Origin of the sequence: Chelatococcus sp. CO-6 (assembly GCF_001271345.1) — a bacterium.
GTDB lineage: Bacteria > Pseudomonadota > Alphaproteobacteria > Rhizobiales > Beijerinckiaceae > Chelatococcus_A > Chelatococcus_A caeni.
This window is the reverse complement of the sequence record NZ_CP012398.1, coordinates 1976563-2031528: the sequence shown is the minus strand read 5'-3', so window position 1 is coordinate 2031528 and position 54966 is coordinate 1976563. Positions and strand designations below refer to the sequence as shown.

Annotated in this window: 53 protein-coding genes, 2 tRNA genes, 1 pseudogene and 1 riboswitch (2 of these 57 cut by a window edge); of the genes and pseudogenes, 16 read left to right on the top strand and 40 right to left on the bottom strand. The window is 70.6% G+C overall.

Going from position 1 to position 54966, the window contains the following annotated elements; translation table 11 throughout:
- The 4 genes in view from cobA to cbiE are tightly spaced (each overlapping or abutting the next) and all read right to left on the bottom strand, a layout consistent with a single transcriptional unit that may run on beyond the window.
- Positions 1-615, bottom strand: the 5' portion of a protein-coding gene (cobA, locus tag AL346_RS09545; protein WP_019401673.1) for a uroporphyrinogen-III C-methyltransferase. Its footprint begins 168 nt before the window's first position; 615 of the gene's 783 nt are visible here — the first part of the coding sequence; it begins with the start codon at positions 613-615; its stop codon lies beyond the left edge, outside the window.
- Positions 615-1388 (bottom strand): precorrin-4 C(11)-methyltransferase, encoded by a 774-nt coding sequence (cobM, locus tag AL346_RS09540; RefSeq protein WP_019401674.1) that lies wholly within the window; start codon positions 1386-1388, stop codon positions 615-617. Before cobM ends, cobA begins: the two co-directional genes overlap by 1 nt.
- Positions 1385-1759 (bottom strand): cobalamin biosynthesis protein, encoded by a 375-nt coding sequence (locus AL346_RS09535; RefSeq protein ID WP_019401675.1) that lies wholly within the window; start codon positions 1757-1759, stop codon positions 1385-1387. Before AL346_RS09535 ends, cobM begins: the two co-directional genes overlap by 4 nt.
- Positions 1756-3018 carry a precorrin-6y C5,15-methyltransferase (decarboxylating) subunit CbiE gene (gene cbiE / locus AL346_RS09530; protein ID WP_371179630.1) on the bottom strand — a complete coding sequence of 421 codons (1263 nt, stop codon included), beginning with the start codon at positions 3016-3018 and terminating at the stop codon, positions 1756-1758. Before cbiE ends, AL346_RS09535 begins: the two co-directional genes overlap by 4 nt.
- Here cbiE and AL346_RS09525 point away from each other — a divergent pair.
- Positions 3017-3847: a cobalt-precorrin-6A reductase gene (locus tag AL346_RS09525; protein ID WP_053193587.1), complete on the top strand. Its 831-nt coding sequence runs from the start codon at positions 3017-3019 to the stop codon at positions 3845-3847. The genes cbiE and AL346_RS09525 overlap by 2 nt on opposite strands.
- 58 nt (positions 3848-3905) lie before the next feature.
- Here AL346_RS09525 and cobJ read toward each other — a convergent pair whose 3' ends face one another.
- From cobJ to AL346_RS09460, 14 genes and pseudogenes are all read right to left on the bottom strand, one after another.
- Positions 3906-4679 (bottom strand): precorrin-3B C(17)-methyltransferase, encoded by a 774-nt coding sequence (gene cobJ, locus AL346_RS09520; protein WP_019403792.1) that lies wholly within the window; start codon positions 4677-4679, stop codon positions 3906-3908.
- Complete coding sequence (locus AL346_RS09515) at positions 4676-5407, bottom strand: precorrin-2 C(20)-methyltransferase (protein ID WP_019403791.1); 732 nt, start codon at positions 5405-5407, stop codon at positions 4676-4678. The genes cobJ and AL346_RS09515 overlap by 4 nt, the downstream gene beginning before the upstream one ends.
- The gene (locus AL346_RS09510; protein ID WP_019403790.1) at positions 5404-6036 is read right to left on the bottom strand and encodes a precorrin-8X methylmutase; all 633 of its coding nucleotides are present in this window, start codon (positions 6034-6036) and stop codon (positions 5404-5406) included. The genes AL346_RS09515 and AL346_RS09510 overlap by 4 nt, the downstream gene beginning before the upstream one ends.
- Positions 6033-7421, bottom strand: a complete 1389-nt coding sequence (locus tag AL346_RS09505; RefSeq protein WP_082312478.1) for a hypothetical protein — start codon at positions 7419-7421, stop codon at positions 6033-6035. The genes AL346_RS09510 and AL346_RS09505 overlap by 4 nt, the downstream gene beginning before the upstream one ends.
- The gene (locus AL346_RS24590) at positions 7418-9634 is read right to left on the bottom strand and encodes a cobaltochelatase subunit CobN (RefSeq protein ID WP_371259734.1); all 2217 of its coding nucleotides are present in this window, start codon (positions 9632-9634) and stop codon (positions 7418-7420) included. Before AL346_RS24590 ends, AL346_RS09505 begins: the two co-directional genes overlap by 4 nt.
- Positions 9635-9771: 137 nt before the next feature.
- Positions 9772-10563: pseudogene (locus AL346_RS25560) on the bottom strand (cobaltochelatase subunit CobN); the annotation flags it as partial.
- Positions 10564-11067: 504 nt separating this feature from the next.
- Complete coding sequence (gene cobW, locus AL346_RS09495) at positions 11068-12117, bottom strand: cobalamin biosynthesis protein CobW (RefSeq protein WP_053193577.1); 1050 nt, start codon at positions 12115-12117, stop codon at positions 11068-11070.
- A gap of 67 nt (positions 12118-12184) precedes the next feature.
- Positions 12185-12613, bottom strand: a complete 429-nt coding sequence (locus AL346_RS09490) for a DUF1636 domain-containing protein (RefSeq protein ID WP_019403786.1) — start codon at positions 12611-12613, stop codon at positions 12185-12187.
- The gene (locus tag AL346_RS09485; protein ID WP_019403785.1) at positions 12613-13338 is read right to left on the bottom strand and encodes a CbtA family protein; all 726 of its coding nucleotides are present in this window, start codon (positions 13336-13338) and stop codon (positions 12613-12615) included. The genes AL346_RS09490 and AL346_RS09485 overlap by 1 nt, the downstream gene beginning before the upstream one ends.
- Positions 13339-13344: 6 nt before the next feature.
- The gene (locus tag AL346_RS09480) at positions 13345-13518 is read right to left on the bottom strand and encodes a CbtB-domain containing protein (RefSeq protein ID WP_019403784.1); all 174 of its coding nucleotides are present in this window, start codon (positions 13516-13518) and stop codon (positions 13345-13347) included.
- A 34-nt stretch (positions 13519-13552) separates the two neighbouring features.
- Positions 13553-13743: riboswitch (cobalamin riboswitch) on the bottom strand.
- 64 nt (positions 13744-13807) lie between these two features.
- Positions 13808-14221: a nucleoside diphosphate kinase regulator gene (rnk, locus tag AL346_RS09475; RefSeq protein ID WP_019403783.1), complete on the bottom strand. Its 414-nt coding sequence runs from the start codon at positions 14219-14221 to the stop codon at positions 13808-13810.
- Positions 14222-14596: 375 nt separating this feature from the next.
- Positions 14597-15274, bottom strand: coding sequence for a hypothetical protein (locus tag AL346_RS09470; RefSeq protein ID WP_019403782.1), 678 nt, complete (start codon positions 15272-15274; stop codon positions 14597-14599).
- An 8-nt stretch (positions 15275-15282) separates the two neighbouring features.
- Positions 15283-16644: an O-antigen ligase gene (locus tag AL346_RS09465; RefSeq protein ID WP_082312475.1), complete on the bottom strand. Its 1362-nt coding sequence runs from the start codon at positions 16642-16644 to the stop codon at positions 15283-15285.
- Between the two features lie 128 nt (positions 16645-16772).
- Positions 16773-16849 (bottom strand) — tRNA-Arg (locus AL346_RS09460).
- A gap of 20 nt (positions 16850-16869) precedes the next feature.
- Here AL346_RS09460 and AL346_RS09455 point away from each other — a divergent pair.
- Together AL346_RS09455 and AL346_RS09450 are read left to right on the top strand one after the other, a co-directional pair.
- Positions 16870-17739 (top strand): thermonuclease family protein, encoded by an 870-nt coding sequence (locus AL346_RS09455; protein WP_019403780.1) that lies wholly within the window; start codon positions 16870-16872, stop codon positions 17737-17739.
- 68 nt (positions 17740-17807) lie between these two features.
- Complete coding sequence (locus AL346_RS09450; protein ID WP_019403779.1) at positions 17808-19217, top strand: M48 family metalloprotease; 1410 nt, start codon at positions 17808-17810, stop codon at positions 19215-19217.
- A gap of 218 nt (positions 19218-19435) precedes the next feature.
- On the opposite strand, the gene AL346_RS09445 is transcribed toward AL346_RS09450, so the two are convergent.
- From AL346_RS09445 to AL346_RS09425, 5 genes are all read right to left on the bottom strand, one after another.
- On the bottom strand, positions 19436-20026 hold the full coding sequence (locus AL346_RS09445; protein WP_019403778.1) for a CarD family transcriptional regulator: 591 nt from the start codon (positions 20024-20026) through the stop codon (positions 19436-19438).
- 339 nt (positions 20027-20365) lie between these two features.
- Positions 20366-20704: a ferredoxin FdxA gene (gene fdxA / locus AL346_RS09440; RefSeq protein WP_019403777.1), complete on the bottom strand. Its 339-nt coding sequence runs from the start codon at positions 20702-20704 to the stop codon at positions 20366-20368.
- A 206-nt stretch (positions 20705-20910) separates the two neighbouring features.
- Entirely contained in the window at positions 20911-21207 is a 297-nt protein-coding gene (locus AL346_RS09435) for an RNA-binding S4 domain-containing protein (RefSeq protein WP_019403776.1), read from the bottom strand.
- A gap of 45 nt (positions 21208-21252) precedes the next feature.
- Entirely contained in the window at positions 21253-24462 is a 3210-nt protein-coding gene (locus AL346_RS09430) for a helicase-related protein (protein WP_026015417.1), read from the bottom strand.
- A 568-nt stretch (positions 24463-25030) separates the two neighbouring features.
- Positions 25031-25840, bottom strand: a complete 810-nt coding sequence (locus tag AL346_RS09425) for a DUF3108 domain-containing protein (RefSeq protein WP_157672269.1) — start codon at positions 25838-25840, stop codon at positions 25031-25033.
- Between the two features lie 340 nt (positions 25841-26180).
- On the opposite strand from AL346_RS09425, the gene rpmB reads away from it, so the two are divergent.
- Together rpmB and AL346_RS09415 are read left to right on the top strand one after the other, a co-directional pair.
- Positions 26181-26471, top strand: a complete 291-nt coding sequence (gene rpmB / locus AL346_RS09420; protein WP_019403773.1) for a 50S ribosomal protein L28 — start codon at positions 26181-26183, stop codon at positions 26469-26471.
- Positions 26472-26554: 83 nt separating this feature from the next.
- Positions 26555-27178: a queuosine precursor transporter gene (locus tag AL346_RS09415; RefSeq protein WP_019403772.1), complete on the top strand. Its 624-nt coding sequence runs from the start codon at positions 26555-26557 to the stop codon at positions 27176-27178.
- 2 nt (positions 27179-27180) lie between these two features.
- Here AL346_RS09415 and AL346_RS09410 read toward each other — a convergent pair whose 3' ends face one another.
- The 4 genes from AL346_RS09410 to AL346_RS09395 all read right to left on the bottom strand — a co-directional run bounded on the left by AL346_RS09410 (position 27181) and on the right by AL346_RS09395 (position 31898).
- Positions 27181-28209 carry an esterase-like activity of phytase family protein gene (locus tag AL346_RS09410; protein WP_019403771.1) on the bottom strand — a complete coding sequence of 343 codons (1029 nt, stop codon included), beginning with the start codon at positions 28207-28209 and terminating at the stop codon, positions 27181-27183.
- Positions 28206-30107 carry a cobaltochelatase subunit CobT gene (gene cobT / locus AL346_RS09405; RefSeq protein WP_019403770.1) on the bottom strand — a complete coding sequence of 634 codons (1902 nt, stop codon included), beginning with the start codon at positions 30105-30107 and terminating at the stop codon, positions 28206-28208. Before cobT ends, AL346_RS09410 begins: the two co-directional genes overlap by 4 nt.
- Positions 30108-30129: 22 nt before the next feature.
- A complete protein-coding gene (gene cobS / locus AL346_RS09400) occupies positions 30130-31116 on the bottom strand; it encodes a cobaltochelatase subunit CobS (RefSeq protein WP_019403769.1) in 987 nt (328 codons plus the stop codon).
- 161 nt (positions 31117-31277) lie between these two features.
- Positions 31278-31898 (bottom strand): J domain-containing protein, encoded by a 621-nt coding sequence (locus AL346_RS09395; RefSeq protein WP_019403768.1) that lies wholly within the window; start codon positions 31896-31898, stop codon positions 31278-31280.
- A gap of 79 nt (positions 31899-31977) precedes the next feature.
- Between AL346_RS09395 and AL346_RS09390 the strand changes: the two genes are divergently transcribed.
- Entirely contained in the window at positions 31978-32244 is a 267-nt protein-coding gene (locus AL346_RS09390; protein WP_019403767.1) for a BolA/IbaG family iron-sulfur metabolism protein, read from the top strand.
- A gap of 114 nt (positions 32245-32358) precedes the next feature.
- On the opposite strand, the gene AL346_RS09385 is transcribed toward AL346_RS09390, so the two are convergent.
- The gene (locus AL346_RS09385) at positions 32359-33525 is read right to left on the bottom strand and encodes an acetyl-CoA acetyltransferase (protein ID WP_019403766.1); all 1167 of its coding nucleotides are present in this window, start codon (positions 33523-33525) and stop codon (positions 32359-32361) included.
- 76 nt (positions 33526-33601) lie between these two features.
- On the bottom strand, positions 33602-34507 hold the full coding sequence (locus AL346_RS09380; RefSeq protein WP_183318090.1) for a DMT family transporter: 906 nt from the start codon (positions 34505-34507) through the stop codon (positions 33602-33604).
- 225 nt (positions 34508-34732) lie between these two features.
- On the opposite strand from AL346_RS09380, the gene AL346_RS09375 reads away from it, so the two are divergent.
- The 4 genes from AL346_RS09375 to AL346_RS25005 all read left to right on the top strand — a co-directional run bounded on the left by AL346_RS09375 (position 34733) and on the right by AL346_RS25005 (position 40006).
- On the top strand, positions 34733-36025 hold the full coding sequence (locus AL346_RS09375; protein ID WP_082312473.1) for a D-alanyl-D-alanine carboxypeptidase family protein: 1293 nt from the start codon (positions 34733-34735) through the stop codon (positions 36023-36025).
- A 169-nt stretch (positions 36026-36194) separates the two neighbouring features.
- A complete protein-coding gene (locus AL346_RS09370) occupies positions 36195-37385 on the top strand; it encodes a GTP-binding protein (protein ID WP_026015415.1) in 1191 nt (396 codons plus the stop codon).
- A gap of 114 nt (positions 37386-37499) precedes the next feature.
- Positions 37500-38744, top strand: a complete 1245-nt coding sequence (locus AL346_RS09365) for a GNAT family N-acetyltransferase (RefSeq protein WP_053193574.1) — start codon at positions 37500-37502, stop codon at positions 38742-38744.
- 536 nt (positions 38745-39280) lie between these two features.
- Positions 39281-40006: a hypothetical protein gene (locus tag AL346_RS25005; protein WP_156332724.1), complete on the top strand. Its 726-nt coding sequence runs from the start codon at positions 39281-39283 to the stop codon at positions 40004-40006.
- 231 nt (positions 40007-40237) lie between these two features.
- Here the strand turns inward: AL346_RS25005 and AL346_RS09360 are convergent.
- Positions 40238-40312: transfer RNA gene (locus AL346_RS09360), tRNA-Gly, on the bottom strand.
- Between the two features lie 238 nt (positions 40313-40550).
- Between AL346_RS09360 and AL346_RS09355 the strand changes: the two genes are divergently transcribed.
- The 3 genes from AL346_RS09355 (at position 40551) to AL346_RS09345 (ending at position 43056) form a co-directional block, all read left to right on the top strand.
- The gene (locus tag AL346_RS09355; RefSeq protein ID WP_019403761.1) at positions 40551-40754 is read left to right on the top strand and encodes a hypothetical protein; all 204 of its coding nucleotides are present in this window, start codon (positions 40551-40553) and stop codon (positions 40752-40754) included.
- Between the two features lie 122 nt (positions 40755-40876).
- Positions 40877-42118, top strand: a complete 1242-nt coding sequence (locus tag AL346_RS09350) for a GNAT family N-acetyltransferase (protein ID WP_245303230.1) — start codon at positions 40877-40879, stop codon at positions 42116-42118.
- Between the two features lie 5 nt (positions 42119-42123).
- Positions 42124-43056 carry a cupin-like domain-containing protein gene (locus AL346_RS09345; protein ID WP_019403759.1) on the top strand — a complete coding sequence of 311 codons (933 nt, stop codon included), beginning with the start codon at positions 42124-42126 and terminating at the stop codon, positions 43054-43056.
- Between the two features lie 61 nt (positions 43057-43117).
- Here AL346_RS09345 and AL346_RS09340 read toward each other — a convergent pair whose 3' ends face one another.
- Together AL346_RS09340 and AL346_RS09335 are read right to left on the bottom strand one after the other, a co-directional pair.
- Complete coding sequence (locus AL346_RS09340) at positions 43118-44218, bottom strand: 2'-deoxycytidine 5'-triphosphate deaminase (protein ID WP_019403758.1); 1101 nt, start codon at positions 44216-44218, stop codon at positions 43118-43120.
- Positions 44219-44302: 84 nt separating this feature from the next.
- Positions 44303-44971, bottom strand: coding sequence for a CDP-alcohol phosphatidyltransferase family protein (locus AL346_RS09335; RefSeq protein WP_053193569.1), 669 nt, complete (start codon positions 44969-44971; stop codon positions 44303-44305).
- Positions 44972-45076: 105 nt separating this feature from the next.
- Here AL346_RS09335 and apaG point away from each other — a divergent pair, with 105 nt between their 5' ends.
- Entirely contained in the window at positions 45077-45469 is a 393-nt protein-coding gene (apaG, locus tag AL346_RS09330) for a Co2+/Mg2+ efflux protein ApaG (RefSeq protein WP_019403756.1), read from the top strand.
- A gap of 31 nt (positions 45470-45500) precedes the next feature.
- Positions 45501-46661, top strand: a complete 1161-nt coding sequence (argE, locus tag AL346_RS09325; RefSeq protein WP_053193565.1) for an acetylornithine deacetylase — start codon at positions 45501-45503, stop codon at positions 46659-46661.
- Positions 46662-46667: 6 nt separating this feature from the next.
- On the opposite strand, the gene AL346_RS09320 is transcribed toward argE, so the two are convergent.
- Genes AL346_RS09320 through AL346_RS09305 form a run of 4 tightly spaced genes read right to left on the bottom strand, consistent with a single transcriptional unit; the run spans position 46668 to position 50386 of the window.
- Complete coding sequence (locus AL346_RS09320; RefSeq protein ID WP_019403754.1) at positions 46668-47288, bottom strand: bifunctional 2-polyprenyl-6-hydroxyphenol methylase/3-demethylubiquinol 3-O-methyltransferase UbiG; 621 nt, start codon at positions 47286-47288, stop codon at positions 46668-46670.
- Positions 47278-48258 (bottom strand): Hsp33 family molecular chaperone, encoded by a 981-nt coding sequence (locus AL346_RS09315; protein ID WP_019403753.1) that lies wholly within the window; start codon positions 48256-48258, stop codon positions 47278-47280. The genes AL346_RS09320 and AL346_RS09315 overlap by 11 nt, the downstream gene beginning before the upstream one ends.
- Positions 48258-49187: an ornithine carbamoyltransferase gene (gene argF / locus AL346_RS09310; RefSeq protein ID WP_053193562.1), complete on the bottom strand. Its 930-nt coding sequence runs from the start codon at positions 49185-49187 to the stop codon at positions 48258-48260. The genes AL346_RS09315 and argF overlap by 1 nt, the downstream gene beginning before the upstream one ends.
- The gene (locus AL346_RS09305) at positions 49187-50386 is read right to left on the bottom strand and encodes an aspartate aminotransferase family protein (RefSeq protein ID WP_019403751.1); all 1200 of its coding nucleotides are present in this window, start codon (positions 50384-50386) and stop codon (positions 49187-49189) included. Before AL346_RS09305 ends, argF begins: the two co-directional genes overlap by 1 nt.
- A 371-nt stretch (positions 50387-50757) precedes the next feature.
- Between AL346_RS09305 and AL346_RS09300 the strand changes: the two genes are divergently transcribed.
- Positions 50758-51303, top strand: a complete 546-nt coding sequence (locus AL346_RS09300; RefSeq protein WP_019403750.1) for a GcrA family cell cycle regulator — start codon at positions 50758-50760, stop codon at positions 51301-51303.
- Positions 51304-51406: 103 nt separating this feature from the next.
- On the opposite strand, the gene phoB is transcribed toward AL346_RS09300, so the two are convergent.
- The 4 genes in view from phoB to pstA are tightly spaced (at most 32 nt apart) and all read right to left on the bottom strand, a layout consistent with a single transcriptional unit that may run on beyond the window.
- Complete coding sequence (gene phoB / locus AL346_RS09295; RefSeq protein ID WP_053193559.1) at positions 51407-52108, bottom strand: phosphate regulon transcriptional regulator PhoB; 702 nt, start codon at positions 52106-52108, stop codon at positions 51407-51409.
- Between the two features lie 28 nt (positions 52109-52136).
- A complete protein-coding gene (gene phoU, locus AL346_RS09290; RefSeq protein WP_019403748.1) occupies positions 52137-52856 on the bottom strand; it encodes a phosphate signaling complex protein PhoU in 720 nt (239 codons plus the stop codon).
- A 29-nt stretch (positions 52857-52885) separates the two neighbouring features.
- Positions 52886-53704, bottom strand: coding sequence for a phosphate ABC transporter ATP-binding protein PstB (gene pstB / locus AL346_RS09285; RefSeq protein ID WP_026015413.1), 819 nt, complete (start codon positions 53702-53704; stop codon positions 52886-52888).
- A 32-nt stretch (positions 53705-53736) separates the two neighbouring features.
- Positions 53737-54966, bottom strand: the 3' portion of a protein-coding gene (gene pstA / locus AL346_RS09280; protein ID WP_019403746.1) for a phosphate ABC transporter permease PstA. Its footprint extends 525 nt past the window's final position; the window shows 1230 of its 1755 coding nt (coding positions 526-1755); the start codon falls outside the window, past its right edge; its stop codon occupies positions 53737-53739.

Below are 54966 nucleotides of genomic sequence, written 5' to 3'. Positions count from 1 at the left end.
GAGCGCCGGCGTCGCGCCCGGCATGCCGCCGTCCTTGAGCCCGGCCACGATGGCCGGCAGGTTGGCGACGGCCATGTAGAGAACGATCGGTACACCGGCGCGGGCGAGCGCTGCCCAGTCGGCCCCCGCCTCGCCCGGCGCCGCATGGCCGGTGGCGAGGATGACGGCCTGGTTGGTGTCGCGCGTCGTCGCCGGCACCGCATGGGCGGCAAGAGCAGCGATGCCGCTCGACAGGCCGGGCACCACGTGGAACGGCACGCCGGCGGCGGCGAGCGCCAGCACCTCCTCGCCACCGCGGCCGAAGACGAAGGGATCGCCCCCCTTGAGGCGCAGCACGCGCAGCCCTTCGCGCGCGAGCGCGATCAATCGCTCGCAGATGTCGCGCTGGCTCGCCGAGGGCTTGCCGCCGCGCTTGCCGGCATATTCGCGCCGGGCTGAAGGCGGCGCGAGCGCGAGGATGCGCGGATCGACGAGCGCGTCGTGGACGATGACGTCCGCTTCGGCGAGCGCCTTGACGGCATGGAGCGTCAGGAGCCCGGGGTCGCCGGGCCCGGCGCCGACGAGCCACACCGAGCCGGGCGCGAAGGCGGGCGTCTCGATCTCCGGCAGCCTCATCACGTCTCGCTCTCCCCCTCCTGCGGGCGGAAGCGCCGCGCATAGGTCTTCGTATAAAGCGCGCTGTCGCGGAAATCCTCCCGGGCGAGCGCCGGCCCGACGAGGATGAGCGCGGTGCGCTCCAGCTTCTCGCGCGCCACCTCGCCGGCGATGCTGGCGAGGGTGCCCCTCAGGATACGCTCGTCCGGCCAGGACGCACGCCAGACCACGGCCGCCGGGCAATCCGACCCGTAGTGCGGCGCGAGCTCCTCCGCCACCTTGTCGACGACATGGATGGAGAGATGGATGGCGAGCGTCGCGCCCGTCGCGGCGAAGGCGGTGAGCTTCTCCCTGTCCGGCATGGGCGAGGCGCGGCCGCCGGTGCGGGTGAGCACGAGCGACTGGGCGACGCCCGGCAGGGTCAGCTCACGCCCGAGCGCGGCCGCCGCCGCCGCGAAGGCCGGCACGCCCGGCGTCAGCGTATAGGGAATGCCGAGCGCATCGAGCCGGCGCATCTGCTCGGCCACCGCGCTCCAGATGGAGAGGTCGCCGGAGTGGAGGCGCGCCACGTCCTGCCCGAGCGCATGGGCACGCTCGAACTCGGCGGCGATGGCATCGAGGTCGAGCCCGGCCGTATCGACGAGGCGCGCGCCCGGCGGGCACCAGGAGAGGATCTCCGGCGGCAGGATGGAGCCGGCATAGAGGCAGACGGGGCAGCGCTCGATGAGGCTGCGCCCCCGCAGGGTCATGAGATCGGCGGCGCCGGGACCCGCGCCGATGAAATGGACGGTCATGGCCCCTCCCCTTCAGCCACGGCGCAGGTCGCGCCCGCTTCCGCAAGGCGCGGCACGAGAAGGCGCGCGCCGCGCCCGGCGGCGACGAGCGCCGCAGCCTCGGCGACGGAGCCGACGCCGTAGCGGGCAAGGTTTTCGGGCGAGCGCGTCACCACGGCCGCCTCGACCGCCTGCATGGCCGCGCGCGATACCGGCGCGAGCGGCAGGCCCATGAGGCGCGCCGCCGCGGCCACCGCCGGCAGGTCCGCGCGCCAGTCCGGCACGGCGAGCACGGAGGCCTCCAGTCCGGCATGGGCCAATGCCCGGCGTGCGAGCGCCGCGATGGCCGCCCCGTCGGCGACGCTCGAAAGACCGATGCCGAGGGCGATCATGGCTTTGCCACCACCCATTGCGTCACGGGCATCGCCGTGCGCCAGCCATGGAAGCCGCCGACCGGCTCGGCTCGGGCCACGGAGAGGCGCCGCAGCCGCCCCCCGTGGGCGGCAAAGAGCGCGGCGAGCCGCTGTTCGCTCTCGAGTGTCACGGCATTGGCGACGAGCCGCCCGCCGGCCGGCAAGGCGGCCCAGGCCACCTCGAAGACGCCGGCATCCGTCAGCCCCCCGCCGATGAAGATGGCCTCGGGCCGCGGCAGGTCGGCGAGCCCGTCCGGCGCCTTCGCGACCGTCACGGAGACGCCCGTGGCGCCGAGCCTGTCCGCATTCGCCGCGGCGCGCGCGGCGCGGTCCGGCCGCTCCTCCACGGCGAAAGCGCGGTTGCGGGGATGGGCGAGGCACCATTCGATGGCGATGGAGCCGGCGCCGGCGCCGATGTCCCACAGCACCCCGCCCGCGCGCGGGGCGAGCGCCGCCAGCGTCACGGCGCGGATCTCGCTCTTGGTGAGCTGGCCGTCGTTGTCGAACCAGGTATCGTCGCGCCCCGGCACGAGCGTGACGACCCGGGCGTCGGGGCCAGCGACGACCTCGACGGCGAGCGTGTTGAGCGGGCCGATCCGGGCGAGATCGAAGTTTTGCGCCGTCGCCGCAAGGCGCCTCTCGCGCGGCCCGCCCATGGACTCGAGCACGGTGAGGCGTGAGGCGCCGAAGCCGCGTTCCGTCAGCAGCGCAGCCACCTTGCCGGGCGTCGTGCCGTCCCATGTCAGCACGATGAGCCGCGCGCCGGGCTGCAGGTAAGGCACGATGCCGGCGAGCGCGCGTCCGTGCAGGCTGACCGTCGCCACGTCCGGCAGCGACCAGCCAAGGCGCGCGGCGGCGAGCGAGAAGGACGAGGGCTGCGGCAGGCACAGCAGCTCGTCGGCCGGCACGAGGGTGGCGAGCTGCACGCCGATGCCGTAGTTGAAGGGGTCCCCGCTCGCGAGGATGCACACCGGCCGGCCGCGATGGGCGAGGATCTCCGGAAAAGCCTCCTTGAGCGGGCTCGGCCAGGCGAGGGCCCGACCGGAAAAGGGCACCGCGAGCGCGAGGTGCCGCTCCCCGCCGACAACAAGTTCGGCCGCCTCGAGCGCGGCGAGCGCGGCGGGGGACAGGCCGGCGCGCCCGTCCTCCCCGATGCCGACGATGGTCAGCCAGGGCGTGGGGCTCGATATTGGCACGGCGCTCGACATCGGCGCTGCCTTGGGCGAGAAGTCCGGCATGTCAGCGGCCATGCGCATTCTCCTTCTCGGCGGCACCAGCGAGGCGACGGCCCTTGCCCGGCTCGTGGCGGAGGATACGCGGTTCGAGCCCGTCCTGTCGCTCGCCGGGCGCACGAGCGCGCCTGCCGCCGCGCCTGTCGCGACACGCATCGGCGGCTTCGGCGGCGTGGACGGGCTGGCGCATTTCCTCGCCGAGGAAAAGATCGCGGCCGTCGTCGATGCGACGCATCCCTTCGCCGCGCGCATCAGCGCAAACGCAGCCGCCACCTGCAGGATGGTAGGCGTGCCGCTCCTCGCCCTCGCCCGGCCGCCGTGGCAGCGCCGGCCGGGTGATAACTGGGTCGAGGTCGCCGATATGGCGGGCGCGGCGGCGGCGCTCGGCACGAAGCCTGCCCGCGTCTTCCTCACCATCGGGCGGCAGGAACTCGCCGCCTTCGCCGCGGCGCCGCAGCACCACTACGTCGTGCGCACCATCGAGCCGGCGGAGGGGCTTCTCGCGTCCGCCACGCTCATCCGGGCGCGCGGGCCGTTCGCGGTGGAGGACGAGATGGCGCTGATGCAGCGCGAGGCGATCGATGTCGTCGTCTCCAAGAACGCCGGCGGCCACGCCACCGAGGCGAAGATCATCGCTGCCCGCAATCTCGGACTGCCCGTCGTCATGGTGCGACGGCCCGACCGGCCGGAAGCGCCGACGGTCGAGACCGCCGAGGCGGCGCTCGTGTGGCTCATTGCCAGGCACCGGAGCGCCAGCGTCCCCTCCCCCTTGCGGGGGAGGGTTAGGGAGGGGGGTAGCGCCATCCGCTGCACAAGCGACCGGCTCCCGGCCTGACGACCCCCACCCCCGACCCCTCCCCGCAAAGGGGAGGGGAGAATTGACGCCGCTCTGCTCATCGCCCGCCTCGGTAGCTGCGCGGCGTGTAGACCCAGGGTCGCTCCCCGGCCGGGCGGGGCACGCAGCGCGTCGTCGAGGCGCCGATGATGACGAGGGTCGCCATGTCGGCGAGGCCGCCGGCCGCCTCGGCAAGCGGCATCACCGTCAGCTTCTCGTCGGCCCGCCCCACGGCCCGGGCGAAGATGACGGGCGTTTGCGGCACGCGATGCGCGCGGGCGATGGCGAGGGCGCGCCCGAGCTGCCAGGGCCGCGCGCGCGAGATGGGGTTGTAGAGGCAGATGACGAAATCGGCCGACAGCGCTGCCGCGAGCCGCTTCTCCAGCACCTCCCACGGCTTCAGGTTGTCGGACAGGGAGATGGCGCAGAAATCGCCGCCGAGCGGCGCGCCGGCCCGGGCCGCGGCGGCGAGCATCGCGGTGACGCCGGGCTCCACCGCGATGTCGAGCCCGGCCCAGGCGGGATCGCCCCCTTCGAGCGCCTCGAACACGGCCGCCGCCATGGCGAAGACGCCGGGATCGCCGCCCGAGACGACGGCCACCTGCCGGCCCTCGGCGGCGAGGGTGAGGGCATGGCGCGCCCGCTCCAGCTCCACCCGGTTGTCGGAGGCGTGGCGGCGCTGGTCCGGCTGCAGGTCGCCGAGCCGGTCGAGATAGGGGCCGTAGCCGATGAGGTCGCTCGCCCCCTCGAGCGCGGCGCGCGCCGCCGGCGTCAGCCAGTGCGGCTCGCCCGGCCCGAGACCGACGATGACGAGGCGGCCCGGCGCGCTCACAGCCGACGCCCCTCGCCGGGCACCAGCACCATGGCGAAATAGGGCGCCTCGTCGTCCGCTTTTTCGGCGAGCGGGCAGACGATCTCGCCGTGCATGGTGCCGCGCTCGACGAAGACGGCGCGCTCGATGAGCCCGGCCTCGATCAGCGCCGCACGCACCTTGGGGAGGTTGCGGCCGAGCTTCATGATGACGGCGGCGTCCGTCGTGCCGAGGCGGCGCACCAGGTCCTCCTTCGCAAGCGTCGCCGGCAGCACCGTGAGCACGTCGTCACCCCAGGTGATGGGCACGCCCGCGCGCGACCAGCAGCCCGACATGCCGGTGACGCCCGGCACCACCTCCACCGAAAAGCGCCCGCGCAGGCGTCGCCACAGATGCATGAACGAGCCGTAGAAGAAGGGGTCGCCCTCGCACAGCACGGCGACATCGGTGCCGGCGGCGAGTTCCCGGGCGATCGCCTCGGCCGCCTCGTCGTAGAAGGCCGTGATGGCGGCGCCGTAGCCCGGATCGGCCACGGCGATCTCGGTCGTCACCGGATAGACGAGGGCCATCTCGCGCCCGCCGGAGCCGATGGCCGCATCCGCGATGGTGCGGGCATGACCGCGCCGGCCCTTCTTGGCGAAATGGGCGACGAGGCCCGCCCCGAGCACCACCTCGCGGGCGCGCAGCGTCACGTAGCCGGCGTCGCCCGGTCCCATGCCGACACCGAAGAGCTTGCCTGGAAGGGTCATTCGCTGTCGCTCGCAAGGGCGTTGACCGCCGCGGCCGCCATGGCGCTGCCGCCGCGCCGGCCGTGGACGACGAGATGCGGCACGCGCCCGTCGGCGGCGAGCACCGCCTTCGATTCGGCCGCGCCGACGAAGCCGACCGGGATGCCGATGACGGCGGCCGGCAGCGGCGCGCCCTCGTCCAGCATCTCCAGCAGGTGGAACAGCGCGGTGGGCGCATTGCCGACGACGACGAGGCTGCCGGCGAGGCGCGCGCGCCACAGCTCCATGGCCGCGGCGGTGCGGGTGTTGCCGATCTTCTCGGCGAGGGCCGGCACGCGCGGGTCGTCGAGCGTGCAGACGACCTCGTTGCCCGCCGGCAGGCGCGCGCGGGTGATGCCGTTCGCCACCATGCGCGCGTCACAGAGGATGGGCGCCCCCCGGCGCAGGGCCGCCGCCGCCGCTTCCGCGAAACCGGCGGACATGTCGACGTCCTGCGGCAGGTCCGTCATGCCGCAGGCGTGAATCATGCGCACGACGACGCGCTCGGCGGCGCCGGAAAAGCGCGCAAGATCGGCCTCGGCGCGGATGATGGCGAAGGAAGCGCGGTAGATCGCCGCCCCGTCGCGTTCGTAATCGTAACGGCCGCTCATCGCGGCATCTCCTTCCCCAGTTCAGGCCTCAGCGCGCGGGCGAGGGCCGCGATTGCCTCGCCCCGCGACGGGCCGGTCGCGACAACGCGCTGCAGCAGCGCCTCGATCTCCGCCACGGAGCGCACGGCGAGCGGCGCATCGCGCGCCGTGCCGTCGAGCACCACGCCATAGCCGCCCGCCTCGCCCACCAGCGTGAGCGGCGCCGGCGCCTGGCGCGCACACCCCTTGGCGCAGCCCGAGACATGCATGGCGCCGAAGAGCCCGGCCACGCCGGCGAGGCGCAGGGCATCGGCCTGCGCCGGCGCGAAGGCGCTCCGGCAGGCCGGGCGCCCCGGGCAGGCGACGAGCAAGACCCGCGGATCGTCGGCATCGACGATGAAGCCGGCCGCCCGCGCCTCGCGCATCAGCCCGTCCGCGGCGCCCCTGTCAAGATGCGGGATGAGCACGGCCCGGGACGGCGTCAGGCGCAGTTCTCCCGCGCCGTGGCGGCCGGCCCAGCCGGCGAGCCGGCGCATGTCGGCAGCGGCGAGGCGGCCGAAGGCCGGGGCGACAGCGAGGATCGGTTGTTCGCCGGCTGGCAGAAGGCCGAGGTAATTAGCCGGCACATCGTTTCTTTGCCGAGGGCTCCGCTTACCGGGGTTATTGGCGAGGAATTCCGATACCAGCGCCGCAATCCGGACCGGGAGGCCGGCCGCCTGCTCTCTCCCCGTGCAAGCCGGGAGCCCGGCCGCCTGTCCCCTCCCCCCTTGTGGGGGAGGGAGGGGGGTGGTCCAGCCAGGAAGGCGACCACCCTCTTTCGTCGCGCGCGCCACCCCCAGCCCCTCCCCGCAAGGGGGAGGGGAGTAGGGCGCGTCCGCCTCAGGCGGTTGCGCGCCGGGCAAACGGATGACAGCGTTTCCGTCGGCATCGACGGCGACCTCGAGGTCCGCCGCCACGGCGGGCGCGGTGCCTTCATGTCCGAGGGCGATGCAGAACTTGCCGGGGAGCTTAGCGCGCAGCGGCCGCAGCGCGGCCTCGATGGCGTCGGCGAGCGGGCGCAGGTCGCGCCGTCCGTCGAGACCCGCGAGCGGATCGAGGAAGACGATGCGCTGCGGTCCTGTTGCCGGCAAATCATCGATGAAGCCGAGTCCGGCGAGCGCGTCGGAGAGCGCGCCATGATCGGCCTCGGCAACACCTCGCAACTGCAGGTTGCCGCGGCTCGTAACATCGGCGAGGCCGTTGCCGTAGCGCTCAGCCAGATCGGCGAGCCCTCCGAGCTGTGCCGCCGTCAAGCAGCCGTGGCGCGGGTGGTTGCGCACCAGGAGGCCGTCGCCGGTCGCCATGGGGCGGGCGATGCCAGGACACCAGCCGCGTCGGCTGGCCGGTACGGGAGCCGCGCCGCTCATGCCGCGGCCTCCCGGACGAGGGCGTCCAGCCGGGTGGCGGTGGAATTGAGCCGCGTCCGCCACAGGCCGCGGCGGCGTGCCGCGGCGAAACGCTCGAGGATGGCGCCGGCGGCCGGGGGGTTGGCCTCCCGCACCTGGCCGAAAACCGCCTCGTCGGCGACATAGGCAGCAAAGAGCATGTCGAACTGGTGGTCCGACACCGCGCCCGTGGTGGCCGCGCAGATGAAGACGGCATCGAGCGACTGGGCGAGCTCGGCGGCGCCGCGCCAGCCATGGGCGAGCTGGCCGGCGATCCAGCGCGGGTTGGCGAGCCGGCCGCGGACGAGGCGGGCGACGTCCTCCTCCACGGTGCGCACGCGCGGCGCCTCCGGCCGGCTGGTGTCGAGGCTGAAGACGAGCGCCCCCTCGCGCCCGGCGACGGCGAAGCCGCCGATGGCCTCCATGGCGTCGTCGCCGTCGAGGATGTCGCGCTCGCGCGTGTCGGACACATGGACGAAGGCATCCGCCGCCGCGAGCCGCTCCGCGAAGGAGCCGTCCCGACGCGCCTCGCCGGCGCCATAAGCGTGGTCGGTCGCGGCCAGGTAGAGCGCGGCAAGGTCCCCGCGCGCGGCCTCGTCATCCGCCAGGACCCGGTCCGCCAGCCCCACGCCGTAGCGGCCCGGCGCGGCGCCGAAGACGCGGGACAGGAGGCCACCGGCGCGGCGCGCGGCGGCGAGCGGGTTCCAGCCGTCCTCCTCGTCGAGCGCCGCGACCGCCCGCGCCGCCTGGTCGAGCAGCGCCAGCTGGATGGGGAAGGTATCGCGAAAGGCGCCCGAGACGCGCAGGGTGACGTCGACGCGCGGCCGGTCGAGCAGCGCCAGCGGCAGAATGGTGAAGCCGCCGACGCGGCCGGAGGCATGGTCCCACTCCGGCTTCACGCCCATCAGCGCCAGCGCGTGGGCGATGTCCTCGCCGCCGGTGCGCATGGTGGGCGAGGCCCACAGGTCCATGACGATGCGGCGCGGCCAGTCCCCCGTCTCCTGCAGATGGCGGCGGATCACCTCGGCCGCGGCGCGCTCGCCGAGCCGGGTGGCGGCCGGGGTGGGGACGGCGCGCGGGTCGAGCGTCGTCATGTTGCGGCCGGTGGGCAGCACCTCCACCTGCCCGCGGGCCGGCGACCCCGATGGGCCGGGCGGCACGAAGCGCCCGTCGAGCGCGGCGACGAGAGCGTCACGCTCGGCCGCGCCGCTCGCCGCGACGGCCTCGGCCACGCGGGTTGCCTGCGCCTCGTCGAGCCCGGCGATCTCGGCGAGGAGGCGCGCCCGCTCCGCCGCCGCCGGGCTGCGGCCGAAGATGTGCAGTCCCTCGGCGAAGGAGATTTCGGCGAGGTCGCACAGATGCGCATCGAGCGCGCTCAGCGCCTCCGCCATGGCCATGCCCGGGACGATGCCGCATTCGGCGGCGAGGCCGGAGGCTTCGGCGCGCGACAGGATGTCCTCGGCAAGGAGCTTCGCGCGGCGCGGGTCGAGCGCCTGGGCGCCGGCATATTCCTCGACGAGGTCGCGCAGCGCGGCCGCCTCGCCGTGGAGCCCGCCGACGGCAAGCGGCGGCGTGAGATGGCCGAGCGTCAGGGCCGCGATGCGCCGCTTGGCGGGCGCCGCCTCGCCCGGATCGTTGACGATGAAGGGATAGATCACCGGCAGGTCGCCCGCCGCCACCTGCGGCCAGCAGGCCCCTGACAGCGCCACGGCCTTGCCCGGCAGCCATTCCACAGTGCCGTGCGTGCCGAGATGAACGAGGGCATCGATGCCGGCGCGCCGGAGCGCCAGATAGAAGGCGAGATAGCCGTGGCAGGGCGGCACGTCCGGCGCGTGATGCAGCGCCTTCCTGTCGGCGCCCGGCAGGCCGCGGCCCGGCTGCAGGGCGGCGAGCGCCTTGCCGGCGCGCAGGACCGGGAAGACGAAATGATCGTCGCGGCAGGCGGGGTCCGATTCAGGCGCGCCCCAGCGGTCCAGAACCTCCGCCTGCAGCGCGGCGGGCTGGGCGGAGAACCAGACGCGATAATCGGCAAGGGACAGGAGCGCTTCGCCATCGCCCCCCGGATCGCGGGAGAGATCAACCGCGCTGACCGGGTGCCCCCTGTCCCCCTCCCCCCGCTTGCGGCGGGGAGGGACCAGGGGTGGGGCGCCCTCGGGCGCAGCGCCGGGGCGTTCGGAATCACCTGCCGTAGCCATCGTATTCGGCGAGCACCCACCTGCGGCACCGCCCCCACCCCGGCTCTCCCCGCCGCTTCGCCGGGGGAGGGAGAAGAGCCCGTCAGCCGCGGCATCACTTCGGCCACGTCGAAGCTGCGGCGCGTGTCGAAGCCGACCGCGGCGAGATCGTCGAAGATAGCGCATAGGCTCGCCGGCGTGTCGAGCCCCACGGCATAGCCGGCGCGGCCGGCCCGGGCGGGATAGTCGGACAGGATGAAGGCGAGGCGCCGCTCGCCGCGCGGTGTCGCGGCAAGGCGCGCCCAGCGGGCGGCGAGGTTCGCGACCGCCGCCACGCCCTCCGGATCGGCGACCTTGCGCCGGCCGACGAAATCGGCCGCCGGCACGTCGAGCGCCCATTCCTTGAAGGCGACGGCGCGGCCGATGAGGCGCCCGTCCGCCTCCGGCAGCACGACCTGCATGGCAAGATCCGCGGCGGCGAGGCCGGCCGGCGCCTCCGCCCAGGCCTCGCGCGTGCTGCCCGAGACGATCGCCTGGATGACGGGCGCCCCGGCCGCATCGAGGACGAAGCCGGCATCGTCCCGCGCCGAAAAGCCCGTCAGCGCGACGATCACGGCGGGCGGGCGCAGCGTGATGAGCCGGCGCAGCGGCTCGGCGACGGCAGGATCCTTGAGGCTGGTGAGCGCCAGCGGCAGCGGCGCGAGGCCACGCACGGCCAAGGCCTCGGCGAGGGCTGCGGCCGGCGCGACATCCCCGGCCGCGAGCGCCGAGCGATAGAAGAGGAGCGGCACGACCGGCCGGTCAGCCGGCAGGCTTGCAAGCGCCGCCTCGGGCTCCACGGCCCCGCCCTCGGCCGACCAGGCGACGAGCGGCGGCAGCGGCGCCGGCGGTGCAGACGCGGTCTCGCTCGCCGCTTCATGGCCGAGGGCTGCCGCGATGCGGCCGAGCATCGCCTGCATCGCCGCCTCGCTGCCGGCCGAGAAATCGGCGTGAAGCGCGCGCAACAGGTCCGGCGGGACACTGGAGAGCACCATGAGCGCCGGGTCGGGCCGCGGCTCGCCGGGCACCGCCGCGAAGATGAGGTCCGTCTCCCGCGCGAGCTGCGACAGCCGCTCGAGCCCGTAGCGCCAATAGTCGATGCCGCCGAGGCAACGCACCAGGACGAAGCGCGCCTTCGCCGCCACCTGATCGACATAGAGGTCGACCGACAGGGGGTGGCGCAGCCGCTTGAGGTCGGCAAGGCGCAGGCTGGGGAAGCCCTTGCCGAGGCGGGCATGAGCGGCCGCGACGAGCGCGAGGTCGCTGTCGGCGAAGGAGAGCACGACAATGTCGCCCGGCGACTGGGCGACGTCCACCGCCTCGTTCGCCTCGTCGAGCGTCACGGAAGTCGTCGCGAGGAGGTGCATCGCCTCCGTCCCTCACCTTTCACGCGGGCCGGCGAGCCCGCGCGTTCCTCACCCGGCGAGCGCGCCCGCCACCGCAGCCTGGTCGAAGCCCTTGAGGCCGATGACGACGAGCCGGCCCGCGCGCTCCTCCCCCGGCTTCCACGCCCGGTCGAAGTGGTGGCCGACGCGGGATCCCACCGCCTGCACCACGAGCCGCATGGGCTTGTCCGGCAGCGCGAGGAAACCCTTGATGCGCAGGACACCATCCACCGCGCCCGCGGCGGCCACGCGCCGGGCGATCTCCTGCGGCGAATCGACATCGGCCACCGGGAAGACCGCGCTCTCGAAATCGTCGTGGTCGTGCTCGCCGACGTCGTCATGGTGCGACGGGCGGGCGGCGAGGTCGTCCTCCGCCGCCGCGCCGAGGCCGATGAGGACGCGCGCGTCGATGGCACCGTTCGCGGCCGGCACGATCTTGATCGCGCGCGGCAATTCGCCCGAGATCTGCGCGGACACCGCCTCGATCTCGGCCGGGCTCATCAGGTCCGTCTTGTTGAGCACGATGAGGTCGGCGCACAGGAGCTGGTCCTCGAACACCTCCTCGAGCGGATTGTCGTGGTCGAGCGTCTCGTCCGCCGCGCGCTGGGCGGCGAGCGCAGCGGGATCGTCGGCGAAGCGCCCCTCCGCCACGGCCGGCCCGTCGACCACGGCGACGACGCCGTCGACGGTGACGCGCGAGCGGATCTGAGGCCAGTTGAAGGCGCTGACGAGCGGCTTGGGCAGGGCGAGGCCCGAGGTCTCGATGACGATGTGGTCGGGCGCCGGCTCAATGGCGAGCAGCCGGTCGAGCGCCGGCACGAAGTCATCCGCCACCGTGCAGCACAGGCAGCCGTTGGGCAGTTCCACCACCGCCTCCTCCGGGCAGCCGGCGATGCCGCAGCCGGAGAGGAACGAGCCATCGAAGCCGACGTCGCCGAATTCGTTGACGATGACGGCGATGCGCCGGCCGTGGTCGCCCTCGAGGATGCGGCGCACGAGGGTCGTCTTGCCCGCGCCGAGGAAGCCGGTGACGATGGTGCACGGCACCTTGGCCGTCGTTGCTGGAAGGGTCGCTTGCATCTGTCGGTCCAGTCTGCCGCATCACGGCGGCACAAGAAAATCGGGGGCTGCGCCAGGGGCGGCGCGGCTAGTCCTGCGTCAGCGCATCGCTGCCGCTCAGGGCCGGCGCCGGCATCTGCGGGCGAAAGGCCAGGGGCGGCACGCGCGCGACGACGCCCTTGCGGAAGGGCAGCGGCCGTTCCTTCCAGGCGATGATGCCGTTCTCGGTGGCGCCATAAGCCCGTGCCGCAGCGGCGATGTCGTCGAGATGGGCCTCGTTGTCGAGGTCGCCGACGAGATAGGTCCACTTGCCGTCGCCGACGAGCGCCACCGTGCAGGGGCGGTTGCAGACGGCGAGGCACTCGACCGGCACCACCGCGGCGCCGGGCGCATCACCGGCCAGCCGGTCGGCGAGGCGCTCGGCGAGCACGCGGCCCGGCTCGTCGAAGCCGGCGGCATTGTCGGCGCGCCGCCGGCAGGAGACGCAGACGAAGACGGTGACGTCGGGCGCCGCCATCACGCCTCACCCGCCCGGCGGGCCAGATGCTGCCAGAGGAGACCGACGAGGAGCCCGGTCGACAGCCACAGCACCGCCTGGACGGCGAGCGAGGTGGCGGCGAACTGGGCGGCGAGCTCGGCCGGCACGCGGCTCTCGTAGGCGGCCGGATGCGGCGCGCCGACGACGTGCGGCGCCGCGATCATGGCAAGGGCGAGGGCACGGGCCCAGAACGCGCCGTGGCGCACGAACAGCCACAGGCCGCCCGCGGTCAGCGCCGCCGTCGCGATCCACCAGACCTGCCGCGCCAGCAGCGGCGCGGCGGCGCTGCCGGGCAGTTCCGGCGCGAGGCCGAGGGCCGGTGCAAGGCCGGCGGCGAGGAAGGCGGCGAAGGCGAAGCCCAGCGCCCGGCGCTCGTCGATGCGCCCGCCTGCCGCGATCATGGCGGCGAGGATGACGAGGGCGAAACCGACGGCCGTGACGATCGTGGCAAGCCCGGTCAGCAAGGTCCTGCCGGCATCGAAGCCGGCCTCACCGCCCGATGCGGCAGCACCGGCGCCGTGGCCGCCGTGAGCGAGGATGATATTGGCCGGCACCAGCAGGCCACGGGCCTGCTGCTCGGCCTCGACCTCATAGACTTCCGCCGCCAGGATCAGCGGCGTCGTGGTGAAATGCTGCAGGACCGCAACCGCAAGCCCGGCAACGAGGCCGGCCACAAGGCCGACCGCGAGCACGCGTTGGAGCATTGCCCGTCAGTGGCAGGGGAAGCTCAGGGCGTGGCGCGTGTCGTGCGCGGCGTCGTGGATGGTGTCGGGGTGGGCAAAGCCCGTCACGAAGACGAGTCCCGTGCCGAGGACGAAGGCGAGGAGCGCCACCTTGAGGGCTTCGGCGCGGCTGGCAACGCGGGCGGTTGCGACTGCGGTCATCGTGCATCTCCCTGGCTGCCACACCCGGCAGCCTCACGCGTGGATCGGCGACGGCAGGTCTCCTGGCTTGCGGCTCTCGGCCCCGGGCCGCCTTCCCGGGACCCGTGGGTCCCAGTGGCATCCGGCCCGGCGCTTGCCGCCTACAGTTGCGGGGGCAGCCGCGGCTTTCGACCGCGTTCCCTTTTCACCTCGCGGGAGCGAGGCACCGTCACCGGCACATTACCGTTTCACGAGGCGCTTGCAATCACGCTTTTTGCCGAGCGTCACCGCCGAGGCGCCCGGTGGCGCCTCAGGACCGCTCCTCGACGGCGTGGACCTTGAGCTGCCGCCGCTCGCCGCCGCGCGTCTCCCACGAGATCGACTGGCCGGCGGCGAGGCCGATGAGCGCGACGCCGATGGGAGTCAGGATGGAGATGCGGCCGGCCGCGATATCGGCCTCACCGGGGTAGACGAGCTCGACCGTCTGCACCTTGCCCGTCACCTCGTCCTCGAAGGTGACGCGCGAGCCCATGGCGACGACGGCGCTGCGCAGCTTGCCGGCTGGCAGGACCTTGGCCCGGTCGAGCTCGCCCAGGAGATTCTCGGCGACCTCCGGCTGGCGGTCGGCCGCGGCCTCGGCCAGCGCGTAGAGCCGGTCGAAATCCTCCTGCGAGACCGTGATGGGCGGGCGGCGCAAGGTGCGGCGCGAAGACACGGTGGACATGGGTAACCTCTCGATTGAGCGTTGGCGGCCCGGCACGGCCCCTTGCCGGGCAGGCCAGTTGCGGGAACGACCCCGGCGGCGCGAGGCGCCTGCGGGCCGGCCGCCGCGGCGCCTTGCCGCGTCATGGGGGTGATCGTCGTGCGATGCTGCTACAGGCCGGCATGCGCCGGCGGTCGTCGGGCCGGAGCCCGGCGGCTGCCCCGAGCCCGGGCAGCCAATGGCCACACCGCGCCCGGGGCTATGTTCCCGCGATAAGGGAACCCGCGCGAAGCAGAAAACGGCGCTGTGGCACGACCTTCAACATCATCGGTCGAATATGGGTCTGGCCCGATCGGGTGTCAAACGGGCGGACCCGGAGCGGCCTGTGGAAGGCGTTCACTTCTCGGCGGCATCGAGCCGCGCGAGCTGGGTGGCGAACCATGCGCGCACCTCGCCGCCCGCCAAGTCACCCAGCGCCAGCGCGACCTTTTCGGCCCGCGGGTCCAGCGACGCGCGCGCGAGGATGCGCTGCATGCGATGCCCCGACATCACGAGGACGGCGAAATCCGCCGCGATGCGCCCGCGCTCGTCCGGCGTGAGGACGTCGAAGGCATCGAGGGCGAAGAGCACCCGCCGCTCCGCCATCCACGCCTCGAAAGGCATGGTGCGGATCGACAGGGCGAGGGCAGCCCTGCCCTGGTCGTCGAGGCGCCCCCCGGTCACATGGGTGGCAGCCAGTGCAAGCCAGGCATCGCCAGAACGGGGCGAGGCTCGCACGAGGCGCCGGCGCAGATCGGCGCAGGCCCCGCGCTGCCGCTCCGCCTCCTCGCCGCTCCGCCGCGCCACCAGCGCCAGCCACTCGCTGTCGCAGGCCAGTGCGGCAACGGCCAGAACCTCGCCCGATTCGACGCCGCCGACCGGCCCCGGAACGGGCGAATCAGCGATCGCGACACGCGGCAGCTGGCTTGCGCCGAACTCCGGCATGAAGGTTCCCGCCGCGCGGACCGCCCAACCCTGGGACCGCAGCATGACAAGGCCGGCGGTCACCAGCGCGACGGCCAGGACGAGGGCCATGGCGCGTCTCATCGCGCCTGCCCCGCGAGGGTGGGCACAACGGCCGGCGCCGCAGCCAGGCGCGGGGCGGCCGCGAGGCCGCGCACCGCATCGCCGGCAGCCGCGAAGGTCAGCGCGAGCAGCGCCGTCGCGAAGCCGCGGCTCTCGATCAGCATGGCCTCGACCACATTCGCGCCGATCAGGAAGACGGCGACGGCGAAGGGCAGGTAGCGCAAGGCTCCGAGCCGTGCCACGTCCTCCCGCAAGACAAGGCGCAGGGACTGGCGAAGGAGGATGAACAAGACGAAGAGGGCGGCGAGGAGACCGACAACACCAAGGCCGACGAGAATATCCATGTAGCCGCTGTGCGGATTGACGAAATCGTAGCCGAACATCGCGGTGACGGCCGGCCGCAGCACCTGGTAGCCGGCGCTGAAGCCATAGCCGAGCCAGGGATTCTCACCCACGAGATCGATCAGCAGCACCCACAGCTGCCAGCGGCCCGTGAAGGTGAGGTCGCGCCCGAGCGCCGCGATACCGACCGATATGAGCGCCTCGGCCGCGATCAGCAGCGGAACGAGGAGGAAGATGCCGAGGACCAGCAGCACGCCGCGCAGGTTCCGCCCGGCCCCTTCGAGGAGGCGCAGCCCGGCCAAGGCGGCAACCCCGATGACGAGCGCCGCATAGCCGCCGGCCGATTCCGACCGTGCGAGACAGAGGACGGCCACGGCGGCGACGGCAAGCCGCAGAACGAGCGGCCCGAGGGACGGCCCGGCGCAGAAGAGCCAGATGATGCAGGTGAGCGCCGCCGCCTGGCCGAGCAGCACGCGATGGTAGAAAACGCCCCGCCAGACGCCGGCATGGATGGATTCAAAGGCATCCGTGCGCTGGTGCAGCGCGTCTTCAGGCGTCATGAAGGCAAAGAGCGCGCTGGCGAGGATACCGATGGCGAGCACGATCGCGACCAGACGCAAGGTCTCCCGGGCGCCGAAATAGGCGACATAGCCGCAGCCGAGGACGAAGGTCGCCGTGCTGGCGAAGGTCTTCTGCAGCGTCACCCCCGGAAGCGGAGACCAGAAGGCCGACAGCGCCGCAAGTAGGAGAACCAGGAAGATGGGCCAGGCGCGCAGCAGCGAGGCTGCGAAGCGGCGCGGCGCCATCAGGCCGAAACAGAGGCCAAGGGCGTAGATGCCGATGAGCAGGCCGCGCAGCAGCGGCGAATAGATCTCGATGGCCTGCTCGAAGTCGATGCCGACGATCTGCGGCCGGAAGATGTCGAACAGCACGACAAGCGCCGCCACAGCCATCAGCCGGATAACGGCGGGCCTTGCAGCGACTTCCTCCTCCGCCGGGCGACGCAGCTGCGCCCTGCCGGTTCCCGCCTCGCTCATCCGCGGCGCCCCGCTGGCTCCAGAGGCGCGAGACTATCGCCCCTCGACGCAAATTGCCACGCATCCGCCACAGGTGGCGTCGGAGGCGCTGGCCCGTGTGCCGTCGGTGGGGTAACAAGGGAAAGTGATGGCGTCCCGGACAGGATTCGAACCTGTGACCTACGGTTTAGGAAACCGTTGCTCTATCCTGCTGAGCTACCGGGACAACCGCAGCCCCTTTAGCACATGATTCTCGAAATTGCAGCGCGGCAGATGCTTCATGTCGGGATCGCGGGCTCGCTCGCGGCCCTGCTCGCATCGACGTCGGTGGCTGCTGCGGCCTCCTGCGCCGGGCAGGCCGCCGGTCCCGTGCGCATCGCCGCCGTCACGCGGCACGGCGACCTCGGCCTCGATGACGGCCGCATGGTGCGGCTCGCCGGCATCCTGCTGCCGCAGGAGGGGCCGGCGGCCGAGGCTTGGCGTGGACGGCTTGCAACACTCGCCGGAGAAGATGTCGCGCTCGCCGCAATCGGGGCGGGAACGGACCGATGGGGCCGCAATGTTGCCTCAATCTTGGTCGGAAAGAACCTTTCGGCCGCTTGGGACGTTTTCCCACAACGCGCGTCGACCGACGCCGAAGGCGCATCCGATGTCATGATGCTCGAGGAGCTGTTGGTGCGGAACGGTTTGGCGCGTGTATGGCCGCAGTATGGCGTGAAGGATTGCATACCGGCTCTGCTCACGGCAGAGACAGAGGCGCGGCGCGAGGTGCGCGGGTTGTGGCGCGAAGCCGAGCATGCGGTGCGGCAGGCGGATGATCTCGAAGCGCTTGCGGCCCTCGCGGGACGCTTCGCCATCGTCGAGGGCATCGTCGTGAGTGTGGGCGAACGCTCGGCGCGCACCTATCTGAATTTCGGCCGGAGGTGGTCCGAGGACATGACGGTCACCGTGTCGAAACCGATCTGGCGGATCATGCGCGCGGCCGGGCTCACCGCAGCCTCGCTCGAGGGGCGCCGGGTGCGTGTGCGCGGGGTCGTCGAGCTTCGCGGCGGGCCGTTGATCGAGGTAACACGGGCGGAAGACGTAGAGCGTATCGAGGTGGCCGGGACGGAATGAGCAGGCTGAGCGACAGGGCAGGACGAATCGGGCCGGGACGCGCCGCGCGTCTCGCGGCCGGATTGTTCATGGCTTTTCTCCTGGCCGGCTGCGCCTTCGACGGCACCCGGCTGCCGGACACCGCGCCCCTGCCGCCAGCCGCGCCGCGGCTGACCGGCCTCGACCGGGCCGCGAGCCGCGAGCACCAGCAGCTCGTCTCCGCGCTCGGCGGCGAATATCGCAACGCCAGGGCCGAGCAGCTGCTGCAGCAGGTGGTGGCGAAGCTGACGCCGGCGAGCGACCGTCCGGCCGAGAGCTATCGTGTCACCATCCTCAACTCCCCGACCGTCAACGCCTTCGCCCTGCCGACGGGCAACGTCTACGTCACGCGCGGCCTGCTCGCTCTGTCCAACGACACGTCGGAGATCGCCGGCGTGCTCGCCCACGAGATCGCCCACGTCACCGCCCGCCATGCCGTTGCGCGCGCGGAGATGGAGCAGCGCTCCATGCTCGTGAGCCGCGTGGTCTCCGAGGTGCTGAACGACCCGGCAGCGAGCGAGCAGGTGCGCGACGAGACACGCCTGTCGATCGCCGGCTTCTCGCGCGCGCAGGAGCTCGAGGCGGACCGCATCGGCGTGCGCACCATCGCCAAGGCAGGCTACGACCCCTACGGCGCGGCGCGCTTCCTGGTCTCGCTGAGCCGCAACGCCGAGCTCAATGGCAGCTCGAGCCGGTCGGCCCAGGGCCAGAACTTCCTCTCCACCCATCCGACGACGCCGGAGCGCGTGTCCCAGGCCATCGCCGCGGCACGGCAGGCCGGCAGCGCCGCGGGGGCGGCGGACCGCAACACCTATCTCAACGCCATCAACGGCCTCGCCTATGGCGAGGATCCGGCCGACGGCGTCGTGCAGGGGCGCCGTTTCCAGCACCCGCGCCTCGGCATCACCTTCGCCGGGCCGGAGGGGTTCCAGCTCGACAATACCGCCCAGGCCGTCTTCGGCGTCTCGCCGGACGGGTCCCAGGCCCTGCGCCTCGACGCCGTCGAGCTGCCTCCGGCACAGAGTCTCAAGGATTTCCTCGCCTCCGGCTGGATCGAGGGAATGACGACCCAGAACATCGCCGAGACGACGATCAACGGCCTGCCGGCCGCGACGGGCACCACCGAGGGCAAGGAGTGGCACTTCCAGCTCGCGGCCATCCGCGTCGACAATGCCGTCTACCGCCTCGTCTATGCCTCGCGCGACAACAGCGCGGCCACGACCCGGGCCTTCCGCCAGACGCTCGCGAGCTTCCGCCGCCTCTCCTCGCACGAGATAGCGTCCATCCGCCCGCGCCGCATCGCCCTCGTCACGGCGCAGCCCGGCGATACGGCCGAGAGCCTCGCCAGCCGCATGTCGGCTCCCGACCGGCCGCTCGAACGCTTCCTCGTGCTCAACGGCCTCACCGCCGGCAAGCCGCTCACGCCCGGCTGGACCTACAAGATCATCACGGAAGAATGATCGGCGCCGTGACCTGAAGGCCGGGGGCTTCGCGGCCGGGCCGCGCGCCCGCGGAGGATGGCTGTCAGGCGCGGCGCGACGCGGCCGAACTCGTTTTCGAGCGAAGGGTGAAGTTCCTTCGGCGCAGGCATGCCCGAGGCCGCGCCGTCAAGCTGGCCGACTGCCAGACAGCAAAAAGCCCGGCATCTCTGCCGGGCTCCTGCGTGAGCTGAAGGCGATCAGGCGGCTTCTTCCTGGACCTCTTCGGCGTCGAGGTCGGCGTCGGCCTCGGCCGGCGCCTTCGCCGCCCGCTTGGGCGACTTGGCGAGGCTGTCCTCGATGAGCTTCAGCGCCTCGGTCTCGGTGACGCGGTTGACGGCCGAGATCTCGCGCACCATCCGGTCGAGCGCGGCCTCATAGAGCTGGCGCTCGCTGTAGGACTGCTCGGGCTGGGCGTCGGAGCGGTGCAGGTCGCGCACCACCTCGGCGATGGCGATGAGATCGCCCGAATTGATCTTGGCCTCGTATTCCTGCGCGCGGCGCGACCACATCGTGCGCTTGATGCGCGCACGGCCGGTCAGCGTCTCCAGCGCCTTGTCGACGAGCGGCGTCTCGGCGAGCTTGCGCATGCCCACGCTCGCCGCCTTCGTGGTCGGCACGCGCAGGGTCATCTTGTCTTTCTCGAACGTGATGACGAACAGTTCCAGCTTGAAACCGGCGACCTCCTGCTCCTCGATGGCGACGATCTGGCCGACGCCATGAGCGGGATAGACGATGGATTCCCCCGTCTTGAAACCCTGACGCTGGGCGGTCTTCTTGGCATTCGTCATGATAGTGGTCGCCTCCTGATCGCACTCGCCTCGAAACGGACGATACGCCCCACCACCGGGAAGGCTGATCCGCGGCGGTGGCACAACACCAGCGGGGCAGGAGGAACACCTCTGCCTCGCAAACCGATCTCAGTCGATGAACCCGTGTCGCGCAAAGACCCTGGACGCCTGCGAAGGGTATCGCAGGTCCGCTACTGACGTTCTCTGGCTGAACAAAGTACGGCGAAAACGACCGTGCCCATTGCGCTAACCGACTGTAGAACAACAACCTATCATAAAATGCAGTGAAAATCAAAGGTCTACCGCGCCGCACCCTTCAAACGGGCGCGGCAGGGGCGCTCAATCTCCCTCGCCCGGCTCGGGCGAAAAATACTTCTCAAGCTTGCCGGCGATGCCGTCGAACTCCTTGGCATCGGCCGGCGCCTCACGCTTCTGCGTGATGTTGGGCCATACCTTGGCGTAATCGGCGTTGAGCTTCAACCAGTTCTCGAGGGAGGGCTCGGTATCGGGCTTGATCGCCTCGGCGGGGCACTCCGGCTCGCACACGCCGCAATCGATGCACTCGTCCGGGTGGATGACGAGCATGTTCTCGCCTTCGTAGAAACAGTCGACCGGGCAAACTTCGACGCAGTCCATATACTTGCAACGAATGCAGTTGTCGGTGACGACGTAGGTCATCCGCTTCTCCTGCCGCCTGGTCCCGTGTTCAGAAGGCGGGCCCTAGCCCGTCCGTCAGTGCGAAAGCGCGCTCTACCCGCTCCGGGCCGGCAAAGCAAGCGACGTCTCGTCGCGCGCGACCGGCGAATGCCGCGCCTGCATCACAACGTCGCACACCAGCCTGTACCGTGACTTAAGGAGCCGGCGCGGATGACGCCAGAGCGCACTCATTCGCTGGGTGCAGGGCCGTCCTGCAAATTTTCGACATAGAGCGTGCGCGCTTCTGCCGCAGGCCCGCGGCGCGTGCCGAGCGCCACGACGGTGACCACGAAGGTCCCGTGCGCGAGGGCGATCGTGAGGACGTCGCCCTTGCCGATGCGGCGGGCGGGATCCTCCATGCGCCGGCCGTTGAGGCGCACGTGGCCGGCCATTACCAGCTTGGCGGCGAGCGTGCGGCTCTTGGCCATGCGCGCGTGCCACAGCCACTTGTCGAGACGCAGCCGCTCGGCTTCCTGCTCCGCCATGCACTCCGCCCGCGCGGGCGGCGGGGCTCGCGCCCCGCGGCGCCGCTACTTCTTGTCGTCCCGCGATTCCAGCTGCTGCTTGAGGGCGAGCAGCTTGGCGAAAGGCGAATTGGGATCGGGCGCCCGCTCGCTGCGCTGCTCGTGGCGGCGCTCGCCGCGTCCCTCTCCCGGCTTGCCGCGGCGCTGCCCGCCGTCGGCCCGCTTGTCCGCCGGCCGCCCGCCGCCCGGGGCACCGTTGCGCGGCTGGGCCGGGCGCATCGGCCCGCGCACCGCCGGAGCCTCCGGCCGTCCCGCTGCGCCTTCGCGCGGCGCCTCGCCTCGGCCATGGCGGCGGCCGCGCTTGTCCGCGCCCTGCCGCTGCTGGGCGTGATGGTGATGGCGATGCGGGCGCCACACCTCGATCAGGACCGGCTCGGCCGGATCGGCCGCAGCGGCCTCCTCCGGCCCAGCCTCCCGAGCGGCTGGCTCCTGCGAGGCCGGCTCCTGGGATGCCGGCTCCTGGGATGCCGATCCCACCGTGAGCTGCGGCTCGTCGGCGGGCGCTTCGGCCGGCACCTCGGTGGCGGCCGGCTCGGCAGCCTCGGCCTCGGCAACGGTTTCGTTGGCGGCCTCCGGGGCAGCAGCCTGTGCCTCGGTGTCCTCGACCGCTCCTTCGCTCTCGGGAGGTGCGGCGTCAGAAGCCGCGGCTTCGCCTTCCGTTCCGGCGGGCTCGGCCGGTTCCGCGGCAGCGGCTTCGGCTCCACGCTCGGGCGGCGTCACCTGCCGGGGCGCCGGCACGAGCGGCACCGTGATGGCCGGGCCCGTGCGGCGGTCCATGACATAGCCGAGCGCCTTAAGGATCGACGAGAAGTCCTCGCCCGAGCAGCCGACGAGCGACGTCATGGCGACGGTGACGACGAAGGCGTCACCGTCGGCGGCGCCGGCCGGCGGCTCGCCGGGCGTCGTGCCGGGCCGGTAGGCGATGGCCGGGCGGATGAGATCGGCGAGGCGCTCGAGGATGTCGACGCGGACGGCCCGCTCGCCGCAGACGCGGAAGCCGGCGGCGCGATAGAGCGCCTTCGGCGCCTCGGCATCGACCGGGATCGAGGTGCGCCCCGAGGCGGCGAGATGGGGGATGTCGTCGAGCCCCTTGACGTCGAGGCCGCCGTGCTTGAGCGCCCACAGCTGGGCGGCGAGCGCCCGCGGCGCCGGCTTCAGGAGCTGGGGCAGGTAGAGATGATAGGCGCCGAAGCGCACGCCCATGCGCCTCAGGGCGCCGCGCTGCTCCTGGTCGAGGCCCTTCACCTCCTGCGCCACGCGCGCCCTGTCGAGCACGCCGAGGGATTCGGCGATCTGGAAGGCGATGCCGCGGGCGATGCCGTTGAGCTCGCTTGCCTCCTCCAACGCGATGAGCGGCCCGAGCAGCTTGGCGACATGCGCCTTGAGCCACAGCTCCAATCGCTGCTCGACCTTGTCGCGCGCCGGGCCGGTCAGATGCTCGTCGGAGAGGATGCGCAGGCGCGGGCCCAGCAGCTTCTCGCCCGGCACCAGCCGCGCCACGGCCTCGCCCATCCAGCGCACGACCCCGTCGTTCGCGAGCACGAACGTCTCGTCGCCGGCGTTGGCGAGGCGCTCGGCGCGCATCTCGATCTCGCCGGCCAGCGCCTTCTGCGCCGCGGCGCGCAGAGCCTTGGCTTCGGTGCCGTCCGCCTGCGGGTCCGCGGCGAACTGAAATCCGTGGAGCTGGCCCACGTGCTGGCCTTCGACCAGAACGTCCCCAGCGGCGGTGACTTCCGCTTCAAGCATCGCATTCTCTCTCAAACGCCGCATCAGGACGCTGGTGCGCCGGTCGACGAACCGGCTGGCCAGACGCTCGTGCAGCGCATCCGACAGCCTGTCCTCTACCTGACGGGTTCGCGCCTGCCAATGCTCGGGATCGGTCAACCAGTCGGGACGGTTGGCGACGAAGGTCCATGTGCGCACCTGTGCGATGCGTGCGGAGAGGGTGTCGATGTCGCCGTCGGTACGGTCGACGAGGCCGACCTGACGGGCGAACCAGTCCTCCGCTAGCACGCCGTTGCTGACGAGATCGCGGTAAATCGTGACGACGAGGTCGGCATGAGCGGCCGATGCGACGCGCCGGTAGTCCGGCACCTGGCACACCTCCCACAGGCGTTCGACCGCCGCGCGCGAGCCGGCGAGGCGGCGCACCTCGGCATCGCGGGCGGCGATGTCGAGCGCCGCCTCGTCCTCGGCGGTCGGCGCGCGCGTCAGCCCTTCCTCGCGCGGCGGCGCGGCGAGGCTGCGCTGCAGGGCAGCCAGCGAGGCGAAGTCGAGATCCGGGTTGCGCCACTGCAGCATGCGCACCGGCTCGAAGGCATGGTCCTCGAGCGCCGTGACGAGCTCGGAATCGAAGGGCGGGCAGCGGCCCGTGGTGCCGAAGGTGCCATCACGCATGTGGCGCCCGGCGCGGCCGGCGATCTGGCCGAATTCGGCGGGTGTCAGCTGGCGGAAGCCGTAGCCGTCGAACTTCCTCTCGCTGGCGAAGGCGACATGGTCGACGTCGAGGTTGAGGCCCATGCCGATGGCGTCGGTGGCGACGAGATAGTCGACGTCGCCGGACTGGTAGAGCTCGACCTGGGCGTTGCGGGTGCGCGGGCTCAAGGCCCCGAGCACGACGGCCGCCCCGCCCTTCTGCCGGCGGATGAGCTCGGCGACGGCATAGACCTCCTCGGCCGAAAAGGCGACGACGGCCGAGCGGCGCGGCAGCCGCGTGATCTTCTTTTCGCCGGCATAGCTCAGCTGCGACAGGCGCGGCCGCGAGACGATGTTGGCGCCCGGCAGCAGCTTCTCGACCAGCGGACGCATGGTGGCCGCGCCGATGATCAGGGTCTCGGAGCGGCCGCGCTGGTTGAGCAGCCGGTCGGTGAAGACGTGGCCGCGGTCGAAGTCGCTGGCGAGCTGGATCTCGTCGATGGCGCAGAAGGCGACGTCGAGGTCGCGCGGCATGGCCTCGACCGTCGCCACCCAGTAGCGGGCGTTGAGCGGCTTGATCTTCTCCTCGCCGGTGACGAGCGCGACCTGATCGGCGCCGGCGCGCTCGACGAGACGGCCGTAGACCTCCCGCGCCAGGAGGCGCAGCGGCAGGCCGATCACCCCGCTCTCGTGCGCCAGCATGCGCTCGATGGCGAGATGCGTCTTGCCCGTGTTGGTCGGCCCGAGCACGGCGGTGACCCCGCGGGCGCGCACGGAAGGCGGCAATGATCGAAGAAGCATGCGATCCCGATTACGACAAACGGCCCGGCGCCGCGAGGCTTTGCCCCGGCGCCCTCCTGTACCACAGCGGAACGCCCGCCCGCGCGCTTTTTAACGATGCGAACAGGCCGCGAACGAAGGGAGCCCGAATCGCTGACTCGTGGAGAATCAGGATTCGTTCGCTACGACATATGGTGGCCGGACCTGCCCTGCGCCACAAATGCCCGCCATCGAAGGTCCTGCCGCGGCGCGATGAAGCACGCGGAACGGTTAACGGGCAGAGGCTTCCTGCAGCCGGCGATCCTTAACGCGCCGGAGAGCCGTGAGCCTCCGGGACGTTAACGATCAGGCCGAAACGGGAACAGAGATGCGACGAATCACTGCGAAGGCGCCGTTCCCGATCCGGTCCCCACAAGATATTGTGGCCGCCTCCCGCGAGAGAGCACAAGCCGCCATCGGCGCCACGAGCGCACCCCGGCCCGAGGGACGCCACGCGTTTACCGCGACGTGCTGAAATGGAACAGGAATCGGGGCCGCACGTATGCCTCGCTCGCAGAACCGTGAAGCGCCGGTCCCGCCCGCAACCGCCTCAGTTCTGGGCGCGCACCGGCGACATGTCCCGCCCAAGCGGGACGCCGTCCATCGTCAGGCTCGTCGCCTCGATCTCGCTGAGGCCGATGGGCGTGCGCACGGCAATGCGGTAGGGCATGAACAGGCGCGTGCCGGCGAGCGGCGCGAGCCACACCTGCATGTCCCTGTTTTCTTCCATGAACTTGGTCACCTTGCGGTTGGCGCGGTGCCCGGCGATGGCGGAATAGCGCACGTCGCAGACCGCGACAGGCCCCTGATAGCCGTTGCCGTTCACCGTGCGCACCGTCCTCGGCGACAGGGTGACGTCGTAGCGGGCCGCCCCGTCGAAGATGGGCAGCGTGCGCCGGCAGGCGTTCGGGCCCGCGCTCGCGGCATTCGTCGGCGACAGCGTGGCCGAGACGGGCATCAAGAGGGCACTGACCGGATCGAGCACGTTGCGCCGATGCGCATCGGTGACGGCGATTCGGTCGGGGTGCGGCTCGATCTCCGGATTGACCTCGACGGCCTGGACGGCGCCGCCGGACATCGCCATGCGCACGGTGATGGATTTTTCGGAGCCCGCGGTGGTGATGGCGAAGGTGCCCGGGGCGGGACGGCTGCTGGCCAGGCTCCCCGTCGCCGTGGCGGCGCCCTTGCCGCTGGTCATGACCCCGGCAAGGCCGGTGAGCTTGGCCCAGATCGAGAGGTCGTAGCGATCCCCGTCGATATCCGCCTTGACGGTGGCCACGCCGATCTTGAAGCCCATCAGCGAAATGTCGTATCTCGCCTCGACCGTGCCGGCCGCGGCCGGCGCCACGAAGGCTGCCAAGGCAAGGGACGCGCCCGCGGACGCGCGAAGACAGGCCATGCTCCAGCCGGAGCGGCCCAGCATGCGGGGAAGAACCTTCCACCGCGTCGATCGGTAGCGCGCCTGCATGTCGAACCCCGGATGCCCGCTCGTCCTTACTGGCCTGCGAATCAGTCCGAATCGTGGCGCTTCCTGCGCCATTTGGCGAGATGGGCGCGTTCACGTCCTTGACGAACACAGGCGAAGTCCACTATACACCCGCGACTTTCTCGGGACATGTGGTGCCCAGCCGCCGGCGACGGTTGCCGGTCATGGGGCTTTGCCTGGTCGGCGGCACCTGTAGCGTTGAGGACGAATAATCATGGCACGCCGTTGTGAACTGACGGGCAAGGCGGTTCTGACCGGCCACCTCGTGAGCCACTCGAACCGCAAGACCAAGCGCCGGTTCCTGCCGAACCTGTGCAACGTCACGCTGCAGTCGGATGCGCTCGGCCGCGCCGTTCGCCTGCGCATCGCCGCTGCCGCCCTGCGCTCGGTCGAGCACCGCGGCGGCCTCGATGCCTTCCTCGTCAAGGCCTCCGAGGGCGACCTGTCGCAGGGCGCCCGCGTGCTCAAGCGCGAGGTCGAGAAGAAGCTCGCCGCCGCCGAATAAGGCCGGCGCGCCAGTCTTCCTGCGGGCGGCTCACGGCCGCCCGTTTGCGTTTGGACGCCCGCGACTGGTGAGAGGAGCCGGCCATGGACCGTGATCGACGCCCCATCCTGCCGGCGCAGACGCGCCGCCTGTGGGCGCCGGTCACCGCCATGGCGCTGGTGGTGCTCGCCTCCAACGTCGCGGTGCAGCACCCCTTCACGCCCTGGGGCCTCGAGGATTACCTGACCTGGGGCGCCTTCACCTATCCGGTCGCCTTCCTCGTCACCGACCTGACCAACCGCCGCTATGGCGCCGCGACGGCGCGCCGCCTCGTCATCGTCGGCTTCGTGCTGGCGCTGGCGGCTTCCGTTGTCGCCGCGAGCCCGCGCATCGCCTTCGCGTCGGGCACCGCCTTTCTCGTCGGGCAACTGCTCGACATCGGCGTGTTCAATCGCCTGCGCCGGCTCGCGTGGTGGAAGGCGCCGCTGACCGGCAGCCTTCTCGGCTCGGCGCTCGACACGGCCCTGTTCTTCACGCTCGCCTTCGCGGGCGATGTGACCGATCTCGCCACCTATGGCGGCGGGCCGCTTTCGACGACCGTTCCCGTCTGGATCGGCTGGGCGGTCTGCGACTTCCTCGTCAAGGTCGTGATGGCGCTCGCCATGCTGGTGCCCTACGGCGCCCTCATGGGCCTCGTGCGGCCTGCGGTCGAGGCCCGTGCCTCCTGACACTAGGGCGCCAGGGCGAACTCCAGCAGCAGCGTGCGCTGCATCATCGAGAAATTGTTGTCGGAGATGACGGTGAGGATGGTCTCGCCCGCGGCGCCGCGGCGCACGGCGAGCCCCTCCATGTTGTCGATCTCATAGCCGTTGTCCGCCTCGATGAGCGCCGTGCCGTCGAGGACGGCGCCCGGCACGAGCGCCCGTCCCTCGATGTGCCGGATGCGCATGCCGATGCTGAAGGGCGGCACGTAGCGCCGCTCCAGCACGATCAGATCGCCGCCGGGCAGGAAGGCGAGATCCGTCACGTCGAAGCCGTCCCGCCGGCCGAACGCGAACCGGCCGGGCCGCCGCCCGCCGATGATGAAGCCGGCCGTCTCGTCCTCGCCCGAGCGCTCGGCAATGGCGACGATGGCACCGGCGACGGGGCTGCCGCGCGGCGCGACGCCGATGGCCTCGAGCCCGCGGTTGCGGGGCAGGCGACGTGCCTCGTCCGGCACGGCAACACGCTCGGCGCGTGCCGCGACGCCCGACCGGGCCCAGTCGAACTTCAGGATCTGGTGCACGCGCTCGACGCCGACATAGGCGGTGCCGCCGGCGATCGTGAGGCTCTCGGTGTCGTAAGCCGATGTTGCCGCCAGCGGCACGCCGTTGCCGGCGAGCATCGGCGCCATCACCACCTCGGCGAGGCCGACGAGGCGATCGCCCTGGCGCTCCGGCCGGGCGACGAGCCATTCGGCCGCATCGGAGATCGCGACGAGCCGGCCGTCGTCCGCGAAGGCGAGGCCGGAAAAGCCGCCGAACCCTTCATAGCCCGCCTTGAGCTGCAGCCCGCCGCGAAAGACGAGCGCCCCGAAGCGCTGGCGGCCGGGATCGCCCGGACGGAAGGCGTCGATGCGGCGCGCCTCGACATTGAGGCGCACCGGCCCGTCCGGCACCGGCGGGCGGGCATTGACGCGGTGCAGCCCGAAGGCGGCGAGGCCCGCGGCCGCCAGCCCGCCCCCGAGGAGGGCGCGGCGCGTCGGCCGTGGCCATCTCATGCGTGGAGGCGCTGGCGCCGGCCGGCGACGGGTGCGGCACGGCTCGCCGTCTCGTCGAACAGCTCGGCGAGCTTCTCGGTCATCACGCCGCCGAGTTCCTCGGCATCGACGATGGTGACCGCCCGGCGGTAGTAGCGCGTGACGTCGTGGCCGATGCCGATGGCGATGAGCTCGACGGGCGAGCGCTCCTCGATCTCGGCAATGACGTGGCGCAGGTGGCGCTCGAGATAGTTGCCCGGATTGACGGACAGGGTCGAATCGTCGACCGGCGCGCCATCCGAGATCACCATCATGATGCGCCGCTGCTCGGGCCGCGCCAGGAGGCGCTTGTGCGCCCAGTCCAGCGCCTCGCCGTCGATGTTCTCCTTGAGGAGGCCCTCGCGCATCATCAGGCCGAGGTTGCGCCGGGCGCGGCGCCAGGGCGCGTCGGCCGCCTTGTAGACGATGTGGCGCAGGTCGTTGAGGCGGCCGGGGTTGCCCGGCTTGCCCGACTGCAGCCACAGCTCGCGCGACTGCCCGCCCTTCCAGGCCCGCGTCGTGAAGCCGAGGATCTCCACCTTGACGCCGCAGCGCTCCAGCGTGCGGGCGAGGACGTCGGCGCAGGTTGCGGCCACCGTGATCGGCCGCCCGCGCATGGAGCCCGAATTGTCGATGAGCAGGCTCACCACCGTGTCGCGGAAGTCGGTGTCCTTCTCGCGCTTGAAGGAGAGCGGCTGGAAGGGGTCCGTCACCACGCGCGGCAGGCGCGCGGGGTCGAGCATGCCCTCCTCGAGGTCGAATTCCCAGGCGCGGTTCTGCTGGGCGAGAAGGCGCCGCTGCAGGCGGTTGGCGAGACGCGCCACGACGCCCTGCAGATTGGCGAGCTGCTTGTCGAGATAGCCGCGCAGCCGCGCCAGCTCCTCGGCATCGCAGAGCTCCTCGGCGGCAACCGTCTCGTCGAAGCGCGTCGAGAAGGCCTTGTACTCGGGGCCGCGCGGCTCGTTGGACAGCGATGTCGGCGGGCGGCGGGATTCACCGGCATCATCCGCCTCCGAGACGTCGGCATCGTCGGGCATCTCGCCGGAGGGCGCCTCGGCGGCCTCGCTCATGCCCTCCTCGAGCTCCTGCATGGCCTCGGCGGCGCTCTCCGATTCGCCGCCCTCGTCCTGCGACTGGCGCTCGCCCTCGCCCTCGTTCTCGTCCTGCTGCTGGTCGGACTTGTCCTCGCTGTCGTCGTCCGCCTCGTCCTCGGCGTCGAGGTCCGTCTCGTCGGCCATGTCCAGGTTGACGAGGATGTCGCGCACGCCGCGGGCGAACAGGCGCTGGTCCTCCACCGAGGACGCCAGCCTGTCGAGCTCGCGGCTCGCCTTGTCCTCCACCACGTCGCGCCAGATGTCGACCAGCTTGCGCGCCGACGGCGGCGGGCGCTGGCCGGTCAGCCGCTCGCGCACGATCATGGCGACCGCCTCCTCGATGGGGGCGTCGCTGCGATCGGCGACGTCCTGCATGTTGGCGCGGTGGCAGCGGTCCTCGAGCATCGCCGTGAGATTGGCGGCGACACCGCTCATGCGCCGCGCGCCGATGGCCTCGACACGCGCCTGTTCGACGGCATCGAACAGCGCCCGCGCAGCCTGCCCGTCCGGGGCGAAGCGGCGGTGCACGGCCTCGTCGTGGCAGGCGAGCCGGAGCGCCATGGCATCGGCGTGGCCACGCAGGATGGCGGCGTCCGCCTCGCTCATGCGGCGCGGAGGCTCGGGCAGGCGGGCACGCTCGCCGACGAGCGCCGGCCGGTCGACGGCGAAGGCGACATCGAGCTCCGGCCGGCGGGAGATGGCCCGCATCGTGCCGGCGACGGCGCGTTTCAGCGGCTCACTCGGCCCCTCCTTCGAGGTGGCGGGCTTGCGGTTCGAGATGCTCACGGCGCTGCCCTCTCGCCTCCCGTCAGCTCAGGGCGACGTTGACGGCCGATTCCGGCAGGTCCTTGCCGAAGCAGCGCTGGTAGAACTCCGCCACCAGCGGCCGCTCCAGCTCGTCACACTTGTTGAGGAAGGTGACGCGGAAGGCAAAGCCGATGTCGGCGAAGATGTCCGCGTTCTCGGCCCAGGTGATGACCGTGCGCGGGCTCATGACCGTCGACAGGTCGCCATTGATGAAGGCGTTGCGCGTCAGGTCCGCCAGCCGCACCATCTTGTTGACGATGTCGCGACCCTCACCGCTCTGGTAGTGCTTGGCCTTGGCGAGGACGATCGCCACTTCCTTGTCGTGCGGCAGGTAGTTGAGCGTCGTCACGATAGACCAGCGGTCCATCTGGCCCTGGTTGATCTGCTGCGTGCCGTGGTAGAGGCCCGAGGTGTCGCCGAGGCCGATGGTATTGGCCGTGGAGAACAGGCGGAAGGCCGGGTGCGGGCGGATGACGCGCTTCTGGTCGAGCAGCGTCAGCTTGCCGGACAATTCCAGCACGCGCTGGATGACGAACATCACGTCCGGGCGGCCGGCGTCATATTCGTCGAAGACGAGGGCGACGTTGTGCTGCAGCGCCCACGGCAGGATGCCGTCCTGGAACTCGGTGACCTGCTTGCCTTCCTTGAGCACGATCGCGTCCTTGCCGACGAGATCGACGCGGCTGACATGGCTGTCGAGATTGATGCGCACGCAGGGCCAGTTGAGGCGCGCCGCGACCTGCTCGATATGCGTCGACTTGCCGGTGCCGTGATAGCCGGTGACCATGACACGGCGGTTGCGGGCAAAGCCCGCGAGGATGGCGAGCGTCGTCTCCCGGTCGAAGAGATAGTCGGGATCGAGGTCGGGAACGTGTTCTTCGGGCGTCGAATAGGCCGGCACCTCGAGATCGGTGTCGATGCCGAAAACCTGCCGCACGGACAGCTTCATGTCGGGCAGGTTCGCACCCGTTTCAGTGGTCGCTTGCATGGCTCCTCACAATCGGCGGGACTTCCCGCCGTGTCGCGGCAGAGTTTCACCGCCTCCGCCCGCGGGCAAGCCCAAATATATCGATATTGCACTCGATATAGGCTCGCGCCGGCGCGCACAAATCACCATGCGTCATCATGACCATCACGACGACAGGTGGTTCAGCACAATCCGACCGTCTTCAGGGTGTTGTAGGCGCGGATGATCTCCTGCAGCCGCGCCTCGAAGGACCGGTCGCCGCCGTTGGCGTCGGGGTGAAAACGTTTCACCAGCTGCTTGTAGCGCGCCTTGATGGCAGGCGCATCGGCCGTCTCGTCGAGCCCGAGGGTGTCGAGCGCCTGGGCAGCCGGCGCGGACAGGCGCCGGGCCGGCTCGGTGCGACGGGTCGTGCCCTGCGCCTCGCGCGCGCCGGCGAAGAAGTCGAACGGATCGACCACCTCCGCCTCGTCCTCGGCCTTGGCATAGGCGGCGGAGCGCATGCGCGCGGCGCCGTTGACGCCCATCTTCCACGTCGGCCGATGGCCGATGACCGAATCCTTCTGGTAGGCGGCGACGGCATCCTCGCTCATGCCGGAAAAGTAGTTGTAGGACTGGTTGTAGGCGCGCACATGCTCGAGGCAGAAGCGGAAGTACTGGCCCTCCTGCCCGCGCCCCTTCGGCGCCCGATGCAGGCCGAGGCCCGTGCAGCCCGGATGCTCGCACGCCGGCTCGTCGCGACGCGTCGTCTCCTCCGCCGCGGGGCGGACACGGATGCGGTCGAAGAGGGGCGAGTTGAGATTCATGGCTCAGAGCTTATGTGAGACGCGGTTATCAGAACAAGTGCCGCGGAGACACAGCGGCGTTGCAATGCAGGGTTCACTCATGGGCATGAAGGACGCCATCGGCGCCAAACTCACGGCGGGGCTCGCCCCCACCCACCTCACGGTCACGGACGAATCGGACAACCACATCGGCCATTCCGGCTGGCGCGAGGGTGGCGAGACGCATTTCCGTGTCGATATCACCTCCCCGGCCTTCGCCGGCAAGAGCCGCGTCGAACGCCACCGCATGGTCAACGCCCTGCTCGCCGAGGAGTTCGCCAAGGGCATGCACGCGCTGGCCGTGACCACGCGGGCGCCGGGGGAATGATCCTCGGCAGAACATCTTCGGCTTCGGCGGGAAGTCGCCCACAGGATATGGGCATCGGCCCCTGGAATGCAAAGGGGCGCCCGAGGCGCCCCTGACCGCCGGCAGGCGATGCCGTTACTTGATGCGCTCGAGCACCGAGACATAGTTGGCGACCGCCGCCCCGCCCATGTTGAAGATGCCGGCGAGGGTTGCGCCAGGCACCTGGATGCCCCCGGCCTCGCCGCACAGCTGCATGGCGGAGAGCGCGTGCATGGAGACGCCCGTCGCGCCGATGGGATGGCCCTTGGCCTTGAGGCCGCCGGAGGGATTGACCGGCAGGCGCCCGCCCTTCTCCGTCCAGCCTTCCTTGATGGCCCGAGCACCCTCGCCCTCGGGCACGAGGCCCATGGCCTCGTATTCGATGAGCTCGGCGATGGTGAAGCAGTCGTGCGTCTCGACGAAGGACAGGTCGTCGAGCGTCAGGCCGGCGCGATCGAGCGCCTCGCCCCAAGCCCTGGTGCAGCCCTCGAACTTCAGGATGTCGCGGCGCGACAGGGGCAGGAAGTCCTGTGCATGGGCCGTGCCGCGGAAGGCCACGGCCCGGCGCATCCTCAAGGCCGTCTCGATGTCGGCGAGGACGATGGCGGCCGCGCCGTCGGAGACGAGCGAGCAGTCGGTGCGCTTCAGCGGCCCGGCGACGATGGGGTTCTTCTCGCTCTCGGCGCGGCAGAAGTCGAAGCCGAGATCCTTGCGCATCTGGGCATAAGGATTGTCGACGCCGTTCTTGTGGTTCTTGGCCGCAATCATGGCGAGCGCGTCGGACTGGTCGCCGTGGCGCTGGAAATAGGCACCGGCGATCTTGCCGAAGACGCCGGCGAAGCCGCCGGTGATGTCGCCCTCCTCCTTGAGATAGGAGGCCTTGAGCAGGTTCTTGCCGATCTCGGGCCCGGGCGTCGTCGTCATCTGCTCGACGCCGACGACGAGCACGACGCGCGCATCGCGGGCGGCGATGGTCTTGAGGCCCTGATGGACGGCGGCCGAGCCGGTGGCGCAGGCGTTCTCGACGCGCGTCGCCGGCTTGAAGCGGAACGCGGGATCGGCCTGCAGCACGAGCGAGGCCGTGAAGTCCTGCTGCGAGAAGCCGCCGTTGAAATGGCCGAGCACGATCTCGTCGACATCGTCGGCGCCGATGCCGGCATGGGCGAGCGCCTCGTTGGCGACGCGGACGATGAGGCTCTCGACGCTCTCGGTGTCGAGCTTGCCGAACGGCGTGTGGGCCCAGCCGACGATTGCCGCGGTCATTTCTGTCATCCTCCCATCATTGTGCGGCGCACTGTGCACCCGCCTATGACGGGTCGCAACCCGATTATCGCTCATATCACTGTGCGGCGAAGAGCATGGCGACGCCGAGGCAGACGAGGAGCATGCCGGCGATCTCGCGCCGCGACGCCGACTGGGCGAAGAGGCGCCGCGCCGCGATCTGGGCGAAGAACACCTCGACGAGGGCGAGGGTGCGCACGTTGGCTGCACTCGTGAGCGAGAAGCCGACGAACCAGAACTGCGAGGCGAGCGCGCCCATGAAGCCGGCAAAGAGCGACGGCCGCCAGGCCCGGAAGCTGCCGATGAGCGCGCCCCTGTCGAAGAGGGCGAGATAGGCGAGGAGCACCAGCGTCTGGATGCCGAGCCCGAAGACGAGCGTCGTCGTCGCCCGCACCAGGAACGAGCCTTCCGGCAGGGCGAGGATGGCGCCGCGGAAGCCGATGGCGGCGAGCGCGAAACACGCGCCGGAGGCGATGCCGGCGAGCGCCGGCCCGCCGCGGGCAAGGGAGGTGAGGCGGCTGCCCGGCTTCACCGACATCATGACGACGCCGAGCGTCGCGACGACGACCGCGCCGGCGCCGAGCAAGGTCAGCCGGTCGCCGAGGACGATGAGGCCGAAGAGGGCGACCTGCACCGGCTCGCTCTTGGTATAGGCGATGGTGACGGCGAAGCCCTCGCGGCGCATGGCGGCGAGCATGAGCGCCGTCGCCGCGATCTGGGCCAGCGCCCCGCCCGTGACAAAGGCGAGGAAGCCCGCGCCCGGCGCCGGCACAACCTCCCCCGTCACGACGGTGACGAGCGCGAGGAAGAGAAGGGCGAAAGGAAAGCCGTAGAGAAAGCGCACCTGCGTCGCGCCGACCGTGCCGAGCACATCGGTCAGGCTGCGCTGCATGGCGTTGCGCAGGGTCTGCGCGGCCGCGGCCGCGATGGTGGCGGGGATCCACAGAAGGGCTGTGACCACGATGGACGTCCGGTGATACGGGGTGTGGAAGACGCCACCGTCCGCCCGGACGCTGCCGCAATTGCTGTCTACAGGCGGCTGCGACCCTATGCAAATCAGACGATACAGGTTACGACTGACCAGCGAAAACGCTTGCCTTCCGGGTTTGAAAGCCCGGGAGGACTGCTTCGGGCCGCATCGCACCACGGTGTCGGCCATGCGCCGGCAGGCGACCCGGACAGGTTCGACATGACATCCGCTCTCTTCTCGCGAACGGCTGCACCTCTTTTTTCCGGCCTTGCGGCACTCTTTTTCTCGGCGTCCATGGCGCTCGCCGCGCCCGCCATCGTGGTGGATGCCAGTTCCGGCCGCGTGCTGCACGCGGAGGATGCGACGCTCGCCTGGTATCCGGCCTCGATCACCAAGCTGATGACGACCTATGTCGTGCTCAGTGAGATCCGCGCCGGGCGCGTCACCTTCGAGACGCCGCTGGCGGTGAGCGCGACGGCCACGGCCGTCATCCCCTCCAAGATGGGCTTCAAGCCGGGCACCGAGGTGACGGTCGACAACGCCCTCAAGATGATCATGGTCAAGTCAGCCAACGACATGGCCGTGGCGCTCGCGGAGGGGGTCGGCGGCTCGGTCGAGAACTTCGCCGGCATGATGAATGCCTCCGCCAGCCGGCTCGGCATGCACGACAGCTATTTCGTCAACCCGCACGGCCTGCCCGACGAGCGCCAGCGCACGAGCGCCCGCGACATGGCCGTGCTGGCCCGGGCGCTGCTGACGGAATTTCCGCAGTACAAGGATTATTTCGGCATCGGGGCGATCCGCTTCGGCAAGCGCATCATGCGCAACACCAACGGCCTCATCGGCCGCTATCCGGGCGCCGACGGCATGAAGACCGGCTTCATCTGCGCCTCGGGCTTCAACGTGGTCGCCACGGCGACGCGGGGCGGGCGCACCCTCATCACCGTGGTGCTCGGCGCGCACAATGCCACCGAGCGTACGATCCGCGCCGCGGCGCTCTTCGACAAGGGCTTCGCCAGCGCCGGCTGGGGCGGCTCGAGCCTGGAGGCCATGCCCGCCTCCTACACGTCCCCGCCCGACATGCGCGAGGCGGTATGCGGCCGCAACCGCGGCACGGTCGGCGAGGATGGCGACGAGATCCAGCCGGTCGAGGCGAACGCCGGCCTGTTCAATATCTTCTCGCCCTCCCCCGGCCTCTCCAAGGTCATGGGCGACAAGCCGGGCACGCTCGGGCCGCGGGAGCCGACGACGCCCATCGACGTCTATGTCGGCCGCGCCCCGGGCTCCAAAGCAGCCCCGGCCGCCGTCGCCGCGACGCCGCCGGCCGCGACGCCGACCGCCGCCCGCGCCTTCGCGCCGCAGGAGGCCGAGGGCACCACGCTCAGCGGCAGTGGGCCGATGGTGCTGCAGGGCGCCGTGCGACCGCCGCCGCGCCCCGCCATCAAGACGAAGGCCCCTGCGAAAAAGGCCGTGCAGAAGACACCGCCGGCCCGGAAGGTGAGCGGCAATTAGCGGCCCGACCGGTCGCGCGCAGGCAGCGCTCGCCCGGTCTTGCGCTTGTCCATCGCGCGACAAATGTAATAGTAGAACATTGCCGCCGGCGCAGGGCCGGCGGCGTGGAATGTTTGACGCGACCGCCGGCACGGCCGGTGGCCCGCCAGCCATGCGGGACTTTCTTTCCATGACCGCTGCCCAGCCCGGCCGTCCGGCGCCGATCCCGCTCAATGTCGTCACCGGCTTCCTCGGGGCGGGGAAGACGACCCTGCTCAACCGGCTGCTGCGCGACCCGTGGATGGCGGACACCATCGTCGTCATCAACGAATTCGGCGAAATCGGGCTCGATCACCTCTTCGTCGAGAAGGTCGACGAGGACCTCGTGCTGATGGCGGCCGGCTGCCTGTGCTGCAGCATCCGCGGCGATCTCGTGGCGACGCTGGAGGACCTCCTGCGCCGGCGCGACAACGGCCGCATCCGCCCCTTCCGCCGCGTCGTCATCGAGACCACGGGTCTCGCCGATCCCGCTCCCATCCTGCACACGATCCTGCGCCACCCCTACCTGTCGATGCGCTATGCGCTCGACGGGGTCGTGACGCTCGTCGACGCTGTCAACGGCGAGGCGACGCTCGATGCGCATGAGGAGGCGGTGAAACAGGCCGCCGTGGCCGACTGCCTCGTCCTGACCAAGGCCGATCTGCTGCCGGAGGGCAGCCCGGACAGCCTGAAGCGGCTCACGGCGCGTCTTGCCGCCCTCAACCCCGCGGCGGACATCGTGCGCGTGGACGATGCCGCCGCGACCGCCGAACGCCTTCTCGACCACGGCCTCTACTGCCCGGATGGCAAGATCGGCGACGTCGCCCGCTGGCTCGGCGCCGAGGCCTTCGAGGAGGCGCATCATCATGGCCACGGGCACGATCACCATGGCCACCCTGATCATGACCATCATCATCACGACGATCACGGCCACAGCCACGGCCACCACCATCACGACGTCAACCGGCACGACGCGCGTATCCGCGCCTTCTGCCTGACCAGCGACCGGCCGATCCCGGCCCCCTCCTTCGACCTCTTTCTCGACCTGCTGCGCTCGGTGCACGGGCCCAACCTGCTGCGCGTCAAGGGCCTCGTCGCCGTGAAGGAGGAGCCGGAGCACCCGGTGGTCATCCATGGCGTGCAACATATCTTCCACCCGCCGGTGGTGCTCGACGCCTGGCCGGACGGGGACCGGCGCACGCGCATCGTCTTCATCCTGCGCGACCTCGACGAGAGCTTCGTCAGGCGCCTGTGGGGCGCCTTCGACGGCACGCCTGCGGTCGACACGCCCGATGCCCAGGCGCTCACCGACAATCCGCTCGCCATCGGCGGAAACCGCTGATCCTTCGGCGCGCCTTTCCGGCACGCCCCCTGCTATTGGGATGATCGACCGCTCCACGACGGCGACATCCGTCCCGCGACGGGACGCCAGGGGCAGAAGCGGGACAGGGCCGCCATGGAACCGAATGTCGTCCGTTTCAGATTCGGCGCGGTGATCGCCCCCGCCGGCTCGCCGCGTCCGTCCACGCCCGGCAAGGGCGAAAAGCCGTGCGATGCCGATGCGGGCAGTCTCGTGGTCGAGGAGCGCGCCGGCACCGAGCTCGGCGACATCGCCGAGGCCTGGGACGATCTCGCCCGCCGCGCGCTGGAGCGCAACGTGTTCGCCGAGCGGCCGTTCGCCCTCGCCGCGATGCAGCACCTCGCCGGGGCGCAGGGCACCTGCGCCGTCCTCGTCTGGCGCGAGCGCGACGCCGAGCGGCAGCTCGCCGGCCTCCTCCTGCTCGCCGCGCGCCGGCGCCTTGGCGCGCCCGGCCTCCTCCGCGGCTGGCACGTGCCGCTCTCGGGCCTCGGCACGCCGCTGATCGATGCCGATGATGGCGGCGCCGTGGCCGCCGCTTTGCTCGACCACCTCTCCCGCCGCTCACGCGCCGGCGCCGGCCTCGTCCTGCCGATGCTGGCCGCCGAGGGCTCGGTGGCGACGGCGCTTGCGGAGGCCGCCCGCACCCGGGGCCTGCCGGTGCACATGCTCGACCGGCACGAGCGCGCCGTCCTCAATGGCGGTCAGGATGCCGAACGGCTCCTGCACGCCGGCCTCAAGGCGAAGAAGCTGAAGGACCTGCGCCGCCAGCTGCGCCGGCTGGGCGACCACGGCCGGGTGCGGATCGAGGAAGCGCGTGACCCGCAGGGCGTGCGGGACGCGACCGAGGTGTTCCTCGGCCTCGAGGCCTCGGGCTGGAAGGGCGCGCGCGGCACCGCCCTCGTGCAGGACCACGGCACGGCCACCTTCGTGCGGTCCATGACCCGACTGCTGGCGCGCGAGGGACGCTGCCATGTCGAGACGCTCTCGGTCGGCGAGATGCCGGTGGCGGCAGCGCTCGTGCTGCAGAGCGCAGACCAGGCCTGGTTCTGGAAGATCGCCTATGACGAGCGTTTCGCGCGCTTCTCCCCGGGCGTGCAGCTCACGCTCGCGCTGACCCACCGACAGTTGGCCGAGACCACCCTTACCCGCACGGATTCCTGCGCCATCGCCGACCATCCGATGATCGACCATCTCTGGCGCGAGCGCATGGCGGTCACGGATCTCTTCATCGGCCTGCGCCCGGCGGGCGACGCCCGGACCTGGACGGCCCTGCGCCTCGAGCTGATGCGGCGGGCGCTCCGCGCCGCGGCAAAACGCGCCTACCACAGGCTCAAATTGTGACTTCAACAGGCGGCCTATCCGGCATCGCACCAAGAGGCTGAGCTTGCGAATCTCAAGAGAGAAAGCTCACATGGCAAATATATTGCATTGCATTTGAACCACGAAACCTCTTTTCCCATTTTCCTAATAGCGGCCTACAACTTCATTGACACATACATGGATTATCATTTTGACCAGTTTATAGGCTTAGAATCATGGATCGCAGCCCGCCCGTCGGCCAGACGAGACCTCCCAAACCTACCCAGGCCTTCCAGGCGTCCCCCGAATTTCCGCCCCTTGTATTGCTTGCACCGGACATGCCGCATGAAAGTGGGCTGACCCCTCCTGTTTCACCGCCTGCCTATGGTCCTTCCCGGGATTTGAATGCGGCCTCGGGAGGCGAGAGGTGGCGGGCTGCCGAGATCTCGCCCGATCATCCGAGAGCGAGCAGGTCTCAGCCGGATGCATGGCGAGGGGCAGCCTTATCACCTGCGAGTGCCCGCGCGCCGTCGAGCCCGGCTGCGCCCAGCACGAGTCGGGCTCTCCTCGAACAGTCCATGCCCAATCAACAATTGCCCCGACAGGCGTCCCGTCCGTCGCATGCCTCGGCTGCGCCGGACCGGGTGGACCGGGGTATGCCGCATGATACTTCGCCGGAGGCGGCCGGAACCAGCGTTGCGGCTGCGATCCAGCGCGAACTCGATGCGTATGATGTGCAGCTTTCCCGAATACGTCCCATGCTGACGCATTTGGAACAAGCCATATTGGATAATCCGGAACAGAATAACAAAGAGCTCGCGCGCGCAAACAACGTCAGCGAACATACCGTTTGGGAGAGGCGACAAGCCTTTCTTCGATGCGGGCTTGTCACGGCAGCCGCTTACGGCGGAACTCAAGAGATCGGACCAGATCGCCAGAAGATCAGGGAAGGATTAAAGGAGCGCCCGTGGATCGAGTCGAAAGACCTCGCGAAGCGGCTCAACGTGAGCTATCCGCTGGTTCAATCCGAACGGCGCATCATGGAAAGAACGGACCAGTTCAGGTGGGCGTTGGGACTTACGGACGAGCCGCCAACGACGAGGCAGCGCCCCCCGTCCCAACCACTGCAGGTTTGGACAGTCACGCGGCCGGATGGAACGCTCGTCACCGTGCGACCCGAGGATCGGCAGGAAGTTCTGGATCGACTGCATCCGGGCACGACCACCTATGAACTTCTGGAGCCCCTCGAGCGCCGGTATGGCCCCATCGGCTACAGCATCCTCAACAAATGGCTTGGCCTCTAGGGTGCGCACCGGGCCACGGCATGGGAGGGAGCTGATCATCTCCGCGAAGGGACCGCAGCCGGAGCGCCGACAGCCAGCCCTGCTCTGAGCGCTGCGCAACAAGCCGACAGCCACTGCGGGTTTTCGGGACATTTTGTCCCGACCTGCCCGATCCAGATCCTCATGGCCCCGTTCCGCTCCGATCTCCACGAGAACGGGACGGGAGCCGGGGAATTAATTTCCTTGATTTTTTGGAGCGGGCGAAGGGAATCGAACCCTCGACATACAGCTTGGGAAGCTGTCGTTCTACCACTGAACTACACCCGCGAAGCCGGTGTGCGGCCTGTCGCGCATTCGTTCCAATGCAACGATGGCGACGCCTTTCCATAGCCGGTTCCGGCGCAGCTGTCACCATGGGGCTTCGTGGCGAGGGCAATACATCCCCGCTTTCCTTGCCCCGTTTCCTTGGCCGATTTTCTGGCCCAGCTTCCTGGCCGAACTTCCTGGCTCGGCCTCGTTGCGGATGGCGCCACGCCTCTGCCATGCTGCAGCCGGAGGTGCGCCGATGGACGATCCGTCCAATGTTCCGCCGGGCTGGGAGAGTCGCCGCGAGCGGCGTCTGTGGCTCATCGCCTACATCGTCATCGTGGTCGTCATCGGCCTCGGCGCCGCGCGACAGCTCTACAAGCTTTACGGCGCGCCCGCGTCGGATGTGCCGGATGCGCAGACGACCACAGATCCGCGGCCAGCCATCGACCACGCGCGCTGACGCCGAACGGCACTCCCGGCCTTCACGCCGGCACGATCCATGCAACAGCCCCCGTAGCCGGCCGCACGACGGCCGGACCCGTTTCGTGGTGGGACAAAAAGTTGCAGATCGGAACAGCCGGCATGACATCCAACGCCGCTCGTCGCTTGCAGGACATCCCCAAGAAGCCGCCCGCGGCGCGCGGCACCACAAGGCCTGTTGCGGGCCTCACAGCCGCCTCCGGCGGCCGTTTCGTCATCGAGCGGCGGCCCGTTGCAGGACTGTCTGACCTCGCGGAGGCCTGGGACGACCTCGCCCGCCGGGCGCTGGAGCGCAACATCTTCACCGAGCGCGCCTTCGCGCTCACCGCCGCGCTGCACATCGCCTCGGAACAGCACACCGGCGCGGTGCTCGTCTGGCGGGACAGCGGCCGTGAGCCGCGCGATCTCCTCGGCCTCTTCCTCGCCGACGGCCGGCGGATCGATGTACCCGGCGTGTCGCGCATGTGGCACATGCCGTTCTGCGGCCTCGATACGCCGCTGATCGATGCGGACGACGCCCCGGCCGTCGCCGGCGCGTTCCTCGACCACATGGCGGAGCGCGCCGCGCTGGCCGGCGGCATCCTGTTCCCGCTGCTTCCGGCGGAGGGGGCGGTGGCGCGGACGCTCACGGCCGCCGCCCAGGCCCGCGGCCTGCCGGTTCGCCCCTTCGACCGTCACGAGCGGGCCGTGCTCAACGGCGGGCACGACCCCGAGACGTTCCAGGCAGCGGGTCTGCCGAGCAAGAAGCTGAAGGAACTGCGCCGCCAGCTGCGCCGGCTCGGCGACCTCGGCGAGGTGCACATCGAGACGGCGAGCGAGCCGCAGGCCGTGCGCGACGCCACCGAGATGTTCCTCGCGCTCGAGGCGTCCGGCTGGAAGGCGGAACGCGGTACGGCCCTGCTGCAATCCAACGGCACGGCCACCTTCGTGCGCACCATGACGCGGCTGCTCGCCAGCGAAGGCCGCTGCCGGGTCGTCATGCTGCGCGCGGGCGCGACACCCGTCGCCGCGGGCCTCCTGCTGGATGCCGGCAGCCACAGCTGGTTCTGGAAGATCGCCTACGACGAGCAGTTCGCCCGCTTCTCGCCCGGGGTTCAGCTGACGCTGGCCCTCACCCGGTCCCAGCTCGAGCGCCCGACGGTGGAACGCACCGATTCCTGCGCCATCGCCGACCATCCGATGATCGACCACCTGTGGCCGGAACGGATGGCCGTCGCCGATCTCTTCATCGGCCTGCGTCCGGAGGGCCACGGCCTCCCGGCCGCCGTCGCCCGCCTCGAGCACCTGCGTCGCCGCCTGCGCGGCGCGGCCAAGCACGTCTACTACCGCCTGAAGGGATACTGACAGCCATGATTGCCGAGATCACCGCCACCGAGGCCGACTTTTCCAGCCGCTTCCCGCGCGAGCCCTTCGCCACGCGCCACAATCTCGCCGACCACCCGCTGTTCTCGCTCACCACGCTCGCCCGCCTCGCCAAGACGCTGCCGCGCGACCGGGTGGAGTATAACGCCGGCGATGTCGCGCCGGGCGTCAAGCCGGAAGACGTGCCGACGCTCGACATGCCGGCCGAGGAGGTCGTGCACCGCATCGAGCAGTGCAACGCCTGGATGGTGCTGAAGCGCGTCGAGGTGGAGCCGGCCTATCGCGCGCTCCTCGAGGAGGTGCTGACCGGCGTCGCCGAGAAGCTCGGCCACGGCTCCCTGGAGGAGGCAGGCTTCCACGACATCCAGGGCTTCGTCTTCGTCGCCTCCGCGAATGCGACCACGCCCTTCCATGTCGACCCGGAGGAGAACTTCTTCGTCCAGATCCGCGGGCCGAAGTTCTTCCACATCTTCGACAACCGCGACCGCTCGCTGCTGAGCGACGAGGAACTGGAGATGCTGCCCTCCAAGCACCGCAACAAGCGCTACGACCCGCGCCACGAGGAGAAGGCGCAGGTCTTTTCGCTCCAGGCCGGCGACGGGCTCTTCGTGCCTCACCTGTGGCCGCACTGGGTGCGCACCGGCGACGGCCATTCCGTCTCCATGGCCATCACCTGGAAGTCGCCGCGGGCGGAGCGTCTCAACACCCTGCTGCGCGCCAACGGCCTGCTGCGCAAATATGGGTTTCCGCAGCCCGCGCCGGGGACCAGCCCGCTGATGGACGGCGTGAAGGTCGCCGCCTACCGGGCCATGCGCGCTGTCATCGAGCCGCTGCGACGCTCGGAGGGCATGCGCCGCACCCTGCGCGGCCTGGTCTTCGGCAAGCAGGCGAATTACTACTATGGTGAGAAGAAGGCCTGATATCACAGCCCCGCCGGCGGCGCGGCCTCCGCGCCGCGCTCCGGCGCCACAGGCCGGCCGGTCACACGTCCATGACGAAGTGCTTGGAGAGCTTCAGCCCCTGCGCCTGATAGTGCGAGCCGGCGCCGGCGCCGTAGAGCACGGCCGGGCGGGCGGCCATGCGCTCGTAGACGAGGCGGCCCACGATCTGCCCGTCCTCCAGGATGAAGGGCACGTCGCGCGAGCGCACCTCGAGCACGGCGCGGGCGCCCGAGCCGCCCGCCCCGGCATGGCCGAAGCCGGGATCGAAGAAGCCCGCGTAGTGCACGCGGAACTCGCCGACCAGCGGATCGAAGGGCACCATCTCGGCCGCGTAGTCCGGCGGCACGTGCACGGCTTCCTTGGAGGCGAGGATGTAGAACTGGCCCGGATCGAGGATGAGCTCGCCCTGGCCGCCGGCATAGAGCGGCTCCCAGAAGGCGCTCGCCTGATAGGCGCCGGGCCTGTCGACATCGACGAGGCCAGTGTGGCGCTTGGCGCGATAGCCCACGAGGCGGCGCTCGCCGAAACCGGCGAGGTCGACGCTGACGGCGACGCCGGCCTGGATCGAGGGCTCGTGCGAGGTGACTACCCGCTCCTCCTCGTGCAGGGCCGTGAGCTCCGCATCGGTCAGACGGCAGGCGCCGTGGCGGAAGCGCAGCTGCGACAGGCGCGAACCCTGGCGCACCAGCACCGGGAAGGTGCGCGGCGAGATTTCGGCGAACAGCGCCCCCTCGTAGCCGGCGTCGATGACGTCGAACTCACGGCCGTGGTCGGCGATGACGCGGGTGAAGACGTCGAGGCGGCCCGTCGAGCTCTTGGGGTTGGCCGCGGCGGCGAGCCCGGCAGGCAGCGCAAGCCCCTCCTGCAGCTCGGCGATGTAGACGCAGCCCGTCTCGAGCACGGCCCCGCGGGTCAGGTCGATCTCGTGCAGGGAGAGGCCCGCGAGCCGCTCGCGCACCGAGCGGCCGCGGCCGGGCAGGAAGCTCGCCCTGACACGATAGGCCCGTGCGCCGAGGCGCAGGTCGAGGCTCGCCGGCTGGATCTGGTCCCCGTCGAAGGCCGCCGCGGTGCGGATGACGCCGGTCTCGGCGAAGGCGGCGATCGTCTCTGCAGGCTGGATGCCGGGAACGAGCTGGACCATGAAACCTCGCAGGAACCTCGCGGGACAAACGGACAACGCCCGATGAGCGGGCGCACCGTGATTAGCGCGCTTTCACCGCAAAGGCTATGGCCGCGCGTGATCGTCCCGTTCCGGCGGGGAAAAGCCCGGAGCGCGCCCCTGCGGGGCATCGCGAAAGCGGTGCCAGCCGACGAGCCCCCGGCCGAGGGCCGTCGCCAGCGTCATGGCGGCAAACGCGTAGGCGATCACCGGAAAATGCTGCGGCAGCGCCAGCATGAGGAGGAAGGCGAGGATCGTCTCGGTACCCTCCGCGAGGCCGGCCGTGAAATAGATGGATTTCACGCCGCGCGCCTCGGTCTCCCATCCCCGCCGGGCCGCCACCGCCGCATAGGCGAGGAAAGTCGCGCCGTTGACGTAGAAGCTGAACAGAAGGGCCGCCGCGGCGAGCGCATTGGCGTCGGGATCGCGCAGCGCGAAGGCGAGCGGGAAGGCGCCGTAGAAGGCGAAGTCGCAGACGATGTCGAGAAAGCCGCCGCGGTCGGTGCGCCGGCCGGCCCGCGCGATCGCCCCGTCGAGGCCGTCCGCGAGGCGCCCGGCGAGGAAGAGAAGGGCGGCAAGGACATCGAGCCGCAGGACGACCGCTGCCGCGCCGGCAAGCCCGGCTGCGAAGCCCGCGAGCGTCACCGCATCGGCCGCAACGCCGGCGGCGGCCAGCCGCCGGCCCGCGACGGCGAGCGGCGGGTCGATGACACGGCGCATGATCCCATCGAGCATGTCGTGCTGCCTCCCCGGCGCGCGGGGCGATTGACGCTCGGCCCCGTTAGCGCTTACCACGCCGGACGGGGCGTTGTCCGTTTGCGACGTTCACGGAGCTGCGAGATGTACCGGGCCGAAACGAAGGGAATTCGCGTCACTGTCGAGCCGCGTTTCCTCGAGGACGAATCCTCGCCGCGCGAAAGCCGCTTCTTCTGGGCCTACACGGTCGAGATCGTCAATCTCGGCGCCGAGACCGTGCAGCTCAAGACGCGCCACTGGACGATCACCGACGGCGAGGGCCGCTCCCAGGAGGTGCACGGCCCCGGCGTCATCGGCGAGGAGCCGATCCTCGAGCCGGGCGAGAGCTTCACCTACACCAGCGGCTGCCCCCTCTCGACGGCCCACGGTACGATGACGGGCTCCTACGACATGATCACGCAGCGCGGCGAGCGTTTTCCCGTGGATATCCCGCTGTTCCCGCTGGACAGCCCCTATGTGCGGCGGGTCATGCATTGATCCTTCGCAGCAGCAACCGATCGGGCCCCGCATGACCGGCACGCGCCTTTCCCCTCTCGACATGCTGGCGCGGCTCGTCGCCTTCGACACCGAGAGCGCCAAGTCCAACCTCGCGCTCGTCGAATTCGTCGCGGCCTATCTCGACGGCTGGGGCGTGCCGTACATCCGCCTGCCGAACGCCACCGGCGACAAGGCGGCGCTGCTCGCCACCATCGGCCCGGCCGTGCCCGGCGGTGTCGTCCTCTCCGGCCATACCGACGTCGTGCCCGTGGCCGGCCAGGCCTGGACGAGCGATCCCTACAGCCTGCGCGTCGCGGACGGGCGCGCCTATGGCCGCGGCGCGGTGGACATGAAGGGCTTCTGCGCGCTGGCGCTCGCCCTCGTGCCCGAGTTCCTGGCCGCGGATCTCAAGCGGCCGATCCACATCTTCCTCTCCTATGACGAGGAAACGACCTGCCTCGGCGTGGTCGACGGCATCGCCTGCTTCGGCAAGGACCTGCCGCTGCCCGGCGCCGTCTTCGTCGGCGAGCCGACGGGCCTCGAGGTGGCCGATGCGCACAAGAGCGTCGTGACCTTCGAGACGCAGGTGCACGGCGTCGAGGCGCATTCCTCGAAGCCCGAGCTCGGCGCGAGCGCGGTCATGGCCGCCTGCGACCTCGTGGCGGAACTCAACCGCATGGCCGAGGACTTCGTGGCGCGCGGCGACGCGTCCGGCCGTTTCGACCCGCCCTATACGACGATCCACATCGGCACCATCGCCGGCGGCACGGCGCGCAACATCCTCGCGCGCAACTGCACCTTCCACTGGGAGTTCCGCGGCCTGCCGGATCTCGACCCTGAGGAGATCCCGCGCCGCTTCGCCGCGGTATCCGAGACGGTCCTCGCGCGCATGCGGCGCACGGCGCCGGCGAGCCGCATCGAAACCCTGTGCGAGGTCTCCGTTCCCGGCCTCAGGCCCGACACAGGCTCGGCCGCCGAGACGCTGGCGCTGCGCCTTGCCGGCCGCAACCGCACCATCACCGTGCCCTTCGGCACGGAGGCCGGGCACTTCCAGAACGCCGGCATCGCCACCGTGGTCTGCGGGCCGGGCACCATCGACCGGGCGCATCAGGCGGACGAGTACATCACGCTCGCGGAACTGGAGGCGGGCGCCGCCTTCATGCGCGACCTGGCGCGCAGCCTCGCGCAATAGACGGCGTCAGCCACGCCGCTTGCGGAAGGCGAGCTTGGTCCAGCTCACGCCCGGCTGGCTGAGCTTGCTCGGGACCTGCGCCCGGAAAACCTGCTCGAAGCCGTGCCTTGCGGCAAGGGCGACTGTCTCGTCGCCCGTCACCGCGAACATGTGGCGGCCGGGCGGCACCGGGCCATGGCGCAGGGAGAGGACGAGGAGGCCTCCCGGCGCGACCAGATTGCCGATCACGGCCATGGCCGCCTCGCGCTCCGCCGCATCGAGATGCATCCACACCGCGGTCATGGCGACGACGTCGAAAGGGCCCATCGGCCGCAGCCCCGCGAGGTCCGGCAGACAATCGTCGAGCCAGGTGATGGCGACGTCGCGGTGCAGTTCCTCGCCGCGGCTGCGCATCTCCGCCGTCGGCTCCACGGCGACGACCTCGTGGCCGAGGCGGGCGAAGCCCGCCGCGTCCCGGCCCGAGCCGGCGCCGATATCGACGACGCGCGCCGGCGCGGCCGGCAGCAGGTGCAGGATGTCGGCATGGTTGTCGAGGAACGACAGGCTCTCGTAACGGGCCACCAGCACCTCGGCGTTCTCGCCATAGCCGTCCGTGCCCCGCGGACGTCCGCGCTCGTCAGCCGGCATCGGCTTCCTCCGCGACATCCGCCGGATCGATGTCGTAATGGCGCGAGCAGAATTCGCAGGTGATGCCGATGCGGCCGTCGTCCCCCACCATGTCGGCACGATCCTCGGGCGAGAAGCGCTTGAGCATGGCGAGGATGCGGTGGGACGAGCAGCGGCAGCTCTCCTCGACCGGCTGCGGCTCGAAGACGCGCACGCCGCGCTCGTGGAAGAGGCGGTAGAGCAGTTGCTCGCGCGTCAGCGTCGGATCGAGCAGCTCGTGATCCTCGACCGTGGAGACGAGGAGCTTGGCCTCGACCCAGGCATCGTCCTCGTCCGGCCCGGCCGCCGGATCGTGCCCCTCGGGCGCATCGCCGGGATCGAGATCCGGCTGGCGCATCCGGTCGGCCGAGCGCGGCAGGAACTGCACCATGAGGCCGCCGGCCCGCCAGGCATGGTCGCCGCCGCCCAGCGCCTCGCCGACGGCGAGGCGCACGAGCGTCGGGATCTGCTCGGACTGGCGGAAGTACTGGTGCGCCGCCTCCTCGAAGCTCTGCCCCTCGAGCGCCACCACGCCCTGGTAGCGGTTCATGTCGCCGCCCTGGTCGATGGTGAGGGCGAGATGGCCGTGGCCGATGAGGTCGCCCGTCGCCGTCGCGCGCTCGGCGATGGCCGCCTCGAGGCGCCCGGCATCGAAGCGGGCGCAGGCGCGCAGCCGGCCCGGCGCATCGAAATCGACGATGACCATGTCGATCGGCCCGTCGCTGCGCGTCTGCAGCTGGAAGCGGCCGTCGAGCTTGAGCGCCGAACCGAGCAGCGCCGTCAGCACCACGGCTTCGCCGACCACGCGCGAGACGGGGGCAGGATAGTCGTGGCGCGCGATGATCGTGTCGACGCTCGTCCCGAGGCTGGCCACGCGGCCGCGCACGTCGAGCCCCTCCACCGCGAAGGGCAGGACGCGGTCGTCGCCGGCCGGCGGCGCAGCCATGTCCATTACGCGATTGCTCCCAGACACCAAGCCAGAATACCCTTTTGTGCATGGAGGCGGTTCTCCGCCTCGTCGAAGACGACCGAAGCCGGCCCGTCCATCACCTCGTCCGTCACCTCCTCGCCCCGGTGCGCCGGCAGGCAGTGCATGAAGATGGCGCCCTTGGCAGCGGCGCCCATCAGCTTGCCGTTGACCTGGTAGGGCTTGAGCAGGTTGTGGCGGCGGCCCTCGTCCTCGTCGCCCATGGACACCCAGCAGTCGGTCACGACGGCATCGGCGCCGTCCACCGCCGCGAAGGGATCGCTCGTGACATTGACGCGCGCGCCCTCCCGCCGGGCGAAGGCGATGACTTCCTCGGGCGGGGCGAGCTCCGGCGGGCTCGCGATGTTGAGCGTGAAATCGAGCCGCGCCGCGGCGTGCACCCAGGAGGCGAGCACGTTGTTGGCATCGCCCGACCAAGCGACGGTGCGGCCCTTGATCGGGCCGCGATGCTCTTCGAAGGTCAGCACGTCGGCCATGATCTGGCAGGGATGCGAACGCTTCGTCAGCCCGTTGATCACCGGCACGTCGGCATGGCGGGCGAGCTCCAGCATCGCCTCGTGGTCGAGGATGCGGATCATGATGGCGTCGACATAGCGCGAGAGGACGCGCGCCGTATCGGCGATGGTCTCGCCGCGGCCGAGCTGCATCTCCTTGCCCGTCAGCATCAGCGGCTCGCCGCCGAGCTCGCGCATGGCAAGGTCGAAGGACACGCGCGTGCGCGTCGACGGCTTGTCGAAGATCATCGCCAGCACCTTGCCGGCGAGCGGCTTCTCCTTCGGCGGCTGGCCCTTGCGGCGCCCGGCCTTCAACGCCGCGCTGGCGTCGAGCACCTGGCGCAGATCGCCTTGCGTGAAATCGGTGAGGTCGAGGAAGTGACGCACGGAGCCGCTCATCACGCTGCTCCCTTCTCGGCCGAGCGGGCGGCCTCGACGGCGGCGGCGGTCGCCTCTAGGCGCTCCAGCGCCTCCCTCACCTCGGCCTCGCCGATGGTGAGCGGCGGCAGCAGCCGCACCACGTTGTCGCCGGCGCCGATGACGATGAGCCTGTTGGCCCGCGCCGCATCGACGAATTCCGTGTTCGGCACGGCGAGCTTGAGGCCGAGCATCAGCCCCTCGCCGCGCACCTCGGCGATGACACCGGGATGCCTGTCCTTGAGCGCAGCAAGGCGCTGCTTCAGGAGCAGGCCGGTCTGCGCCACCTGATCGAGGAAGCCGGGCGCCAGCACCACGTCGAGCACCGCATTGCCGACCGCCATGGCGAGCGGGTTGCCGCCGAAGGTGGTGCCGTGCACACCATAGGTCATGCCGCTCGCCGCCTCGGCGGTGGCGAGGCAGGCGCCCATGGGGAAGCCGCCGCCGATGCCCTTGGCCACCGCCATGATGTCCGGCGTGATGCCGGCCCATTCGTGCGCGAAGAGCTTGCCCGTGCGGCCGACGCCGCTCTGCACCTCGTCGAGGATGAGGAGGAGGCCCCGCTCGTCGCAGAATTTGCGCAGGCGACGCAACGCCTCGGGCGCAACGGCGCGGATGCCGCCCTCGCCCTGGATCGGCTCGATGAGGATGGCGCCGGTCTGCGGGCCGACGACGGCCTCGAGCGCCTCCCAGTCGCCGAAGGCGACCTGGTCGAAGCCCTCGACCTTGGGGCCGAAGCCCTCGAGATATTTCTTCTGGCCGCCGGCGGCGATGGTCGCCAGCGTGCGGCCGTGGAAGGCGCCCTCGAAGGTGACGATGTGGAAGCGCTCGGGCTGGCCCTTGGACGAATGGTAGCGCCGGGCCATCTTGATGGCGCATTCCAGCGCCTCGGCGCCGGAATTGGTGAAGAAGACATTGTCGGCGAAGGTGGCATCGACCAGCCGCTGGGCGAGCCGCTCGCCCTCGGGGATGCGCACGAGGTTCGACGTGTGCCAGAGCTTGCCGGCCTGCGCGGTCAGCGCCTCGACGAGATGCGGATGGCAATGGCCGAGGGCGTTGACTGCGATGCCGGCGCCGAAATCGAGGTATCGCTCGCCGCTTCGCGTCACGAGCCACGCGCCCTCGCCCTTCTCGAATTCGATGTCGGCCCGCGCATAGGTCTGCAGAAGCGGCGAAGTCACGTCTCTCGTCTCCGCGATGAGGCGCCGGCCTGCCGCCGGACGCCTCGGATTTTCCCGAAAATCAAAGTGCCGCCCGGGCAGGGGCGGCACCGTCCACAATTTTAGATGGGTCACGGAGCCTGTCAATTCAATCGCATTGATACGATCGATCAGCCGGCGCCCGATTGCTGTCATGATCTTGGGGAAAACGCAGATCGGCCGGCGCGAAGCCTTGCTCGCGCCTTCCCTCATATTGTAGTTTCCGAGCCACAGACCACGACATATCGTGTGGCCAATTCCCTATCGGCGCTACCTGCAGCAGGATGCGACGAGGCGAGAGCCTCTTTCGCGCTTCCCTTGCGCGCGCCGAGACGAGCCGGGCGGAGAGAGCGATGAGCGATCAGAGCAATACCTGGAGCGACGAGCGGGTGGAGCTGCTGCGCAAGCTCTGGACCGAGGGCCTCAGCGCCAGCCAGATCGCTGCCGAGCTCGGCGGCGTGACGCGCAATGCCGTCATCGGCAAGGTGCATCGGCTCGGCCTCTCCGGCCGCGCCAAGTCGGCGGCCCCGGCGGCATCCCGGCCACGCAAGGCGGCGCCCACACGCAGCCCGAGCCATCCCATGGCGCAGCCGTCGGGCCAGACCGTCGTGCGCGGCAACACGGCCCTCGCCGCAGCGCCGGAGCTCGAGACCGAGGCGGTGCCGCAGCAGCAGTTCCAGCCGCAGGAAGAGGTGGTCGTGCCGCTGAGCGAGCGCGTCACCATCATGGAGCTGCGGGAAGCCATGTGCCGCTGGCCGATGGGCGACCCGACGACGCCGGACTTCCGCTTCTGCGGCGCCCGCTCCCTGCTCGGCATGCCCTATTGCGCGCACCATGCGCGCATCGCCTACCAGCCGGCGGCGGACCGCCGGCGCGAGAAGAAGGTGATGCGCTCCTGAGCCTCGCAGCGGGCTTTAAGATAAACGAAAGGCCGGGGCGGCGACGCTCCGGCCTTTTTCTTTGATGGCGAGGAAGCGGACGGGCGGCCGGCACCGCCGCCCCTCACTCCGCGTGCGAAAAGGTCTCGTCGAAGGAATAGCCGGCGCCACGCACCGTGCGGATGGGATCGGGCTTGCGGGCGCGGTTGATGGCCTTGCGCAGGCGGCCGACATGCACGTCCACCGTGCGCTCGTCGATGTAGACGTCGTGGCCCCAGACGCCATCGAGCAGCTGCTCACGCGTGAACACGCGGCCGGGGCTCTGCATCAGGAACTCGAGCAGCTTGAACTCGGTGGGGCCGAGGTGCAGCTCGCGGCCGGAACGGCGCACGCGCCGGGTCTCGCGGTCGAGCTCGATGTCGCCGGCCGTGAGGAGGGTGGCCACATGGCCCGGCTTGGCGCGGCGCAGCAGCGCGCGCACGCGCGCCAGCAGCTCCGGCACCGAGAAGGGCTTGACGACATAGTCGTCCGCGCCGGTGGCGAGGCCGCGCACGCGCTCGCCCTCCTCGCCGCGGGCGGTGAGCATGATGACGGGCAGCCGCTCGGTCTCGCGCCGGGCGCGCATGCGCCGGCACAGCTCGATGCCGGATAGGCCCGGCAGCATCCAGTCGAGCAACACGAGGTCCGGGACCTGCTCGCGCAGGCGCACCTCGGCCTCGTCGCCGCGGGCGACGGCGTCGACGGTGTAGCCTTCGGCCTCGAGGTTGTAACGCAGGAGGAGTGTGAGCGGCTCTTCGTCTTCGACGATGAGGATACGAGGTCCCATCGGTCCTTCCGTTACGCGTGATCGACGCTTACTGCTGGCCGGCGACCGGCACCGTGGTGAAGCTCGACTCGTCGCTCTTCGGCCGCTCGGCGGCGAGCGGCTTGCCGGTGACGAGATAGTGGATGGTCTCGGCGACATTGGTGGTGTGGTCGCCGATGCGCTCGATGTTCTTGGCGAGGAACAGGAGATGCGTGCAGAAGCTGATGTTGCGCGGATCTTCCATCATGTAGGTCAGGAGCTCGCGGAAGATCGAGGTGTAGAGCGCGTCGATGCGGTCGTCGCGCTGCCACACGTCGAGCGCGCGGGCCGTGTCCTTCTGCGCATAGGCGTCGAGCACGTCCTTGAGCTGGGCCTGCACGAGGTCGCTCATGTGCTGCACGCCGCCGACGATCTTCTGCGGCTGCATCTCGTTGCTGATGGCGACGACGCGCTTGGCGGTGTTCTTGGCGAGGTCGCCGACGCGCTCGATGTCCCCTGCCACGCGGATGGCGGAGACGATCTCGCGCAGGTCCACCGCCATCGGCTGGCGCTTGGCGATGGTGAGCACGGCGCGCTCCTCGACGTCGTGCTGCAGGGCGTCGAGCCGCTCGTCGACGGCGATCACCGCCTGGGCGAGGGCCGCATCGCGCCGCACCAGGGCCATCGTCGCGTCGCCCAGCATCTTCTCGGCGATGCCGCCCATCTCGGCGATCTTGCTGCGCAGGGTGTCGAGCTCGACGTCGTACGAGCTGACGATATGATCGGTCATCGTCGGCAATCCTTGTTCCTGCGGCGGCCTCAGCCGAAGCGCCCGGTGATGTAGTCCTGCGTCCGCTTGTCCTGCGGGGCCGTGAAGATCTGTTCCGTCGATCCTTCCTCCACGAGCTTGCCCAGGTGGAAGAAGGCCGTGCGCTGCGAGACGCGCGCCGCCTGCTGCATCGAGTGCGTCACGATGACGATGGTGTAGTTCTCGCGCAGCTCGTCGATCAGCTCCTCGATCTTCGCGGTGGCGATGGGATCGAGCGCCGAACACGGCTCGTCCATGAGGATGACCTCGGGATTGACGGCGATGGCGCGGGCGATGCACAGGCGCTGCTGTTGCCCGCCGGAGAGGCCGGTGCCCGGCGAGGTGAGGCGGTCCTTCACCTCCTCGTAGAGGCCGGCGCGCTTGAGGCTCATGGTGACGACCTCGTCGAGGTCGGCCTTGGAACTGGTGAGCCCGTGGATGCGCGGCCCGTAGGCGACGTTCTCGTAGATCGACTTGGGGAAGGGGTTCGGCTTCTGGAACACCATGCCGACCTTCGCCCGCAGCTGCACCGGGTCGAGGCCCCGGTCGTAGATGTCGCTGCCGTCGATCTCGATGCGGCCGCTGACGCGGCAGATCGGGATCGTGTCGTTCATCCGGTTGATGCAGCGCAGGAAGGTGGACTTGCCGCAGCCGGACGGGCCGATGAAGGCCGTCACCGCCTTCTCGGGAATGTCGATCGAGACATCGTGCAGGGCGTGCTTGTCGCCGTAGTAGACGTTGACGTCCCGGGCGACGACCTTCGTCACCGCCTCGTCCGCGGCTTCGGCCGCCGTGGCCTTGGCCAGCTCGATGTTCGGCATCGTCGTCATCATAGAGAACTCCCTTCGGCTCGGGACGCGGCTCACCAGCGGCGCTCGAAGCGGCGGCGCAGCAGGATGGCGAGCCCGTTCATGATAAAGAGAAAAGCGAGCAGAACCAGGATGGCGGCGGCCGTCTTGGCCTGGAACAGCGGCTCCGGCAGGTCCGACCACAGGTAGATCTGCACCGGCAGCGCCGTCGCCGCGTCGGTGATCGAGCCCGGCACGTCGACGATGAAGGCGACCATGCCGATGAGGAGCAGGGGCGCGGTTTCGCCGAGCGCATGCGCCATGCCGATGATCGTCCCCGTCATGATGCCGGGCATGGCGAGCGGCAGCACGTGGTGGAACACCGCCTGCTGGTGCGAGGCGCCGATGCCGAGCGCTGCCTCGCGGATCGACGGCGGCACCGACTTCAGGGCGGCGCGGCTCGCGATGATGATCGTCGGCAGCACCAGGAGGGCGAGCACGAGACCGCCGACGAGCGGCGCCGAGCGCGGCAGGCCGAAGAAGTTGAGGAACATCGCGAGGCCGAGCAGGCCGAAGACGATCGAGGGCACGGCCGCGAGATTGTTGATGTTGACCTCGATGAGATCCGTCAGCCGGTTCTTCGGTGCGAATTCCTCGAGATAGACAGCGGCGCCGACGCCGATCGGCAGGCACAGGACCAGTGTCACCAGCATGGTCAGCGCCGAGCCGATGAGGGCCCCGAGGATGCCCGCCTGCTCCGGCTCGCGGCTGTCGCCGGAGGTGAAGAAGCGGCTGGCGAAATGCGACGCGACCATGCCGCGCTGCTTCAGGTCCTCGAGCCAGGCGACCACCTGGTCGTCGAGGCGGCGGTTGGCCTCGGGCTGGGTCAGGGTGAGGATGTCCCACCGGCCGGCGGCCACGGCGTCGGTGTTGGCCAGCGGCACGAGCACCGTGCCGCGTGCCTCGGAGGCACTGATCTCGGTCAGCTTGACGATGCCGCCGTTGATGAAGACGAGCTTCGAGGGCAGGTCTGCCGTCAGCCGCTCGGGCGCATCCGCCGCGGCAGCGCGCGCTTCGGCGGCAGCAGCTTCACCCTCGAGGTCGGCGATGCGCCTCTGAAGGGCCTCGCGCTGGTCACCGGTGACATCGGCCGCCGCGGCGGTCAGCCGCGCGGCCTCGCGGCGGTCGGCGGCCGCCTCCTCGCGCAGGCTCTCCTTGACCTCGGCGAGGGCGCGGGCGAAGTCGGGGGCCGAGCTCGTCAGCACCACGTCCTCGCCGTCGAGCGTCACCTGCGCCTGCCCCTG

Coding starts and splice junctions, on each gene's coding strand:
- AL346_RS09385 (WP_019403766.1), bottom strand. CDS start 33,525: ATGACCGCGGCAATCGTCGGCTGGGCCCACACGCCGTTCGGCAAGCTC.
- AL346_RS09415 (WP_019403772.1), top strand. CDS start 26,555: ATGGACCGTGATCGACGCCCCATCCTGCCGGCGCAGACGCGCCGCCTG.
- AL346_RS09480 (WP_019403784.1), bottom strand. CDS start 13,518: ATGACCGCAGTCGCAACCGCCCGCGTTGCCAGCCGCGCCGAAGCCCTC.
- AL346_RS09435 (WP_019403776.1), bottom strand. CDS start 21,207: ATGGCGGAGCAGGAAGCCGAGCGGCTGCGTCTCGACAAGTGGCTGTGG.
- AL346_RS09300 (WP_019403750.1), top strand. CDS start 50,758: ATGAGCGATCAGAGCAATACCTGGAGCGACGAGCGGGTGGAGCTGCTG.
- pstB (WP_026015413.1), bottom strand. CDS start 53,704: ATGACGACGATGCCGAACATCGAGCTGGCCAAGGCCACGGCGGCCGAA.
- AL346_RS09350 (WP_245303230.1), top strand. CDS start 40,877: ATGACATCCAACGCCGCTCGTCGCTTGCAGGACATCCCCAAGAAGCCG.
- AL346_RS25005 (WP_156332724.1), top strand. CDS start 39,281: ATGCCCAATCAACAATTGCCCCGACAGGCGTCCCGTCCGTCGCATGCC.
- AL346_RS09430 (WP_026015417.1), bottom strand. CDS start 24,462: ATGCTTCTTCGATCATTGCCGCCTTCCGTGCGCGCCCGCGGGGTCACC.
- AL346_RS09375 (WP_082312473.1), top strand. CDS start 34,733: ATGACATCCGCTCTCTTCTCGCGAACGGCTGCACCTCTTTTTTCCGGC.
- AL346_RS09455 (WP_019403780.1), top strand. CDS start 16,870: ATGATTCTCGAAATTGCAGCGCGGCAGATGCTTCATGTCGGGATCGCG.
- AL346_RS09390 (WP_019403767.1), top strand. CDS start 31,978: ATGGGCATGAAGGACGCCATCGGCGCCAAACTCACGGCGGGGCTCGCC.
- AL346_RS09465 (WP_082312475.1), bottom strand. CDS start 16,644: ATGAGCGAGGCGGGAACCGGCAGGGCGCAGCTGCGTCGCCCGGCGGAG.
- argF (WP_053193562.1), bottom strand. CDS start 49,187: ATGAGCGGCTCCGTGCGTCACTTCCTCGACCTCACCGATTTCACGCAA.
- AL346_RS09365 (WP_053193574.1), top strand. CDS start 37,500: ATGGAACCGAATGTCGTCCGTTTCAGATTCGGCGCGGTGATCGCCCCC.
- argE (WP_053193565.1), top strand. CDS start 45,501: ATGACCGGCACGCGCCTTTCCCCTCTCGACATGCTGGCGCGGCTCGTC.
- AL346_RS09485 (WP_019403785.1), bottom strand. CDS start 13,338: ATGCTCCAACGCGTGCTCGCGGTCGGCCTTGTGGCCGGCCTCGTTGCC.
- AL346_RS09335 (WP_053193569.1), bottom strand. CDS start 44,971: ATGCTCGATGGGATCATGCGCCGTGTCATCGACCCGCCGCTCGCCGTC.
- cobS (WP_019403769.1), bottom strand. CDS start 31,116: ATGCAAGCGACCACTGAAACGGGTGCGAACCTGCCCGACATGAAGCTG.
- AL346_RS09355 (WP_019403761.1), top strand. CDS start 40,551: ATGGACGATCCGTCCAATGTTCCGCCGGGCTGGGAGAGTCGCCGCGAG.
- AL346_RS09340 (WP_019403758.1), bottom strand. CDS start 44,218: ATGGTCCAGCTCGTTCCCGGCATCCAGCCTGCAGAGACGATCGCCGCC.
- AL346_RS24590 (WP_371259734.1), bottom strand. CDS start 9,634: ATGGCTACGGCAGGTGATTCCGAACGCCCCGGCGCTGCGCCCGAGGGC.
- AL346_RS09535 (WP_019401675.1), bottom strand. CDS start 1,759: ATGATCGCCCTCGGCATCGGTCTTTCGAGCGTCGCCGACGGGGCGGCC.
- AL346_RS09445 (WP_019403778.1), bottom strand. CDS start 20,026: ATGACGAATGCCAAGAAGACCGCCCAGCGTCAGGGTTTCAAGACGGGG.
- AL346_RS09395 (WP_019403768.1), bottom strand. CDS start 31,898: ATGAATCTCAACTCGCCCCTCTTCGACCGCATCCGTGTCCGCCCCGCG.
- AL346_RS09505 (WP_082312478.1), bottom strand. CDS start 7,421: ATGAGCGGCGCGGCTCCCGTACCGGCCAGCCGACGCGGCTGGTGTCCT.
- fdxA (WP_019403777.1), bottom strand. CDS start 20,704: ATGACCTACGTCGTCACCGACAACTGCATTCGTTGCAAGTATATGGAC.
- apaG (WP_019403756.1), top strand. CDS start 45,077: ATGTACCGGGCCGAAACGAAGGGAATTCGCGTCACTGTCGAGCCGCGT.
- AL346_RS09320 (WP_019403754.1), bottom strand. CDS start 47,288: ATGCCGGCTGACGAGCGCGGACGTCCGCGGGGCACGGACGGCTATGGC.
- cbiE (WP_371179630.1), bottom strand. CDS start 3,018: ATGCCGGACTTCTCGCCCAAGGCAGCGCCGATGTCGAGCGCCGTGCCA.
- AL346_RS09345 (WP_019403759.1), top strand. CDS start 42,124: ATGATTGCCGAGATCACCGCCACCGAGGCCGACTTTTCCAGCCGCTTC.
- rnk (WP_019403783.1), bottom strand. CDS start 14,221: ATGTCCACCGTGTCTTCGCGCCGCACCTTGCGCCGCCCGCCCATCACG.
- AL346_RS09525 (WP_053193587.1), top strand. CDS start 3,017: ATGTCAGCGGCCATGCGCATTCTCCTTCTCGGCGGCACCAGCGAGGCG.
- AL346_RS09490 (WP_019403786.1), bottom strand. CDS start 12,613: ATGGCGGCGCCCGACGTCACCGTCTTCGTCTGCGTCTCCTGCCGGCGG.
- AL346_RS09470 (WP_019403782.1), bottom strand. CDS start 15,274: ATGGCCCTCGTCCTGGCCGTCGCGCTGGTGACCGCCGGCCTTGTCATG.
- phoU (WP_019403748.1), bottom strand. CDS start 52,856: ATGACCGATCATATCGTCAGCTCGTACGACGTCGAGCTCGACACCCTG.
- cobM (WP_019401674.1), bottom strand. CDS start 1,388: ATGACCGTCCATTTCATCGGCGCGGGTCCCGGCGCCGCCGATCTCATG.
- AL346_RS09410 (WP_019403771.1), bottom strand. CDS start 28,209: ATGAGATGGCCACGGCCGACGCGCCGCGCCCTCCTCGGGGGCGGGCTG.
- rpmB (WP_019403773.1), top strand. CDS start 26,181: ATGGCACGCCGTTGTGAACTGACGGGCAAGGCGGTTCTGACCGGCCAC.
- phoB (WP_053193559.1), bottom strand. CDS start 52,108: ATGGGACCTCGTATCCTCATCGTCGAAGACGAAGAGCCGCTCACACTC.
- AL346_RS09315 (WP_019403753.1), bottom strand. CDS start 48,258: ATGGACATGGCTGCGCCGCCGGCCGGCGACGACCGCGTCCTGCCCTTC.
- AL346_RS09510 (WP_019403790.1), bottom strand. CDS start 6,036: ATGAGCGGCCGTTACGATTACGAACGCGACGGGGCGGCGATCTACCGC.
- cobW (WP_053193577.1), bottom strand. CDS start 12,117: ATGCAAGCGACCCTTCCAGCAACGACGGCCAAGGTGCCGTGCACCATC.
- AL346_RS09370 (WP_026015415.1), top strand. CDS start 36,195: ATGACCGCTGCCCAGCCCGGCCGTCCGGCGCCGATCCCGCTCAATGTC.
- AL346_RS09450 (WP_019403779.1), top strand. CDS start 17,808: ATGGCTTTTCTCCTGGCCGGCTGCGCCTTCGACGGCACCCGGCTGCCG.
- AL346_RS09515 (WP_019403791.1), bottom strand. CDS start 5,407: ATGACCCTTCCAGGCAAGCTCTTCGGTGTCGGCATGGGACCGGGCGAC.